50 protein-coding genes and 1 other RNA gene (2 of these 51 running past the window's edge) are annotated in these 57671 nt (G+C 28.3%); 23 read left to right on the top strand and 28 right to left on the bottom strand.

The window, feature by feature from the left end; genetic code table 11:
• From Q0733_RS06210 to Q0733_RS06165, 11 genes are all read right to left on the bottom strand, one after another.
• On the bottom strand, positions 1 to 45 hold the beginning of the coding sequence (locus Q0733_RS06210; protein ID WP_298780252.1) for an acyltransferase. 702 nt of this gene lie to the left of the window's left edge; 45 of the gene's 747 nt are visible here — the first part of the coding sequence; its start codon is at positions 43 to 45; its stop codon lies beyond the left edge, outside the window.
• Positions 45 to 1454 (bottom strand): oligosaccharide flippase family protein, encoded by a 1410-nt coding sequence (locus tag Q0733_RS06205; protein WP_298780250.1) that lies wholly within the window; start codon positions 1452 to 1454, stop codon positions 45 to 47. Before Q0733_RS06205 ends, Q0733_RS06210 begins: the two co-directional genes overlap by 1 nt.
• 76 nt (positions 1455 to 1530) lie before the next feature.
• Positions 1531 to 2943, bottom strand: coding sequence for a UDP-glucose 6-dehydrogenase (locus Q0733_RS06200; RefSeq protein ID WP_298780248.1), 1413 nt, complete (start codon positions 2941 to 2943; stop codon positions 1531 to 1533).
• A gap of 91 nt (positions 2944 to 3034) precedes the next feature.
• Positions 3035 to 4162, bottom strand: coding sequence for a GDP-mannose 4,6-dehydratase (gene gmd / locus Q0733_RS06195; protein ID WP_298780246.1), 1128 nt, complete (start codon positions 4160 to 4162; stop codon positions 3035 to 3037).
• Between the two features lie 63 nt (positions 4163 to 4225).
• Positions 4226 to 4315: a hypothetical protein gene (locus tag Q0733_RS13125; protein WP_367276296.1), complete on the bottom strand. Its 90-nt coding sequence runs from the start codon at positions 4313 to 4315 to the stop codon at positions 4226 to 4228.
• A gap of 40 nt (positions 4316 to 4355) precedes the next feature.
• On the bottom strand, positions 4356 to 4580 hold the full coding sequence (locus Q0733_RS13120) for a four helix bundle protein (protein ID WP_367276294.1): 225 nt from the start codon (positions 4578 to 4580) through the stop codon (positions 4356 to 4358).
• Between the two features lie 51 nt (positions 4581 to 4631).
• Entirely contained in the window at positions 4632 to 5585 is a 954-nt protein-coding gene (locus Q0733_RS06185; RefSeq protein ID WP_298780244.1) for a GDP-L-fucose synthase, read from the bottom strand.
• A gap of 10 nt (positions 5586 to 5595) precedes the next feature.
• Entirely contained in the window at positions 5596 to 6024 is a 429-nt protein-coding gene (locus Q0733_RS06180; RefSeq protein WP_298780243.1) for an adenylyltransferase/cytidyltransferase family protein, read from the bottom strand.
• A 2-nt stretch (positions 6025 to 6026) separates the two neighbouring features.
• Entirely contained in the window at positions 6027 to 6452 is a 426-nt protein-coding gene (locus tag Q0733_RS06175) for an adenylyltransferase/cytidyltransferase family protein (protein WP_298780241.1), read from the bottom strand.
• 25 nt (positions 6453 to 6477) lie between these two features.
• Entirely contained in the window at positions 6478 to 7413 is a 936-nt protein-coding gene (locus tag Q0733_RS06170; protein ID WP_298780238.1) for a Gfo/Idh/MocA family oxidoreductase, read from the bottom strand.
• Positions 7413 to 8690, bottom strand: a complete 1278-nt coding sequence (locus tag Q0733_RS06165; protein ID WP_298780236.1) for a nucleotide sugar dehydrogenase — start codon at positions 8688 to 8690, stop codon at positions 7413 to 7415. The genes Q0733_RS06170 and Q0733_RS06165 overlap by 1 nt, the downstream gene beginning before the upstream one ends.
• 168 nt (positions 8691 to 8858) lie before the next feature.
• On the opposite strand from Q0733_RS06165, the gene Q0733_RS06160 reads away from it, so the two are divergent.
• Positions 8859 to 9995, top strand: coding sequence for a hypothetical protein (locus tag Q0733_RS06160; RefSeq protein WP_298780233.1), 1137 nt, complete (start codon positions 8859 to 8861; stop codon positions 9993 to 9995).
• Positions 9985 to 11088 carry a nucleotidyltransferase family protein gene (locus Q0733_RS06155; protein WP_298780232.1) on the top strand — a complete coding sequence of 368 codons (1104 nt, stop codon included), beginning with the start codon at positions 9985 to 9987 and terminating at the stop codon, positions 11086 to 11088. Before Q0733_RS06160 ends, Q0733_RS06155 begins: the two co-directional genes overlap by 11 nt.
• On the opposite strand, the gene murC is transcribed toward Q0733_RS06155, so the two are convergent.
• The gene (gene murC / locus Q0733_RS06150; RefSeq protein WP_298780231.1) at positions 11072 to 12424 is read right to left on the bottom strand and encodes a Mur ligase family protein; all 1353 of its coding nucleotides are present in this window, start codon (positions 12422 to 12424) and stop codon (positions 11072 to 11074) included. The genes Q0733_RS06155 and murC overlap by 17 nt on opposite strands.
• 170 nt (positions 12425 to 12594) lie before the next feature.
• On the opposite strand from murC, the gene Q0733_RS06145 reads away from it, so the two are divergent.
• The 5 genes from Q0733_RS06145 to Q0733_RS06125 all read left to right on the top strand — a co-directional run bounded on the left by Q0733_RS06145 (position 12595) and on the right by Q0733_RS06125 (position 25266).
• Positions 12595 to 19209, top strand: a complete 6615-nt coding sequence (locus tag Q0733_RS06145; RefSeq protein ID WP_298780230.1) for a carboxypeptidase-like regulatory domain-containing protein — start codon at positions 12595 to 12597, stop codon at positions 19207 to 19209.
• 203 nt (positions 19210 to 19412) lie between these two features.
• Positions 19413 to 19856, top strand: a complete 444-nt coding sequence (locus Q0733_RS06140; RefSeq protein WP_298780227.1) for a hypothetical protein — start codon at positions 19413 to 19415, stop codon at positions 19854 to 19856.
• Positions 19857 to 20187: 331 nt separating this feature from the next.
• A complete protein-coding gene (locus Q0733_RS06135; protein ID WP_298780224.1) occupies positions 20188 to 23862 on the top strand; it encodes a T9SS type A sorting domain-containing protein in 3675 nt (1224 codons plus the stop codon).
• Between the two features lie 31 nt (positions 23863 to 23893).
• Positions 23894 to 24073 (top strand): hypothetical protein, encoded by a 180-nt coding sequence (locus Q0733_RS06130; protein ID WP_298780222.1) that lies wholly within the window; start codon positions 23894 to 23896, stop codon positions 24071 to 24073.
• Positions 24074 to 24186: 113 nt separating this feature from the next.
• Positions 24187 to 25266, top strand: a complete 1080-nt coding sequence (locus Q0733_RS06125) for a nucleotidyltransferase family protein (RefSeq protein WP_298780219.1) — start codon at positions 24187 to 24189, stop codon at positions 25264 to 25266.
• A gap of 14 nt (positions 25267 to 25280) precedes the next feature.
• Here the strand turns inward: Q0733_RS06125 and Q0733_RS06120 are convergent, their stop codons facing one another.
• Entirely contained in the window at positions 25281 to 26300 is a 1020-nt protein-coding gene (locus Q0733_RS06120) for a M28 family peptidase (protein WP_298780216.1), read from the bottom strand.
• A gap of 68 nt (positions 26301 to 26368) precedes the next feature.
• Here Q0733_RS06120 and kdsA point away from each other — a divergent pair, with 68 nt between their 5' ends.
• Both kdsA and Q0733_RS06110 read left to right on the top strand, forming a co-directional pair.
• On the top strand, positions 26369 to 27187 hold the full coding sequence (gene kdsA, locus Q0733_RS06115) for a 3-deoxy-8-phosphooctulonate synthase (protein WP_298780213.1): 819 nt from the start codon (positions 26369 to 26371) through the stop codon (positions 27185 to 27187).
• Between the two features lie 41 nt (positions 27188 to 27228).
• Positions 27229 to 28188 (top strand): transglutaminase domain-containing protein, encoded by a 960-nt coding sequence (locus Q0733_RS06110; protein WP_298780210.1) that lies wholly within the window; start codon positions 27229 to 27231, stop codon positions 28186 to 28188.
• Here the strand turns inward: Q0733_RS06110 and Q0733_RS06105 are convergent, their stop codons facing one another.
• The gene (locus Q0733_RS06105) at positions 28189 to 28560 is read right to left on the bottom strand and encodes a DUF1801 domain-containing protein (RefSeq protein ID WP_298780208.1); all 372 of its coding nucleotides are present in this window, start codon (positions 28558 to 28560) and stop codon (positions 28189 to 28191) included.
• A gap of 54 nt (positions 28561 to 28614) precedes the next feature.
• Between Q0733_RS06105 and Q0733_RS06100 the strand changes: the two genes are divergently transcribed.
• Complete coding sequence (locus Q0733_RS06100) at positions 28615 to 29178, top strand: hypothetical protein (RefSeq protein ID WP_298780205.1); 564 nt, start codon at positions 28615 to 28617, stop codon at positions 29176 to 29178.
• Between the two features lie 5 nt (positions 29179 to 29183).
• On the opposite strand, the gene Q0733_RS06095 is transcribed toward Q0733_RS06100, so the two are convergent.
• Both Q0733_RS06095 and Q0733_RS06090 read right to left on the bottom strand, forming a co-directional pair.
• A complete protein-coding gene (locus Q0733_RS06095; protein WP_298780203.1) occupies positions 29184 to 29420 on the bottom strand; it encodes a DUF3820 family protein in 237 nt (78 codons plus the stop codon).
• The gene (locus Q0733_RS06090) at positions 29407 to 30612 is read right to left on the bottom strand and encodes an NAD(P)-dependent oxidoreductase (RefSeq protein WP_298780201.1); all 1206 of its coding nucleotides are present in this window, start codon (positions 30610 to 30612) and stop codon (positions 29407 to 29409) included. The genes Q0733_RS06095 and Q0733_RS06090 overlap by 14 nt, the downstream gene beginning before the upstream one ends.
• Positions 30613 to 30787: 175 nt before the next feature.
• Here Q0733_RS06090 and ssrA point away from each other — a divergent pair.
• Positions 30788 to 31181, top strand: a transfer-messenger RNA (tmRNA) gene (gene ssrA, locus Q0733_RS06085).
• A gap of 620 nt (positions 31182 to 31801) precedes the next feature.
• On the opposite strand, the gene Q0733_RS06080 is transcribed toward ssrA, so the two are convergent.
• From Q0733_RS06080 to Q0733_RS06065, 4 genes are read right to left on the bottom strand one after another with little or no spacing between them, the layout of a single operon-like run.
• Positions 31802 to 32617 carry a 2OG-Fe(II) oxygenase gene (locus Q0733_RS06080; protein WP_298780199.1) on the bottom strand — a complete coding sequence of 272 codons (816 nt, stop codon included), beginning with the start codon at positions 32615 to 32617 and terminating at the stop codon, positions 31802 to 31804.
• Complete coding sequence (locus tag Q0733_RS06075) at positions 32610 to 33332, bottom strand: glycosyltransferase family 2 protein (RefSeq protein WP_298780543.1); 723 nt, start codon at positions 33330 to 33332, stop codon at positions 32610 to 32612. The genes Q0733_RS06080 and Q0733_RS06075 overlap by 8 nt, the downstream gene beginning before the upstream one ends.
• A gap of 29 nt (positions 33333 to 33361) precedes the next feature.
• On the bottom strand, positions 33362 to 34462 hold the full coding sequence (locus Q0733_RS06070) for a glycosyltransferase (protein WP_298780197.1): 1101 nt from the start codon (positions 34460 to 34462) through the stop codon (positions 33362 to 33364).
• 15 nt (positions 34463 to 34477) lie between these two features.
• Complete coding sequence (locus tag Q0733_RS06065; RefSeq protein ID WP_298780195.1) at positions 34478 to 35164, bottom strand: cell division ATP-binding protein FtsE; 687 nt, start codon at positions 35162 to 35164, stop codon at positions 34478 to 34480.
• Between the two features lie 162 nt (positions 35165 to 35326).
• Between Q0733_RS06065 and Q0733_RS06060 the strand changes: the two genes are divergently transcribed.
• The 9 genes from Q0733_RS06060 to Q0733_RS06020 all read left to right on the top strand — a co-directional run bounded on the left by Q0733_RS06060 (position 35327) and on the right by Q0733_RS06020 (position 45656).
• Positions 35327 to 38356: a tetratricopeptide repeat protein gene (locus Q0733_RS06060; protein WP_298780192.1), complete on the top strand. Its 3030-nt coding sequence runs from the start codon at positions 35327 to 35329 to the stop codon at positions 38354 to 38356.
• Entirely contained in the window at positions 38356 to 40143 is a 1788-nt protein-coding gene (locus Q0733_RS06055; protein ID WP_298780190.1) for a hypothetical protein, read from the top strand. Before Q0733_RS06060 ends, Q0733_RS06055 begins: the two co-directional genes overlap by 1 nt.
• 6 nt (positions 40144 to 40149) lie before the next feature.
• Positions 40150 to 40635: a hypothetical protein gene (locus tag Q0733_RS06050; RefSeq protein ID WP_298780187.1), complete on the top strand. Its 486-nt coding sequence runs from the start codon at positions 40150 to 40152 to the stop codon at positions 40633 to 40635.
• On the top strand, positions 40616 to 40939 hold the full coding sequence (locus Q0733_RS06045; protein WP_298780184.1) for a hypothetical protein: 324 nt from the start codon (positions 40616 to 40618) through the stop codon (positions 40937 to 40939). Before Q0733_RS06050 ends, Q0733_RS06045 begins: the two co-directional genes overlap by 20 nt.
• 32 nt (positions 40940 to 40971) lie before the next feature.
• On the top strand, positions 40972 to 41691 hold the full coding sequence (locus Q0733_RS06040; RefSeq protein ID WP_298780182.1) for a CDC27 family protein: 720 nt from the start codon (positions 40972 to 40974) through the stop codon (positions 41689 to 41691).
• Between the two features lie 59 nt (positions 41692 to 41750).
• Positions 41751 to 43184, top strand: a complete 1434-nt coding sequence (locus Q0733_RS06035) for a M20/M25/M40 family metallo-hydrolase (protein ID WP_298780180.1) — start codon at positions 41751 to 41753, stop codon at positions 43182 to 43184.
• A 67-nt stretch (positions 43185 to 43251) separates the two neighbouring features.
• The gene (locus tag Q0733_RS06030) at positions 43252 to 43551 is read left to right on the top strand and encodes a hypothetical protein (RefSeq protein WP_298780178.1); all 300 of its coding nucleotides are present in this window, start codon (positions 43252 to 43254) and stop codon (positions 43549 to 43551) included.
• Positions 43548 to 45161 carry an amidohydrolase gene (locus Q0733_RS06025; protein ID WP_298780175.1) on the top strand — a complete coding sequence of 538 codons (1614 nt, stop codon included), beginning with the start codon at positions 43548 to 43550 and terminating at the stop codon, positions 45159 to 45161. Before Q0733_RS06030 ends, Q0733_RS06025 begins: the two co-directional genes overlap by 4 nt.
• Positions 45162 to 45200: 39 nt before the next feature.
• On the top strand, positions 45201 to 45656 hold the full coding sequence (locus Q0733_RS06020) for an FKBP-type peptidyl-prolyl cis-trans isomerase (protein WP_298780172.1): 456 nt from the start codon (positions 45201 to 45203) through the stop codon (positions 45654 to 45656).
• 53 nt (positions 45657 to 45709) lie between these two features.
• Here Q0733_RS06020 and trpA read toward each other — a convergent pair whose 3' ends face one another.
• The 8 genes from trpA to Q0733_RS05980 form a co-directional block, all read right to left on the bottom strand.
• Entirely contained in the window at positions 45710 to 46474 is a 765-nt protein-coding gene (gene trpA / locus Q0733_RS06015; RefSeq protein ID WP_298780169.1) for a tryptophan synthase subunit alpha, read from the bottom strand.
• Entirely contained in the window at positions 46471 to 47262 is a 792-nt protein-coding gene (locus Q0733_RS06010) for a DUF3050 domain-containing protein (protein ID WP_298780167.1), read from the bottom strand. Before Q0733_RS06010 ends, trpA begins: the two co-directional genes overlap by 4 nt.
• Positions 47262 to 48446: a tryptophan synthase subunit beta gene (trpB, locus tag Q0733_RS06005; protein ID WP_298780165.1), complete on the bottom strand. Its 1185-nt coding sequence runs from the start codon at positions 48444 to 48446 to the stop codon at positions 47262 to 47264. The genes Q0733_RS06010 and trpB overlap by 1 nt, the downstream gene beginning before the upstream one ends.
• Before the next feature lie 73 nt (positions 48447 to 48519).
• On the bottom strand, positions 48520 to 49203 hold the full coding sequence (locus Q0733_RS06000) for a phosphoribosylanthranilate isomerase (protein ID WP_298780163.1): 684 nt from the start codon (positions 49201 to 49203) through the stop codon (positions 48520 to 48522).
• Between the two features lie 109 nt (positions 49204 to 49312).
• Complete coding sequence (gene trpC, locus Q0733_RS05995) at positions 49313 to 50101, bottom strand: indole-3-glycerol phosphate synthase TrpC (protein ID WP_298780160.1); 789 nt, start codon at positions 50099 to 50101, stop codon at positions 49313 to 49315.
• 93 nt (positions 50102 to 50194) lie between these two features.
• Positions 50195 to 51184, bottom strand: coding sequence for an anthranilate phosphoribosyltransferase (gene trpD, locus Q0733_RS05990; protein WP_298780157.1), 990 nt, complete (start codon positions 51182 to 51184; stop codon positions 50195 to 50197).
• Positions 51184 to 51759: an aminodeoxychorismate/anthranilate synthase component II gene (locus Q0733_RS05985; protein WP_298780155.1), complete on the bottom strand. Its 576-nt coding sequence runs from the start codon at positions 51757 to 51759 to the stop codon at positions 51184 to 51186. Before Q0733_RS05985 ends, trpD begins: the two co-directional genes overlap by 1 nt.
• 107 nt (positions 51760 to 51866) lie before the next feature.
• Entirely contained in the window at positions 51867 to 53258 is a 1392-nt protein-coding gene (locus tag Q0733_RS05980; protein ID WP_298780154.1) for an anthranilate synthase component I family protein, read from the bottom strand.
• 585 nt (positions 53259 to 53843) lie between these two features.
• On the opposite strand from Q0733_RS05980, the gene Q0733_RS05975 reads away from it, so the two are divergent.
• The 3 genes in view from Q0733_RS05975 to gatB/aspS are tightly spaced (at most 5 nt apart) and all read left to right on the top strand, a layout consistent with a single transcriptional unit that may run on beyond the window.
• Entirely contained in the window at positions 53844 to 54113 is a 270-nt protein-coding gene (locus Q0733_RS05975) for a hypothetical protein (RefSeq protein ID WP_298780152.1), read from the top strand.
• A gap of 5 nt (positions 54114 to 54118) precedes the next feature.
• Entirely contained in the window at positions 54119 to 55519 is a 1401-nt protein-coding gene (locus Q0733_RS05970) for an amidase family protein (RefSeq protein WP_298780150.1), read from the top strand.
• A protein-coding gene (gene gatB/aspS / locus Q0733_RS05965) for a bifunctional amidotransferase subunit GatB/aspartate--tRNA ligase AspS (RefSeq protein WP_298780148.1) crosses the window boundary here: on the top strand, positions 55519 to 57671 show its 5' portion. 1183 nt of this gene lie beyond the right edge of the window; 2153 of the gene's 3336 nt are visible here — the first part of the coding sequence; its start codon is at positions 55519 to 55521; its stop codon lies beyond the right edge, outside the window. Before Q0733_RS05970 ends, gatB/aspS begins: the two co-directional genes overlap by 1 nt.

Below are 57671 nucleotides of genomic sequence, written 5' to 3'. Positions count from 1 at the left end.
GATCTTTTTTAAATGATAAATAAATAATAAGTAATAAATTCTCATCAGTTCTTGCTTTTTAAATAATTTAAAGTTAATAAAAACAAATTTCTATTTTTGAAAAAAGAATATAAAATTAGAATAACAGAAATAATTAATTTTATAAAAAAATCATATTTAAAATATATACATGTAATAAATAAATACGACACAATAATCATTGGCATCCATAATTTTATCATTTCTTTAACGGAAAACCCTAGATGCTTGATATGTACATAAAAAGCATTATAAGACAATGGTCCTATTAAAAATGCGATTGCATAAGTGAGAGGAATAGCCTCAAACGAAAATAAAGATCCAACATAAATACCAGTAATTATAAAAACACCTGTTATCCAACCAAAATACATGTATTGCTTGTCTTTCTTCTTAATCAAAATAATATTTCCTGAAAACGATATAACCAATTGAGTTAAGACTAAAACACCAAAATAAGGTAAAATATCAGACACTCTCAACCATTGATTGCCCCATAAAAAAATCACAATTGATTTTGGAAATAGAATAAGAGGAATACCTATTAATGTGGAAATTAAAAAAATAACATTCATTATTGTAAAATAAAAAGAATTAATTCCATCACCTTTTCTCATCATTGTTACCATAGTTGGAAATGCTACTTTATTTATTGCTCCATTAACAATACTTATTGGTAACATTAACATTCCATAAGCTTTACCATAAATACCTAATGAATCAGCACCATATATTTTACCAACAATAAGGTTATCAAAATTTCTAGACCAATAATTAACTAAGTTAAAACCTGAAATATGACCTATTAAATTCTTTGTTTTTTCAAAAGAAACTCTAACATATTTCCACGACAATAATCTAAGGTTAAAATTAGCATAATAATTAAATGTTATTATTCTAATTATTGATATTAATAATTGAGGAAGAATGATTGACCAATACTTAAAACCAGACCAAGCAAATAAAATTATAAGAACAATTGATAATACAGTACTAATTACTTCAAAAAGCCCCAATACTTTAAACTTACTTTGCTTATTTAATACAGCAGATGCTAGTCCACTCATACTATTAGTTAAAAACATAACTCCTATAAAAGGAGCTATAAAAACCAACTCAAACTTATTATAAAATATAGAAATAGGATAGGAAATCAAAAAGGTTAAAACCATTAACGTTAGACCTAAATAAATTAGCAAAGTAGAAAGCCCTCTATGATATAAGTTTCCATATTCAGATCTAATCACCGCTATAGAGATACCACTATCTGAAAAAATATTTAGAAACCCCGTAAAAACAGTAACCAAAGCTACAATTCCAAAATCTTCTGGAGTTAATAATCTAGCTGTTATCATTGAAGATAAAAATAATAATCCTCTAGAAATGTAAGAAGCACCTCCAGAAATCAATAAATTTGAGATAAATTTATTTTTCAATTCTAATGTTTTTTTTTAATTATAATATTTTTATTAACATTTCACTCATTACTTACAATACATAAAAGAAGCAACCTTACTTCCCTATCCCTTTTACTTGAAAACCAATACCTGTTAATTTTTCCATATCTAAAATATTACGTCCATCAAATACAAAAGCAGGTTTATACATATGGGTATAAATAGCATTCCAATCGTAACTTACAAATTCATCCCACTCAGTTAACACAGCCACAGCATGTGCCTTGTTTACAGCTTCCATAGGAGTTGTATAAACAACAATTTGTGCTAATTTTTCAATAATTTTTTCTTCTGTAAGTCCGTTTAATTCCCATAAATAACGCATATCTGATTTAATCTTAGCTTCAGATACCTTAGGATCGTATACATGAATTTCTGCACCATCTTCTATTAAATACTCTGCTACATAAATAGCTGCAGATTCTCGAGTATCATTGGTGTCTTTTTTAAAGGCCCAACCTAAAAACGCTATTTTTTTACCATTTACAGTATTAAATAAGGTAGTAATGATACTTTTAGCAAAACGGTATTTTTGATGGTCATTCATTATAATTACCTGCTCCCAATAATTGGCAACTTCTGGCAAGTTAAAATAACGACATAAATACACTAAATTTAGAATATCTTTTTGAAAGCATGAACCTCCGAAACCAACAGAAGCTTTTAAAAATTTAGGTCCTATTCTACTATCTGTACCAATAGCATGTGCTACTTCATCTACATCTGCTTCTGTAGCCTCACACAAAGCTGACAGTGCATTTATAGATGAAATTCGTTGTGCTAAAAAAGCATTGGCTGTTAATTTAGACAACTCAGAAGACCATACATTAGTCGTTAAAATTTGTTTTGGACTTAACCAATGTGCATATACATCCACTAATGATTGTATTGCTTCTTTTCCACTAGGAGTTTGCTGACCTCCAATTAACACTCTATCTGCATTAAATAAATCGTCAATAGCAGTACCTTCTGCTAAAAACTCTGGATTAGAAAGCACTTCAAAATGTACTCCCTTTCCATTGCTATCTAAAATGGTTTGCAATGTTTCCGCAGTACGTACTGGAAGTGTAGATTTTTCAACAATAATTTTATCTGATGTTGCTATTTCTGCTATTTGACGAGCACATAATTCTACAAATTTTAAATCTGCAGCCATTCCTTTTCCTTCACCATACGTTTTGGTTGGTGTGTTTACAGCAATAAAAATCATATCTGCTGCCGCTATTGCACTATCAACATCTGTTGAAAAAAATAAGTTCTTGCCTCGAGCTTGGCCTACTACTTCTGCCAATCCTGGTTCGTAAACAGGTAATTTATCTAGATCAGCATCATTCCAAGCCGCAATACGCTCTGCATTTAAATCAACTACTGTTACTTTAATTTCAGGGCATTTTAAAGCAATTACTGACATTGTTGGTCCTCCAACATAACCTGCACCTAAACAACAAATATTTTTAATTTTTTTCATTTTTTTTTAAAATTTCATAAAAAACTTATATTTTATTTAATCTTACTTAAATTATTTTGTCTGTTATTATTATAATTATTAAAACAAAAAATTATTCAGCCTGCTTCAAAATTTCATGCCCAGCTTTTAGTAAAACAACATCTTTTTTCATCAACGAGACATCACTTTTCATCATGTCTTTAACCAATGATGCTAAATCATGTTCTGGTATCCATCCTAATTTGCTCTTCGCTTTTGAAGGGTCTCCAATTAACAAATCAACTTCTGTTGGGCGAAAATAAGACGGATCTACAGATAAAACTTCTTTACCAATCGCTACTTGAAAATCTTTATGGTTACAAGCAATAACATACGCTTTCTCATCTACACCTTCACCTTTAAACTCTACTTCTATTCCTACTTCTAGAAAAGCCATTCGTACAAAGTCTCTTACAGTAGTAGTAACCCCTGTTGCAATTACCCAATCTTCTGGTTTGTTAGCTTGTAAAATCATCCACATCATACGAACATAATCTTTTGCATGTCCCCAATCACGTTTTGCTTCCAAATTACCTAAAAAAACTTTTTCTTGTAAACCTAAAGCTATTTTTGCTACTGCCCGAGTAATTTTTCTTGTTACAAAAGTTTCACCTCTTCTAGGTGACTCATGATTGAATAAAATACCATTACACGCAAACATATCATAAGCTTCACGATAATTTTTAGTAATCCAAAATCCATAAATCTTAGCTACACCATATGGAGATCGGGGATAAAATGGAGAAAGTTCATCGTAAAAACCTCTTTCATTTTTATTTTCTGCCATTCCCCCATATAATTCTGAAGTAGACGCTTGATAAATTCTTGTTTTCTTTTCTAACCCTAATATTCTTACCGCTTCTAATATTCTTAAAGTTCCTAATCCATCAACATTACCAACATATTCTGGTGTATCAAAAGAAACAGCAACATGAGACATTGCTCCTAAGTTATAAATCTCATCAGGTTGACACTCTTGTATGATACGTGTCAAATTCATTGCGTCAGTTAAATCTCCATAATGTAATTTTAGTCTTAAATCTGGAGCATGCGGATCTTGATATAAATGATCTATCCTATCTGTATTAAACAAAGAAGATCTTCTTTTAATACCATGTACCATATAGCCTTTTTCTAATAACAACTCAGCTAAATAAGAGCCATCTTGTCCTGTAATCCCTGTAATTAATGCTACTTTCATGTTTTTTGTTTCAAAAAATGACTTTGACCTATACTTTGACTTAAACTATACTGTCTTTGTCTTTTAGTTTATAATTTTTCTTCTTAGTCCGTATATTCGTTTCTGCAAACTCGAAAGTTTCTTAACACTTTCCTCTAAACTCCTTTCAGAAATATACTTTCTTTTACTCGCAATGATTAACTGTGTTTCTAATTCAAAAGCTGACCCCCAATGCTATTTCCAAAAACCTTGCAAAATCCTTTTCTGAATTTCTAGATGCTCCTTCTGCAATATTTGAAGGAATAGAAACCACAGATCGTGTTATCTGAAAACTCAGTCCATATTTTTCGGTGTTAGGAAAAGCTTCTACAAACGTATAAACATCATCAACAAGCTCCATACTATCTGTCCAAATATCATATTTTCTAAAATCTCTCAAAGTCTACGTCTGTGTTTTTTCCTTGGTCTTAGTCTTCGTCTTTGTCAAAGTCTACGTTAACTTCACTTCTTTTATATTTTCTATATTTTCTAAAAACCAATTGTAGGTTTTTTGTATTCCTTCTTCTAATTCTACTGAATAACTCCAACCTAAGTTTTTCATCTTAGAGACATCCATTAATTTTCTTGGAGTTCCATCTGGTTTTTCAGCATCCCAAACAATTTGACCGCTATGGCCTGTTACTTTTTGGATCGTTTCCGCCAATTCTTTTATGGTAATATCCTTACCTGAACCTACATTGTATAAGTATTCTGGTAATTTATTCTCTAAAGCATAGACAACAGCTTCAGCCATATCATCCACAAACAAAAACTCCCTCAAAGGTGTACCACTACCCCAAAGCATTACGTCAGAATTATTATTATTCTTTGCTTCATGAAACTTACGAAGCATTGCAGGTAAAACATGAGACGATTTTAAATCAAAATTATCATGAGTACCATATAAGTTTGTTGGCATTAAACTAACATAATCTTTTTTGAATTGTCTCCTAATTGCTTGACAAGCTTTTACACCTGTAATTTTTGCAATGGCATACCATTCGTTAGTTGGCTCTAATGAATCAGTTAATAAGTATTCTTCTTTTAACGGCTGTTGTGCAAATTTTGGATAAATACAAGAACTTCCTAAAAATATAAATTTTTCAATTCCTGTTTTTAAAGCTCCATCAATTAAATTATTCTGAATTTGCATGTTCTCCATTAAAAACTGATACGGAAAATCATTATTTGCTAAAATACCTCCCACTTTTGCGGCAGCATCAATAACAACATCTGGTCTTTCAGCTGTATAAAAGCTTTTAACAGTTTCTTGATCTCTTAAATCTAATTCTTTACTAGTTCTTCCAATTAAATTTGTGTATCCTTTTTTCTCTAAAGTTCTCCAAACAGCAGAGCCAACCATTCCTCTGTGACCAGCAATATAAATTTTCAAACTTTTATTCATTAATTTAATATTACTTTTTACTTTTTAAATTTTCTTTTTCTTGTACTTCTCTTCTTAAACCACTACTTGAAAAGCGGTGCTCTCTTTTATTGAAATAAAGCTCTATACCTTTCTCCTCACAATATTTACGACCTGTAAACTGCTTGCTGGCATATTCATCCCCAATAATACGAACATCAATCTTAAAAGAACGTAGCACATCCTCTAAATCCTGCTCAGTTGCATAAGGAACTATTTCGTCTACATATTTACATCCTTTTAGTTGAATATATCTTTCCACAACTGATTGGACAGGTCTATTTTTTTCTGGACGATCTAAAGTAGGATCAGTTTGAATACCACAAATTAAGTAATCACATTCACGCTTTGCATCCTCTAACATTTTAACATGACCAGCGTGAAATAAATCAAAAGCACTAAAAGTAATACCGATTTTCATATTTAATTATTTTTTAACAACCAAGATGAAGATTGAATTTTATCTCCCAAACCATCTATCAATTGAATATTTAACTCCTTACAAATTGGAGCTTCAGGAATTGAATTATTATCTTGATCTCCACCATTAGCAAAAGCTAAATCATATTCTTCATTATACTTTTCAAAAACATAGCCTATTGACGCACAAACAGTTCGGTCTTTATCGATTGAAATAATTGCTTTGTCTACAGCTTTGATATTTTGAACAATGAATAAACGTTCCTGCTCATTTTGAAATTCTTTAGAACCTTTCAATTCTCTTTGAAAATCACTGTTGACAATTACAAATAACTCATCTGCTTGAGCTTTGGCATTATTAAAATATTCTAAATGCCCTTTATGAATTGGGTTAAAATAACCTGAAACAATAATCGCTTTTTTCTTCATTGTATTTTTTGCAAATATAGTTTAATTATTTTTTTAGAAAAGGGTGTTTTTCCCCAGAGTTAACCTGAGTTTTATTCCTAATATCATGGACTAGATTAATTGAATTCTTAGCCTCCTCTAAACCAAAACCTTTTCCTTTTAAAATTTCTTTATAACTAACAGTATGTAAATCAGTAAAGCCATTACTAAACTCCAATTCTTCATCATTAATAGTTATAGAACGAAATGTTCTTTGTCCAGATTCTTTAACTTCTTTTGGCAAATCATTTTCATCAATTGATAAAAACCAACGAACTCTTGCTTTTTCAAATTCCAAATAACCCGCCGACTTCGTTTTACCTTTTAAATGCACATGATTTTCTTGAACATCGCCAAAAATCCAGGAAAGCATATCATAAAAATGAATTCCAATATTTGTCGCGATTCCACCAGATTTACTTTCATCTCCTTTCCATGAAATGTCATACCACCTTCCTCTTGAAGTTATATATGTAAGATCTACTTCATATTTTGTATTTCTATTTTCACTCTCAACTTTCTCTTTTAAAGCGATAATACTTGGATGTAATCTTAACTGTAAAATCGTATTTATTTTCTGTCCAGATTCTTTCTCAATATCCTGCAAAGCATCAACATTCCACGGATTTAATACTAAAGGTTTTTCGCAAATAGCATCTGCCCCACTTCTTAACGCCATTCTAATATGAGCATCATGTAAATAATTTGGTGTACAAATACTCACATAATCTAATTTTACACCTTGTCTTTTTATCTTTTCAATATGCCTATCGAAACGCTCAAACTCAACAAAAAAATCAGCTTTTGGGAAATAACTATCCATAACCCCAACGCTATCAAACTTATCAAGTGCTGCTATTAAATTATTGTTAGTATCCTTTATGGCTTTTAAATGCCTTGGAGCAATATAACCTGCAGCTCCTATTAATGCAAAATTCTTCATTACAAACTTTTATCTTTTATTTCTAAAAAGTTTTTGATATCATAAACTACAGATTCTTTCTTTTTTAATTTTGAAATATCAATATCAATAAACTCCTTATGAGAAACGGCTAAAACGATAGCATCGTATTTTTTTTGATAAGCATCATCTACCAAATCAATATCGTATTCCTCTTTAACTTCTTCTTTTTTTGCCCAAGAATCAAATACATCTATCTGTACCCCAAAACTATGTAAAGAACGATACAAATCTATTACTTTGGTATTTCTAATATCTGGACAATTTTCTTTAAATGTAATTCCTAATATTAATACGTTTGCTCCTTTTACTTTTACTTCTTTATCAATCATCAACTTCACAACTTCTGAAGCAATGTGATTTCCCATACTATCATTTAACCTTCTTCCTGATAAAATAATTTCTGGATAATATCCAAATTGTTGTGCTTTCTGCGCTAAATAAAATGGGTCAACCCCAATACAATGACCACCAACTAAACCAGGTTTAAAAGGAAGAAAGTTCCATTTTGTGCCAGCAGCTTTTAAAACTTCACTCGTATTAATATCCATCAAGCTAAATATTTTAGCCAATTCATTTACAAAGGCAATATTTATATCTCTTTGACAGTTTTCAATTATTTTTGAAGCTTCCGCAACTTTTATAGATGGTGCTAAATGCGTACCTAACTTTAAAACTGACTTATATAAATCGTCAACTTTTATTGCTGTTGTTGGCGTTGAACCAGAAGTTACTTTTAATATATTTTCAACTGTTTTTACTTTATCACCAGGACTAATTCTTTCAGGAGAATACCCCACAAAAAAATCTTGATTAAAAACCAAACCAGATTCTTGTTCTAAAATAGGAACACAATCTTCCTCTGTTGCGCCAGGGTAAACAGTAGATTCATATATAACAATATCATTTTTTGACAGATATTTTGCAATTGTTTTACTAGCTGTAATTAAAGGAATTAAAATTGGTTGATTATTTTTATCTACGGATGTTGGTACAGTTACAATATAACAATTACAATTAACCAAATTGTTCGAATCTGATGTTACAAATAATCCATCCTCTTCATTATTACTATCTTTTATTACAGTTTTTAATAAAACATTATCAACTTCTTGTGTAGTATCAATCCCTTTTTTTAATTCCGAAATTCTATTTTGATTAATATCAAAACCAATTACATTATATTTAGTTGCAAACAGCCTTGCTAATGGTAAACCCACATAGCCTAAACCAATAATTGCAATTTTATATTTATCCATTAATATTTTAGAAATTTCTAAGATTTGAATTTTAAAGTAAATTATAAAATAAAAATTTACTTTTTCAATTTCCAAAAATACGAAAACCTTTTTACACCCTTTATCTTTAAAGATAAAAAATTAAATCTTATTTTATTTATCTTATCAAAATAACTACTTTTATTTTTTATGAAAAAAACGACAACACTTTATAAGATTATTGAGGATAAAACCATAGCTTGGTTTGAAAACTGTAATGAATATCTAATTCTTGAAAACACAACAGCTGATATTATTAAACGTTTAGATAAAGGCATTAGTGCAAAAAAAATTGCTGAAGCCCTATCTAAAAAACTATCTGTTCCTATAGAAAAAACAACAGATTTTGTTTTAAATTTAGAACAAACAATTTATAATAAAAAAAACGCTACAAACACTAATTTAACTAATGATTATAGAGACATTAATAAACCTGAAAAATTTAAATTTATAAACTATTACAAAATCAATGATATTGTTTTTAGAATTGATTATTTAAGCGAAAAAGAATTATCTTATATACATCCAAAATTTGCACATTTAGTTGTTGATAATACAACAGAATTTGATTCTCATTTTGAAATTTTCATCAACAATAAATATATCTTTTTATATGTTGACAACACTATTATTGGAAGTTGGAGTCGTAGTGAAGTGCATTTTTTTCAAGGAAAATTTTCTATGGAGTTAATTCAGAAGATTCATCAAAAAGAAGAAAATGAATGGATGGGAGTTTTTCATGCATCAGCTGTAAGTGACGACAAAAAATCAGTATTATTTTTAGGTAATTCTGGTAATGGAAAAAGTACCTCACTCGCTCTTTTACAAGCAAATGGATATACTTGTTTAGCTGATGATTTTGTTCCAATGGATAAAAAAAATAGAGAAGTGTATAGTTTTCCTGCAGCTATTTCAATCAAAAAAAACAGTTTAGAGACTTTACAACCAATTTATCCTGAGCTCGCAACTTCAACTGAATATGATTTTAAACGTCTAAATAAGATTGTACGCTTTTTAAAACCTAATAATGATAATTTTTACACACATTTACCTTGCAATGATTTAGTTTTTATTAAGTATGAAAAAGAATCGGATATTGTTTTTGAAAAAATCTCAAAAATAGATGCTTTTCAGCAATTAATACCTGATTCTTGGTTATCACCAATAAAAGAAAATGCAGAAATATTTTTAAATTGGTTTGAAAATTTGAATTGTTATCAATTAACCTATTCCAACAATCAAAAAATGATTGAAACTGTTTCCAAAATTTTTAATAATGACTTATAAAGAAACTTTATTTTTTATTGGGAAATGTTTGACAATTTCACATGAAAATCGTAATAAAATTTTAGTTGAAGATCATTTAAAATCAGAAAATGTTGACTGGGATGCAGTAGTAAAATTAAGTACTGCACATTATGTATTTCCTGCTTTGTATTGTAATTTAAAACGCGCTAATTTTCTTCATTATCTACCTAAAGAATTAGTGAATTACATGATTCATATTACGGATTTAAACCGTGAAAGAAATCAACAAATAATTGACCAAGCTAAAGAAATTAACACCCTTTTATTAGACAATAATATCACTCCTATTTTCTTAAAAGGGACTGGTAGTTTATTAGAAGGTTTGTATGAAGATATTGCTGAGCGCATGGTGGGTGATATTGATTTTATAGTAAATAAAAATCATTCCCTAAAATCTTTTAATATCTTAAAAGAAAACAGTTACTCAGCCCATATAGATCAACTTAACGACCATAGACACCTATCAAGACTGATACATAAAGATAAAATTGGAGCACTTGAAATTCATAAAGAGTTATTAATTGAAAACTTTGCTGATGAATTTAATTATGATTACATCAAAACTGATTCTCAAATAATTAATGAGGTAAATGTGATGAGTTATCAAAATCAGTTGTGCTTATCAATAATCGCCAAACAAATAAATGATTCAGGAATGCATTTTAAAAACATCGCATTAAGAAATGCTTATGATGTTTTTCTTCTATCTAAAAAGACAGAAGCAAAAAAAGCTTTTAATCAATTTAATAAACTAAAAAATCCTTTAAATAATTTTCTTGCTTTATGTTTTGAAGTTTTTAATAAAGTTGATTCTTTACAATATCAAGAAAATAAGGAAACAAAAAAATATGTATCAATTTTTAAGCGACATTTAGTAGATGAATCTTTAGGCAAAAAAAAATATAAAAACACCTCTAGAAAATTATTTATAAAATCAAGATTTAACATTATTTACAAATCAATCTTTAACAAATCCTATAGAAATTGGTTAATCAAAAGAACTTCTGATAAAAATTGGCAAAAAGAAAAGTTAATTCAATTAGGATTTAAAAAACCTAAACCAAACTCTTAACTTCTTCAAAATCTAAACCGCCATAATTTCCAGAGCTCATTAAAACAACTGCTGTTTTATCTAAATTCTGTTTGAATAAAAAGTCTTTAAATTCTTGCGGATTCGTATAAATAATTAAATCGTCTCTTTGAAAAGCATTTGCAATTTGTTGCTCAGTAACCTCTTCTAATTGTTTAATTTTTACGGCATCAGGCGAATAAAAAACAACGGCTTTATCAGCAAAATCTAACGTCCCGTTATATTCTGCTAAAAACTCTACATTTAAACTAGAATAGGTATGCAACTCTAAACAAGCCAAAACTACTCTTTCTGAATATTGATTTTTAACCGCTTTAGTAGTTGCTGCAACTTTACTCGGCGAATGTGCAAAATCTTTAAAAATTACTGTTGAATTACTTTCTACAATTTTCTCTAAACGCTTACTGGCTCCTTTAAAACTAGCAATAGCTTCATAAAAATCATCTTCATCAACTTGCATATGTTGGCAAATCCACTTTGCTCCCGCCAGATTTTGAAGATTATGTTTACCAAAAATTTCTAAAGGTAAATTCCCCTCAGAAGTTTCTAAATAGGTAATTCCGTTTTCTATAAAATGTTTTGGGGTTGTATATGGGTATTTTTTAATATGATTTTCGGATGACACCACAACATCTTTTACATGTTCATCTTCATCATTATACACCATGCTTCCACCATTAATCATAGAATCAGTAAAAATTGAAAACTGCTCTTTATAATTTTCAAAAGTTGGAAAAACATTAATATGATCCCAAGCAATACCACTTAACAAAGCTATATTTGGCTTGTATAAATGAAATTTTGGACGCATATCTATTGGAGAACTCAAATACTCATCACCTTCTAAAACAATAAAATCGTTTTCCTCTGTTAAATGCACCATCGTTTCAAAACCTTCCAATTGTGCACCAACCATATAATCTACAGCTCTATCATGATAATTTAAAACATGTAAAATCATAGAAGTTATGGTTGTTTTACCATGAGAACCTCCAATTACTACACGGGTCTTATCTTTAGATTGCTCATATAAAAATTCTGGATAAGAATAAATTTTTAAGCCTAATTCTTGTGCTTTTAACAATTCGGAATTATCTTTTTTTGCATGCATTCCTAAAATAATAACATCTAATTCTGATGATATTTTCTCAGGAAACCACCCAAATTCTTCTGGTAATAATCCATATTTTTCTAATCTAGATTTTGATGGATTGTGAATTGTATCATCACTTCCTGAAACTTGGTATCCTTTTTGGTGTAATGCAATTGCTAAGTTGTGCATTGCACTTCCGCCAATGGCTATAAAATGTATGTTCATCAACAAAAATTTAAAAAGTAAAAATACAAAAGCTACTCACAAATCTGATAAAATTTAGAATAAACTCACTCAAAAAGTAGTTTTACTTGAAATTATGTAGGAATAACTAATTTTGAATTGTATTTTTATAAGAATTAAATGACTTTTGATAACACCTAAGTTACTATTATATGAAAAAGATTACACTATTTCTATTTATGATTACACTATTTTCAACTCAATTAAAAGCGCAAAACAACTATAAAAACTTATGGGATAAAGTTGAAAGATTAGAGGTTGATGGATTACCAAAATCGGCAATAAAAATTGTTGATGATATATATACAAAAGCTGAATTAGAAAACAATTCTCCACAAATTATTAAATCACTTTTTTATCAAAGTAAATTCTCTTTAATTCTTGAAGAAGATGCACAATTAAAGGTGGTTAATAACTTTAAAAAGCATATTTCCGAGAGTAAGTTTCCTACAAAAAATGTATTAGAAAATATATTAGCCAATTTGTATTGGCAATATTTTAATGAAAACAGATACAAATTTTACAACCGTACCAAAACAGAAGAAAAAGTAAATAGTGTAGATTTTAGAACCTGGGATTTAAACACACTTTTTGAAGAAATTCATACTAACTATAGTGCATCTTTAGAGAACAATCAACAACTTCAAAAAATAAATATTGCAACTTTTTTTGATATTTTAAAAATTCAAAATTCATCAAAAATATACAAACCTACTTTGTATGACTTTTTAGCAAATAACGCTTTAACTTTTTACACAACTTCAGAAACATCTATAACAAAACCTGCTTATCAATTTAAAATAGATAATTCTGTTTTTTTAAGTGATATTTCAACTTTTACTAAACTAAAAATTACATCAAAAGATAATTTATCATTACAATTAAATGCTCTAAAAGTATATCAAAAACTATTGGTTTTTCATCAAAAAGAAAACAACCTAAACGCACTAACTTTAATAGATAATGAAAGGTTAAATTTTGTAAATAAACATGCTACTTTTAAAAATAAACTAGCAATTTTACTAACCACACTAAAGTCATCAAAAGAGAAAAACATAAACCATGAAGCTAGCGGTTTATATGCTTTTGAAATCGCTAAAATCTATAAAAACCAGGCCACTTTTAGTACATCAGAAAAGAACAGTTTTCAAAACAACAAAGCACTTGATATTTGTAATAATGCAATAAAACAATTTCCTAAAAGTTTAGGTGCAAAAAAATGTTTGATTTTAAAATCTCAAATAGAAGAAAAAACACTTTCAATTAAAGCAGAAAAATACATTCCAATAGACAAAAACTCAAGAGCTTTAATTACTTATAAAAACGTTGAAAATTTATTTTTTACAGCTTATAAAATAGATCAAAAAATATTGCATAATTTTAATAGACTTTACAAATTTGAAGATAAAAAAGCACTTATTAACAAGTTAGAAAAAGTTACAAGATGGGACCAACAATTAAGAAATGAAGGTGATTATTTAGAACATTCTACAGAAGTAATTATTCCAAAATTTAAAAACGGAACCTATTTAATTATTGCTTCAGAAACAGATGATTTACAAGAAAAATTCATTTATGGCACAACTGCCATACAAGCTACAAATTTAACTTTAATAGAGAATGATTTTGAAGGTAAATACAACTATCAAATTGTTGATAGAGATACTGGAGAACCTATAAAAGGCGCTCGAATTCACCTCAAAAATAAAAGTAATAATGAAGATTTTTACATCAACAAAAAACTAACCACAGATAAAAATGGTTTTGCTTCTTTTAAAGGCAAAAAAAGTTACAGAAACGTTGCAATTACTGTAGCAACTAAAAATGATTTTGTTACATTCGGGAATCATTATTTTTATAATTATAGCTCTACAAATTACCTCCAAGAAGAAAGCAAAACCACAGTCTTAAAACCTTTTATTTTTACTGACAGAAGCATATACAGACCCGGGCAAACCGTTTATTTTAAAACTATTGTAATTAAAAAACAAGGAGATAAATCTGATGTCTTTAAAAACGAATATGTTGAAATAGCTCTTTTTGATGCTAATAATCAAATGGTAAAAAATTTAGATTTAAAATTGAATGAATTTGGGTCTGCAGCAGGTAAATTCATTTTACCTAATAACGGTTTAACGGGTAATTTTTCTATTGAAGTATATGAAAGTTCTAAGTTTGATAGCAAATTTTATAACAATGTAGATTTTGATTATGACAATGGTGTTAGTTTTTCTGTAGAAGAATACAAAAGACCAAAATTTAAAACTGAATTTAAGCCGATTACAAAAAGTTATAAAGTAAATGATTCTGTTATCGTAAATGGTTTTGCCAAAGCGTTTTCGGGCGCAAATATTACAGACTCAAAAGTAGTGTATAGAGTACATAGAAAAGTATTATATCCAAATTGGTATTATTGGAGAAGACCAAACAGGAATTCGAGTGCTCAAGAAATTACAAATGGAGAGACAAAAACCAATGAAAAAGGCGAGTTTAAAATTACCTTTAAAGCAATTCCAGATGAAAGCAGTGATCAAAAAAGTTTGCCCATCTTTAATTATGAAATAACTGCTGATGTTACTGACATCAATGGTGAAACCCGTAGCGCAACAACTACCGTAAAAGTAGGTTATCATTCGTTAATCGCTTCCATTTCTATGGATGACAAAATTGATACAAAAGACGATAAAACTGTTATTAAAATTGATACAAAAAACTTAAACGGCGAGTTTGTTGCAGCAAAAGGGAACATAAAAATTTACAAATTACAAGCACCAAAAAAACCATTAAGAAAAAGGCCTTGGAACATTCCAGATTATCAAGATATTTCTGAAGATACATTCAGAAAATTATTTCCAAATGAAGCTTTTTCTGAAGAAGAAACTGACGAAAAAAACTGGAAAAAAGGGGCACTTATTTTTACTGAAAATTTTGATACTTCAACAACACAAGAAATCATTTTAAAAAACAATAAAAATTGGATTTCAGGAAAATACATTATTGTTTTAGAAAGTAAAGACAAGTTTGATAAAGAAGTAAAAGACGAAAAAAGGTTTTCAATTTTCTCATCCAAAGAAAAAGAAGTTACAGACAATAAATTATTTACAATCAACACAAATAAAACATTTTATAATGTTAATGATGAAGTAGAAATACAAATTGGTTCTGCCTCTAAAAACGTAACAGTTACTTTACAAATTGAAAAGGATCATAAAATTATTGATACTCAATTAATCAAATTAAACAACAACATTAAAACGATATACGCACCTGTAAACAAAGAAGATATTGGTGGATTTGCTATTAAATACCACTTTGTAAATTACAATTATTTTGAAAGTGGAAATTTAACTATTAATGTTTTTGAAAAACAAGAAAGTATAGAAATTGAAACTAATATTTTTAGAGATAAATTACAACCAGGACAAGATGAAACTTGGAGCTTTACATTTAAAAACGATAAAAATGATGCAATTGCTGCTGAAGTTTTAGCGTCTATGTACGATGCTTCTTTAGATGAATTCAAATCTCATAATTGGCAATTTAATCCTATTGCCCCAAAACCAACCTACAATTCTTATCGAGTTAGCAATGCAAATAAAAGCTTTAATAATACTTATTTTAATATCAAAAATAATCACCGAAGTTATTATGCTTTTCCATCAATAAATAACGATACTTTTAATTGGTTTGGATTTAGTTTAAATAGTAATAGATGGGTTAATCAACAGTATTTAAGAAATTTAAAAAATAAAATTAATCGTATTAGAAAAGATTTTGACGGAACAATTACGGGTGTTGTTGAAGATGAATCTGGACCTTTACCAGGAGTTTCTATCATAATTAAAGGAACCAATTTTGGTACAGAAACCGATTTTGATGGAAATTACTCACTAAAAATCAAAAAAGATGATGTTTTAGTTTTCAGCTATTTAGGTTTTAATTCTAAAGAAATTCATGTCGGAAACAAAACAAATTTGGATATAAAATTAGAAGAAGATACTTCTCAATTAGATGAAGTTGTTGTAGTTGGTTATGGAGCTTCAAAAAGAAAAAAATTAAGCTATGAATCTAAACATTTGAGAGGCAAAGTAGCTGGAATACAAGCTACAAGTGAAGATATAGCTTTAGAAAGCCCAGCAGAAATAACTATTAGAGGTAATACTTCATTAACTGGAAATAATGTAGCCCTTTATATAGTTGATGGTATTATTTTTAAAGGTGATATTTCCTCTATCAATGAAAATAACATTGCAGAAATATCCGTTTTAAAAGGCGAAGCAGCAACTTCTTTATATGGATCAAAAGCCTTGAATGGCGTTATAATTATTACAACAAAATCTGGTCAAGCAAAATTAAATAATGAATTATCTCAAGTAAAAGCACGTAAAAACTTTAACGAAACTGCTTTCTTTTTCCCTCAATTAAAAACTGATAAAAATGGGAAAGTAAGTTTTAATTTTACAATGCCAGAAGCATTAACAAGATGGAAATTACAATTATTAGCACACACAACCGAATTAAAATCGGCAACAAAAACATTAACAACAGTTACTCAAAAAGAATTAATGGTTGTGCCAAATGCACCTCGTTTTTTACGCGAAAAAGACACAATTACGTTGAGTGCTAAAATTACTAATTTAACAAACAATCAATTATCTGGTTTTGCAAAATTAATTTTAACCGATGCTATTTCTGGAAAAGAAATAGACGTTGAATTACAGAATACAAATTCTAATAAAAACTTTACAGTAGATAAAGATGGAAATACAAGTGTTTCTTGGCAATTAGCAATTCCGGAAACTGTGCAAGCTATTCAATATAAAATTGTAGCAAAAGCTGGCGATTTTTCTGACGGAGAACAAAATGTATTGCCCGTTTTAACAAACAGAATGTTGGTTACAGAGACATTACCAATGTTTATTAGATCTAATCAAACCAAAATATTTACGTTAAATAAGTTAAAAAATAATGCTTCATCAACCTTAAAAAACCATAAGTTAACAATAGAAATGACCTCTAATCCTGTTTGGTCTGCAATTCAATCTTTACCTTATTTAATGGAGTATCCTTATGAATGTGCAGAACAAACTTTCTCTAGATATTACTCAAATACTATAGCTAGCTTTATCGCAAATTCGAACCCTAAAATTCAAGAAGTTTTTAATGCATGGAAATCTTCTGATGCTTTACTTTCTAATCTAGAAAAGAATCAAGAATTAAAATCGTTGATTATTCAAGAAACTCCTTGGTTAAGAGATGCTCAATCAGAAACGGAACAAAAGAAAAGAATTGCCTTATTATTTGATTTAAATAAGATAAATAACGAACAGGAAAAAGCCATTAGTAAATTACAAGATATTCAGATGAATTCAGGAGGATTTCCTTGGTTTAAAGGCGGGCGATATCCAAATAGTTTTATTACTCAACATATTGCAACAGGTTTTGGTCATTTGCAAAAATTAGGCGTTGTTAATTTTGATGCATCAACAAAAAAAATGATTAAGAAAGCTGTAAATTTCTTAGATAATAAATTGCTAAAAAACTATCAAGAATTATTAAAAAGAGCTCAAAAAATAAAAAATAGCGCTAAAACTAAAAAGAAAGGAGATGCTGATTATAAAAAGTATCTAGCTAAAAACAACATCAATTATTTTATCATTCAGTATTTATATATGCGTAGTTTTTATACTGATATTTCTATGAATAATGATTTAAAAAGTGCTGTTAGCTATTATCAAAATCAAACAGAAAAATTTTGGGAAACCTATAATTTATATGCTAAAGGGCAAATTGCTTTATCATTATTTAGAAATGATAAGAAAACTAGTGCAAACAAAATTTTAAAATCATTAAAAGAAAACGCAATAACTTCTGATGAATTAGGTATGTATTGGAAAACCAATACAGCTGGTTATTACTATTATCAAGCTCCCGTAGAAACACAGGCTTTAATGATAGAAGTTTTTTCTGAAATAGAAAACATCACAAAAACAATTGATAATTTAAAAATTTGGCTACTAAAAAATAAGCAAACAAATAAATGGAAAACAACCAAAGCAACTACTGAAGCTGTATATGCTTTACTTTTAAACGGAAGCGATTGGATTTCTATTACAGAAATGGTAGATATTACAATTGGTGATAAAAAAATAGATGCTACAAAATTGGAGGATATGAAAATTGAAGCTGGAACTGGCTATTTTAAAACCTCCTGGAATACTGATGAAATAAAACCAGAAATGGCAGAAGTTACCATCAATAAAAAAGATAAAGGAATTGCTTGGGGAGGTTTATACTGGCAGTATTTTGAAGATTTAGATAAAATTTCATCCGCAGAAACACCTCTTAAATTAAATAAAAAACTATTCTTAAAAGTGAATTCTGATACAGGGAAAGAGTTAAAAGAAATTAACACAAAAACAAAATTAAAAGTTGGCGATTTAATTACTGTTAGAATTGAACTAAAAAGTGATAGAAACATGGAATTCATTCACATGAAAGACATGAGAGCTTCAGGTGTAGAACCCGTAAATGTACTTTCTAAATACAAATGGCAAGACAATTTAGGCTATTATGAAAATACAAAAGATGCAGCTACTAATTTCTTTTTTGACTATTTACCAAAAGGAGTTTATGTTTTTGAATATGATGTTAGGGTTAACAATGCTGGTAACTTTAGTAACGGAATTACTACCATACAATCTATGTACGCACCTGAATTTAGTAGTCATTCTAAAGGTGAAAGAATTAATGTAATTGAAAAATAAGACTACATCTTTTAAATCAATTAAAACATAGTTAAACTTGCTATCAATAGAACATCTTTTTTATTGTTATTTAAATGAAATGAACAACTAATTGGTGTATAAAAAAAAGTTTAATTGTCTCTACAATTTTTAGAAAAGTTAAACAAATTAAATAGTATTGTTTACTTAAATTTGTAGCAATTTAAAACTTTATAAATACAATCATGAAAAAAGTATTCTTTGTTTTTGGATTATTATCAGCCATTTTTACAGTTAATGCCCAAGACATTTCTGATCATGCAATTGGTTTACGTTTTGGAACTGGAAATGGTGTTGGAGCTGAAATTTCTTACCAAAAAGCTCTAAAAAGCAATAATCGATTAGAAATTGATTTAGGTTTAGCTAATGAATTTAGTAATTTTAAAGCTACTGGTTTATATGAATGGGTTTGGGCTTTAGAAGAACAATTTAATTGGTACGCCGGCTTAGGGAGTGGAATTATTGCTGAGGATGGAATTGGGATATATGGAGCAGCAATTATTGGCATTGAGTACAACTTTAATTCACCTATTTTGTTATCATTAGACTATAAACCAGAAATAGGTGTTGTGGGTGATTTAAGTGGCTTAACCTCTAATTTTGCTATTTCAGTAAAATACCAATTTTAAAAACACTTTTTTTACTTAACAAAAAATAAAATAGTTAAGTTTTTTTTGTTAATAGTTTTTTTTACATATATTTATCACATATTTAAGTTTAACCCCCAAAATTTATATTATGAAATATTTTACTATTTCTTTAAGATCACTTCTTTCAAATCTTTATTTACACCTTTTTAAATTTCATAACATTTATTCCTAGAACTAGTATACTTTTTAACTAGTTACGTTATAATTTTATCAAAAAATTAGCTCAAAGTAAAACTACTTTGCTAATATTTTAGAGGTACTCTATTACAAGAAAATCAAAAAAATTAATTAATATTTAAATTAAATTATTATGAATTCCCCCAAACTTTTACTTATTGTTATTTTTAATATAATAACATTTACTTTACACGCTCATACAGAGTTTATGGGTGTGTTTGAATCTAAAAACACTTTTTTAAATTTTAACAATTCCTTTTTTAATGAGTCAAATCATTCTAATAAATTTAAAAATAAAGTACCTTTAAGTATTATAGATAATGACCCTTGTACAGATGGTGCAATTGTTGGTACTGTTACTGCTAATGATCCTGATGCTGATGGAATAAACAATATATGCGATTTAGATGACGATAATGATGGTATACTAGATGAAGATGAACTTTGTACTGACGCAGTTTCTAACTTTCCAAGCCCAGAAAAAGGATATTTATTTCAAGGAAACCCAACTAATGTATACCTAGTAGATATTGCTACAGGTATTTCTACACTACACCAATCTCTTAGTTATTATATAAATGGCGCAGCTATTAACGAAGCAGATGGTTTAATTTGGGCAGTAGAAAAAGTTAATAACTTTATAGTATTAATTGATCCTAGTACATTTAATATTATTGAAACATTAACAATTCATGCACCTTCAGTTGCAGCTGCTTATGATCCTGTAAAAAAACAATTTGTAACTTTTAATAAAGATATAATTCAAGTTATTGATGGAAACCCGAACTCACCAACATACAAAACTCAGGTTGCTAGTTTTCCTGGAAATGGAAAAGGTATTGTTGATTTAGGGTATAATACATCAGATGGTGGGTTTTATGGTATACCTACTGGTTCAAATAAACTTTACAAAATTGATACTGTTAACGAGAACGTAACTCTAATAGGTGAAATAGTTGATTTACCTAATGGTACTTATGGAGCAATATATACTACTTTAGAAGGCAAATTTTACATGAGTAATAATACTACTGGAGTAATTTATGAAATGGAATTAAAAAAGGCATTAGCAGCAACAGTATTTTCAAATGGACCTGCAGCCTCACAAAATGATGGTGCTAAAGTTATTAATGTAGATATAAATGGCAATCTAATATGTTTAGATACTGATAATGATGGAATTTCAAACTCATTAGATTTAGATTCAGATGGAGATGGTTTTACTGATGTTGAAGAGTCTGGCGGAATTGATACAGATAAAGATGGTGATTTAGATGGTAATGGTATCGATACAAACGGAAAAGTTACTGGTAGTACTGGTGGTTACGCTGGTAATATAGGTACAACAACTTATGCACATCAAATGTCTATTATTACACCTCCAACAGACCAAACAACAGTTTCTGGTGAATCAGTTTCTTTTTCAGTAGTTGGTAGAGCAGATATGGCAACTAATTATGCCAATGGTATACCTCTTTATGATAGCCCTGGCAATGCAACCGATAGAATAATATATCAATGGTATTTAGGAGACCCAGATAATGGAGGTACTATTTTAACAGATTCTGGAGTATATACTGGCACAAATTCAGCTACACTTAATATTAGTTCTGCTGATGGTTTATTTGGTAATGATTTTTATGTTAAACTAACTCATTTAGATAATATTTTTTTAGCAGATACTGCTCATGCATCTTTAATTGGAGATCCTTGTGACCCTCAGGCTTCAGGAAACCCTGATATAGATCTAAATGGAGTTTCAGATATATGTCAAAGTTTAATTATTAGTCAATATGTAGAGTCTAATTCTGGTACAGGACCAAAAGGAATAGAAATTTTTAATCTATCTCCTGGAGATTTTGACTTTTCTGAAACTAATATTTACATAAATGTAGCTACAGAAGGTAATCCTAATAATTATACAAACGAATTAGTTCTTAATTCTGGCATACTTCCAAGTGGAGAAGTAATCGTTATTGGTTCATCAGAAGTACAAGATTATTTAAACGGTAAAGGATTAACTTATATAACTTTTATTCAACATGATTTTACTTTTGATGGAGATGATACAGTTATTATATCTGAATCTGCTACAAATGGTGGTACAGACTATGATATGATTGGCGAACTAACTGCTACAGATCCTGGTGATAATTGGTCTGGTAACGGTGTTCAAACAAGCAATAGCAATATTAGTGTTATAGATTTTTATAACGATAATCAATTTGTAACAGGTGGTAGTAGTACGGGTTGGTCTGATCCAAGTTTAAGGTATGTACTAACAAGTAATGACCCAGCAGGAGAATATGGTTTAGCTGGTTTTGGTGAAGCTCCAATAAGAAATGTTTGGTTGGGTACTGTTAGCGACAATTTTCACACTACATCTAACTGGAAAGATACTACGCACGCCAACCTATCTAATGACAATGTTTTAATACCTACAGCAGGTGTTACATATTACCCTAGAGCTTATGAAGATATTAATTTGAAATCAATAAAACTTTTGTCTGGTGCACAATTAAAACCTTTAGCATTTGCTTCTAGTAGAGTTATGTATGAACAAGAAATACTAACCTCAAACTGGTACTTAATAGGTTCTCCACTTACAGGACATAGTTTTACTAATGATTATATATCTTTTCATAATATTCCAACTGCTGGAACCGACAGAGCATTCGGAACTTATGAAACTACTGATGATACCTGGAGTTATTTACAATCTAATATAGAAATGAACACCTCATCAGGTGTTGGATATCAGGTTAAAAAAAGCGCAGCTGGTATATTAACATTTACAGGTTTTATTAATGATAATGATGTTAATACAACAGTAGCAAATAATGGTCAAGCTTATAATTTAATTTCCAACCCATATACTTCAAATATAAATTCATATAACTTTTTAATAGATAATATAGCAAGGTTAGAGATTCAGGTAATTTGGTTATGGAATCAAGAAGAGGCTAATTATGAATCTCATATTGTTCAAGAACAATTTATAATTACTCCAACTCAAGGTTTCTTTGTAAAAGTTAAAAGTAATTTTGCCACTAACCTTGTATTTAATAAAGGCATACAATGTGTTGTTTGTGAAGGTGATTTTCAAAAAGTTGAAAACTCTGAAATTTTATTAAAAATGACTGATGGTGATAAAAATAGAATTGCAAAAATTTTCTATAATGAGAATGCTACAGCCACTTATGATGAAGGCTTGGAAGGAGAAACATTTGGTGGTGGTAATTATCAAAACCCATTAGATATTTATACACATTTATTAAGCGATAGTTCTGGAGTAAAATATCAAATACAATCTTTACCAAACTCTGATTATGAGAATATGATTGTGCCAGTTGGGGTAACTGCAGCTGCTGGAAAAGAAATTACAATTAAGGCAGAAATAAACAATTTACCATCAGACATTAAGGTTACTTTAGAAGATAGAGAAAACAACACCTTTACAGAACTTAATGATAATAGTTTCAAAATTACTTTAGACAAAGCAGTAAATGGAATAGGTCGTTTTTATTTGCATACAACTTCTAAAAGTATTTTAAATGTTGACAATATTGATGCTACATCTAACTTTATAAACATCTATAATACATCAAATAACAACCTAACTGTTGAAGGTTTAAATGAAAGTGCTAATATTAGATTATATTCTATTCAAGGAAAAGAAATTTTTGATACTAAAATAAATTCAAATGGATTAAGTTCAATTCAGTTACCAAAACTATCTAGGGGAGTTTATATTGTAAGTTTAAAAAATGAAACAGTACAATTATCAAAAAAAATAATTATCAAATAGATCTATAAAATAATCATTATAAAATATTATCATGAAAAACTCAAAACAAAAACCAGAAGAAATAACAAGAAAAGAAGCATTAAAAAAACTTGGAAAGTATGGTAAATATGCTGCTTTAACCGCTTTAGGAACTTATATCGTATTAAACCCTAAAAAAGTACAAGCTTTTAGTGGTATACCAGCACAACCAGGAGATAACTGGGGAGATTAATAATTTATTTAAAAAAGCACCTATAAACTTTAGGTGCTTTTTTTGTAAAAATGTTAAAATAATTATAGATTTAAACAATAAAACAATCAAAAATGTTTCTATATTGTTGAGCAATGAATTATAAGGAAACACTTTTTTTTATAGCTAAATGTTTAACTGTAAACTATGAAAAAACCAATCTTAAGATTGTAAAAAATCAATTAAAAAACAACAGTGTAAATTGGGATTCTGTTGTTAAAGTCAGCACAAATCATTTTGTTTTCCCTGCTTTATATTGCAATCTTAAAAAAGCAAACTTACTTAGTTTTTTACCTTCTGATTTAGTTGAATATATGCAACATATAACACAGTTAAATCGCGAAAGAAATCTAGAAATTATAAAACAAGTTGAAGAACTAAACATATACTTACAAAAAAACAACATTACTCCTATTTTTTTAAAAGGCGTAGGTTTTATTTTTCAAGACATTTATGATGATATTGCAGAAAGGATGATTGCAGATATTGATTTTGTTATCTCTAAAGATTCTTATTTAAAAACAATTTCGTTAGTTAAAAGTTTTGGTTATTCTAAATTAAATAAACACGCACAGCACTCACCATTATTTAAACATTACCCAAGATTACAAAAAGAGGGATGCTCTGCTGCTGTTGAAATTCATAAAGAAATACTCATAGATAAATTTTCTAAAGAATTTAACTATGAGGTAGTTAAAAATAAATGCATAAAATCAAATAATATTACTGTTTTAAGCTATGATAATCAATTATCCTTATCAATACTTGCAAATCAAATAAATGATGATGGATTTTATTATAAAAATTTAACATTGAAACATGCTTATGATGTTTATTTACTCTCAAAAAAAACTAATGCAAAAAAAGCATTTGAACAATTTAACGAATTAAAATACCCATTAAATTGTTTTTTAGCTAGCAGCTATCAAGTATTTAATAATATTGAATCTTTAGCTTTTGATACTACGATGAATACTAAAAAATATTTAAAAGACTTTAACACCTATTTAATTAATCACAAAAAAAGGATTAAAGATTATAAAAAAATAAAACTAAAATTATCTCTTATTAGAAAAAAAGATTTCATATTCAAAGTTATTTTTCAACAAGAATATAGAAATTGGTATGTAAATAATTTTCTTATAAAGTTAAAACTAAAAAGAATAAAAGGTTAAATTTTATTCTAAATCTATTTTTTACCTTCTTTAATCGCAACTCTTGTTGGCGTATCATCTCCATTAATAATACTTTCTGTACCTTTTGCAACAGCTTGTATGGTTTGAGTAATTATAGTCATATTTAATGTTTTTGCTTCATCTGTAACTTTATGATAATCTTTATCAATATCAATTGCAGTAGTTGAAAACGTATGAGATGGTACACCTAATTTTGCTAAAGAAGCATTGTCTGATCTAAAAAATAAATTAAATTTTTTATATGGATCTGGGTGTAATTGATAACCCGAACCTACTAAATTTTTTTGAACTATTTTACCAAAATCAGAACGCTCAAAACCTGTTAACCAAGCTGTATTTGGACCAAAACTGGGTGTTTTACCAATCATTTCTAAATTGATACCTGCAACAAATTTACTTGCATCAATCCCTTTTCCAAAGTGTTTAGAACCCAATAAACCCATTTCTTCAGCAGTAAAAGCCGCAAAAACGATTGTTCTTTCATTACCCACTTTTTTAAAATATTCTGCTAAAATTAAAACACCAGCTACACCAGATGCATCATCATTTGCTCCATTAAAAATCAAATCTCCTTCTCCATCTTTTTTCATACCTAAATGATCATAATGTGCAGAGACAATCACTATTTCGTTCTTCTTACTTTTTCCTTCTAACACCCCAATAATATTGGATGTGGTTATATCTTCACCCGACCTTCTACTTTTAAATGTAAATGTTTGTCTATAGTTCTCTAAATCTCCAAAAGTTGATAAACCTATTTTTGCAAACTCATTTTCTATATATTTTGCAGCCTTTTCTATACCTGCTGTTCCAGTTCCACGGCCTTCCATTTCATCAGAAGCTAATGTGTACAAGTGTTTTTTAACTGTTACAGAATCAATAAAAAAGTTTTTTAATACCACTTTCTCAGGTAAAACATCTTTTGTTTCTACATTTGTTGATGTTGTTTTTTTTGTACTATCACAAGAGATAATAGTAATTAATATTGATAAAATAAATAATATATTTTTCATTTTTATTTGAGTTTTAAAGGATAAATATAGCTAAATTAATTTCGTATTTTTGATAAAAATTTTAAATCATGATTTTATCTGAAATTCCAAACATAAAACACACCAATTCTAATAATTTTTTCTTGCTTTGCGGTCCCTGTGCAATAGAAAGTGAAGAAATGGCTTTAAGAATTGCTGAAAAAGTAATAAAAATTACAGATAAATTAGAAATACCTTATATTTTTAAAGGTAGTTTTAAAAAAGCCAACAGAAGTAGAATAGATAGTTTTACTGGCATTGGAGATGAAAAAGCATTACAAATTTTACAAAAGGTTTCTCAAACTTTTAATGTACCAACAGTTACTGATATTCACGAAGTTTCTGATGCAGCTAAAGCAGCAGAGTATGTAGATGTTTTACAAATACCTGCGTTTTTAGTTCGTCAAACAGATTTGGTAGTTGCCGCTGCAAAAACAGGAAAGGTTGTAAATTTAAAAAAAGGGCAATTTATGAGTCCAGCAGCCATGAAACACGCAGTACAAAAAGTTAAAGATGTTGGTTCTAATAAAGCTTGGATTACTGATAGAGGAACCATGTTTGGCTATCAAGATATGATTGTAGATTTTAGAGGGATTCCTGAAATGCGTGAATTTGCACCTACAATTTTAGATGTTACACATTCACTTCAACAACCAAATCAAACCGAAGGAGTTACAGGTGGAAGGCCTGAAATGATTGAAACTATTGCTAGAGCCGGAATTGTAAATAATGTAGATGGTTTATTTATTGAAACTCATTTTGACCCTGCAAATGCTAAAAGCGATGGTGCAAATATGTTGCATTTAGATAATTTAGAAAAACTATTAACCAATTTAGTAGCTATCAGAAAAACCATAAATAATTTGTAGGCACAATTTTTGGTTGATAAAGTTGTTTAACTTTTTATATAATGAAACAACTATACATTCTCTTTTTACTTATATCATTTACTGTTACATCCCAAGATTTTTCAAAAATAGATTCGGTTATAAAAAAATACCCAAAATTTATTAATGTGGAAAATTTAGCTTCCAAAATTAATACTGATTTTTCTACAGATGAAGAAAAAGCTAAAGCCGCTTTTTATTGGCTCACACAAAATATTCGATATAATTTAAAAGAATTTTATAATCCTAAGCAAAGAAGTTATAAATTTAATTATTCTTCGGAAGATGAAAAAGAACAAAAGTTACAAGCTTTAAAAGACAAATTAGTTGTTGAAACTTTTAGGAACAGAACAGGAGTTTGTGAAGAATACGCACAATCATTTAAAAAATTATGTGATTTATTAAACATAAAATCTGAAGTAATTACAGGAAATGTTAGATTAAATGCTAATGAAATTGGAAAAATAAAAACCAATCCAAACCATGCTTGGAATGCCGTTTTTATTAATGAAAAGTGGGTGATTTTAGATGCTACTTGGGCAGCAGGTTATAAATTTAATAATAAATGGATACGAAAATTTAATAACTATTTTTATGATATTCCTACAAATAAAATTTTTAAAACTCATCTTCCTAATGATTCTATTTGGGTTTTAAGATTTGGCAGAATTAGTAAAGAAGATTTTTACAATCAACCAATTTATACCAATACTTTTTTAGCATTAAATGCAGAATTAATTTCACCAAAACAAGGAATTATCGATATAGATTCTGAAAAAAATATTGAATTAAAATTTAAAAATTTAGATTCGACTTTAGATGTTTTTTATGCCATGAAAAACATGAAATATATACAAAGACCAATAATTACATCAAAAAATAATATAACAACTCTAACTATTAAAAACTTAAAAGTTGATACTGAATTAATTTTATTTATTAATAAAAAAGATGCTTTACATTTTAAAATACAAATAGAATAATTAACTTCTCTTATAAAACCCTTTGTCTTTTAATTGATGTGCTTCTTCTAAAACCGTTAATAATATTTCTTCATTAATATCATCAATAGACTTGTATCGTAAAGATTTTACAACTTTTCTATTTTCAGAAATTAAGAACTCATTGTATTTTGTAAGGTGTGTTGAAACCCAAAATGCTACATCAACATAACCTTTCTTTTTTGATGGATTTAAATAACAAAATGGCTTATTATTTAAATAATAAAAAGGAATTTTCCATTTAAATTGTAAATCTACCTCAGGAAAAGTTCTTTCAATTAAAATTTGCAAATGCATTAAAATTGATTTAAAAGGCTCTGGTTGATTTAAAATGTATTCTTCTGCTGGTTTCATTTCATAAAAGATTTGAGCATCATTTTTTGTATATTTATCGAAAGTTATTAATTTATGAATAAACAAGATAATTTTTTGGTAAACTTTTCTTTAAAGGGATATTCTAGCATTCAAATTGGGCTGTATCTTTTAATTGCAGCTTATGTAATTAAAAGTATGTTAGATGGTTTTTTGATAGACGATAATCCAATGGGAATGATGTCTGCCCAAATTATTGAAGTTTTAGGTTTTGTTGTTATTTTTTTGACATTCTTTTTTTCATCTCTAGCCTTATTTTTTAAAGGAAGAAGAAAAGCAAAAAAACAAAATTACTTGCTCTGGAATTCAAAAACTAAGAAACGTTTTTGGCTATATCTACTTAATTTTTCTATTCTATTTTTTGTTCTTGTTTTTTTGTCAAACACAAGTTATACAAACTACATAACACCTACTTTTTTGCTTATTTACGGTTTGTTTTTATCTCTTTTAGAAAAGAAAAAAGACAAAACATTATATGTTTTATCTGGAGTTACTTTTTTACTAGCTATTCTTGTTTTCTTTATTCCAAACTACTGGTATTCTTCTATATATATTTTAGGAGTTGCACATATTACTTATGGTATTGTAGTAAAAGAATAAATATTCTAAGTAAAATCACGTTTAATCTTCCTAATAACATCTTCTAATCCATTTAATTGAAGCTCGTAAACTAGTTCCATTTGTTTACCTAATTTTCCATTTGGAAAACCTTTTGTTTTATACCAAACAATATAATACTCAGGTAAATCAATTAAAAATCTACCTTTATACTTACCAAAAGGCATTTTCATTTTTGCTAAATCAATTAAAAACTGTTGATTTTGTAGGTTATTCATTTCCATCTACAAAAGCTTGTAAGTACGAAAAACGCTCTGTTAACTTTCCTTTTTCAGTCATCTTAGCACGCTCTAAAACTCCATCTTTATCTCCATCAAAAAAAGCTGGAATAACATTTTTAAGAAACATTTCGCCAAAGCCTTCACTAGCGTCTTGTGGTAATTCACAAGGCAAATTATCTACAGCCATTACAACAATTGCATTATCATTATTGTAATCTACTTCTGTTTCAGTTTTCGGATCATATCCATAAATAGGGTCTGCAATAGTAGATGCTCTTAAAGTTGATGCTACAGGCCCATCAACATCACAAGAAATATCTGCTACAAATTTAATTTTAAAATCTACAGATTTAGCATCTTCTCTTGTAAATAAATAAGGAGCTCCATTTCCAAAAAAATGACCTGCAATAAAAAAATCAGTTACTTTTGCTAAACGCATAAAATCAGACTCGTAATTTTGTGGGTTGTTATAAAAATCATTATTATCAATCACTTGCCCGTCTTTTCGTTTGTTATAATCTAAAACATCAGCCAAACAATATACCGTTTCATCAAAACTTTTTGAAACAAAATCATCAACAGAAACTTTTTTAATACCCATACCATCTAACATTTCTTTAGCACCGTACGCAACCTTACCATTACCTGTCAATAAAATTTTAATGTTTTTAAACTTAATTTTTCTTAATTCAGATATTAATTCTTGTTGATTTTCTAAAGTTTCTACTTTAGGTAAATTGTAAGTTTTGTTCTTTAACCCCATAGCTCTGAAACCATTGTAAGCACCAACAATACCGGCAAATCTACCAAAACCAATTAACCTTGCTCCATCTTCTTTGATGATTGTTTCATGATCATACAGCTCTATATTTTTATCTAAAATTGCCAAAAGCAATTTTCTATTATACGGCTGTTTTTTAACTGTATGGCTAAAGAAAAAATACTTTTTATTTGGAATTAAATAATCAACTGGCACTTCTTTTACACCTAACAAAACATCACAGTCAGTTAAATCATTTGTAACCTCTATACCTAATTCTTTATATGATTCATCAGAAAAAACACGAATATCAGAGTTTTCTACTTTGATTTCTGCTGATGGAAATTGATTTTTAAATTCAATTATTTTTTTTGGCGAAAAAACAACTCTTTTATCTGGTGGATTTTTACGCTCCTTTATAATGCCAAATTTCATAATATGTAAGTTTTTATAAGTGGAAAAAAACTGAAATAAATTCAGCTTTAACTTTTAAAGTGTTAATGGTATAATATTTGCTCGAAGATATTAGAATTTAAAGAGATTAGCAACTGTATTTTTTATACTTTTGCATTTCGTATTTCTATTTTAAGAAATATATCTTTGACATTTTGGGGACGACTGGTTTTGACAGCAAGGACAGTAAATTTGTAAGCATATCGAGTTATGAAATAACACTCGTAAAACCTAATTTCAACTTTTTAAACGGCGAAGATAACTACGCTTTAGCTGCATAATCTGAATTATAGTAAGATTAGCCTAGGCACACAAGGTGTGCAAGCTTTATGTCCACGAAAAGCCTTGGTTTATGGCGTTTCATTTTTGGGCATCGTAAAAATAAACATAGAAAAATTAGTACTTCGATAATTTTTTGAAACTAAAGAAGATAAGTTAAAAGTGGGTTGTTTTTGATCAGCTTTTAATCGAAAACCGAACAAAAACTAAGTATGTAGAAAGCTTTTTGGCTGCTTGTTTGGACCCGAGTTCGATTCTCGGCGTCTCCACTTTATTGAAAGAATCCTTTTAAATTTAACATTTAAAAGGATTCTTTTTATTATAATCTAAAATGTATTCTTATTTTTTTTTTAATAAATTAGAAACAAAATGATTTAAAAAAATTTTTAACAAATTTTGAAAGGTAATTGATTACTAAAGTTAGTAAAACAAAAAATATTATTATTAAAAAACCGTCTTTTAAAGTTTTTGCTTCATTTAAAGTCATTAAGTATTTTCCAAGTTCATAAATTGAAAAAAAACTTACTAAAAAAAGAATAATTTGTGTTAGAGGTTTTTTGAACATAATAATTAATTTTATAGGGTATTTATTTTAATTACAATGTAAATATATGTTCTTAAAAAGGTATACTTTAAAATTAATCGATGAAGGTCTATTTAATTTCGATGATTGGTATAAAAACATTGTTTATCAAAAAAAACAACTAACTAACTAACTAACTAACTAACTAACACATAAAAAACTGAATAATAAAACATTGTATTAATTCACTTTTTATTTCGATTAAGATTTCACATAATTATCTGCTAAAATAATTTATAAACAGAAAACCTTAATCTATTTAGTCAAAAACATATGATTACTATATATTTTTCAAAAAAATTACAATAACTATTTTTTGTAATGATGCGGATTTTCTCTAATTCCTTTTTTAAAAATTTTACGAACAGCATTTCTTAAACCATTATCAATTCTTAAAAAAACATCTTTTATTTTTTGAGAAGGTCTTCCTCTAAAAGTAGTAATATGAAAATTATCATCTTGTAAAAGCGGTTGTTCAGAAAAATAATAATTGGATACACAACATCTTACATTATCAGTTAAAACTTTATTTACAGAATGCCAAGATTTTTGATGCGTAGCCATAACAACCAACCTATTAAAACTACTTTCTATAACTACTGGGTCTTTTTTTATACCATTTGGCCAAAGCTCTAAATTACCACCATTTTCTTTTCCCCAATTAGGAGTTACATAATACAGTAAGTTTAAAACCCTCCATAATTTCATGTCTTTATCATGAGAATTGTCTAAATGCGGACTCAAAAAATTACTTTTTGCCATTAAAGACAAACCACCTGCATATAGATTAGAATCTGGTAAAATTGTACTAAAATTGCAAATTTCAGAAATAATTACAACTACTTCTGGTTCTTGAAATGCATAAATAACTTCTTCTAACAAAGAATCATACTTATCCATTTGATACGCAATATACTTATATTCTCTTAGGTCTTTTTTCTTTTTAGTTTCTGATAATTTAGGAAATTTTTTAAAAATTTTGTTTGCTAATTCTGTAGGTAATAAATCATCAACATAAAAAAAACCAATATCATTTTTTCTCTTTAAATAAAGCTGTTTTAAAACCGATTTTTCTTTAGTTAGTTTTTCAACAATTAATACTGCTATTTCCTCTCTGCTAATCATTTACAATTTTTCTTGACATATACTTGCTAAATGCAATAATATAAAATATTGGCGCATAGAATACTGAACTCAGTGATTTTTTTAGACTTATTTCTTCTCTGTAAACATTCCAATTACCAGATTTAGAAACTCCGTCAGAATTACATTTTGCGATTGTAAAATCAATTAGTTTGCATTTTTCTTTATTTTTATACAACTGAAGATTGAACCAATAATCTGACAATGTTTTGTATTTTAAATTGTAATTATAATCTAAAAACAGTTCCTTTTTATAAAAAGTTCCTTGATGATGTAATCCATTTCTAAACCACATAGAAAATGACCAAAAGGGATTTTTAATCATTTTATTTTTACTGTATATAAAAGGTTTTTTAACCCCAGCATAAATTATTTTCCCAGCAATCAATCGTGATAGCTCAATATTTGATTTCTCAAAAACAGCAGATAAAATGTTTTCATTAAACAATACATCTCCAGAACCTAAAAAATACAACCACTCACCTTTTGACAAAGAAATTCCTTTATTCATAGCATCATAAATTCCGTTATCTTTTTCTGATTGATAAAAAAAAGGCGCATCTAATCCTTTCAAAAAATCTTGACTTTCTTTATTTGAACAGCCATCAATAATCCAAACTTCAACATCTTTAAAAGTTTGTTTTTTTATGCTATCAATGGTTTTTTGCAATCCTTTTAGATTGTTAAAAACCGGAATTACTATGGATATTTTAGGGTTGATAAATTTTATGATTTAAAATAATAATCTAATTTTTCACATTCTTTTTCCCAACATAAAATTTCTTTTGTTTTTTTCTGATGAGCCTTTATTTCTGATAATAAAGTATCATTATTCAAAAGTTTTATAATGGTGCTTGCAATATTTTTCGGCTTATAATTTTCAACTATCACTCCTACTTTATGAGTGTTTATAATTCTAGAAATTTCAGGCATGTTACCTGCAATAATAGGAATTTCTGCATGAATATAATCAAACAATTTATTAGGTAAAGAATATTTAAAACTTAACCCTAATGGTTCTTCTAAAACCATTCCTAAAGTTGCTTTTTTAGTATAATTTAATAATTTTTCTCTAGCAATTCTACCCATAAAATGAACTCTTTCTTCCATTTTTTCTTCCACAACAAATGTTTTTAATTCACTTTCTACTTTGCCATATCCAATAATAATTAAATCTAAATTGTCTATAAAATGCAACGCTTTAATCATCGGCTTTAAGCCTCTACCTGGATTTAAAACTCCTTGATATAAAATGGTTCTATTTTTTGTTGGGAAAGAAACTTCTTCAACTTCTAAAATATCCTTTTTTAAAGGAATATTTCTAATCAACCCCATTTTATTCTGATATTTATCATCATAAAACTCAACAATAGATTGACTTACAGTGTAAGCTTTTTTAATTTTTGGCAAGAAAAAATCTTCCAGCTTTCTCCAAAAACCTTGTACAAATTTTCTTCCTTGTAATTCTGGCCCTTCAGAAAAAAGCTCATGACTGTCATAAACTAAGTTTGTACTTTTTAATTTACTAACAAAAAAACAAGCTGGTAAAGTATCTAAATCATTGGCAAGAATATAATCGTACTTTTTAAAAAGTAAAGAAAAAAATAATCTAAAATTAAACTCAGCATAAAACATAAAATTATGATTGAACAAATGTTTTTTTCTAACAATTTTATACTTTCTATCAACAGAAATTGTATTTGGCAAAACTCTACCATAAACTGTAATTTCGAAACCTTTGTTTACTAAATAATTACAAATTTTATGTACTCTATAATCTGTAGAAACATCATTTGTAACTGCAACAAAAATTTTCTTTTTTCTCAAAAAAGATGCATTTAATTAAACTGTAGCTTGTTGAGCAACTTCAAATAACTCTCCAGCTTCAACTTTAAGTGTTTTATGTTTGAACTTCACAATTAACTGATAATCATGTGTTGCCATTAAAATTGTTTTACCTTCTTTATGAATTTCATTTAAAAGTTCCATAACTTCTAAGGATGTTTTTGGGTCTAAATTCCCAGTTGGTTCATCTGCTAAAATTAACTCAGGATCATTTAACAACGCTCTTGCAATGGCAACTCTTTGTTGTTCTCCACCAGAAAGTTCAAAAGTTTTTTTAAAGTATTGCTTTTGCATCCCTACTTTTTCTAAAACTTTGTTTATTTTTTGTTTTATTTCTTCTTTATTTTTCCAACCAGTGGCTTTTAAAACAAATTCTAAATTTCCAAAAACAGTGGTTTCATTTAGTAATTTAAAATCTTGAAAAACAATTCCTATTTTTCTTCTTAAAAATGGAATTTGTTTCTCTTTTAATTGCTTTAAATCAAACCCTACTATGGCACCAACACCTCTTTGTAAAAGTAAATCTCCATACAAAGTTTTCATTAAACTACTTTTTCCACTTCCTGTTTTTCCTATTAAATAATAAAATTCTCCCTTATTAATAGTTAAATTAACTTTAGATAAAACTAAATTATCTCTTTGATAAATATCAGCGTTTTCTAAATGTAGAACAGGTTTTTCCATGACATAAAATTGTTTTTACAAACTTAAAAGTTTCAATTGATTTTAGCATCAGAATTTATAACAATTCTTACTTTTGAATAAAATTGATTTTAGATTATTTTCACATTTAATCAAACAAAATTAAAATAAGTTCGTTAAAAGCAATATAACAAAAACATTTGTATGGAATTTCGTTTTGTAAAAAAACAATTTTTGTCTTTTTCATTTTTATTATTTTCAATAGTTGGCTTCTCTCAACAATCAATCGTTGATGCAAGTATTGTAACCAATTTTAACAATGCTTTAAAGTTATACAATAATAAGGCTTATGCAGCTGCTCAAAAAACATTTGAAGAGATAGTAACAAAAGCTGAAAAAAGTTCTAATTTAAAATCAGATGCGTCTTATTATGATGCTATGTGTGCAGTAAAACTTAATCAAACTGGTGCTGATGAAAAAGTTCTAGATTTTGTAAAAGAGAATCCTACTAGTAACAAAAAAAATAAAGCATTTTTTAATGTTGGTAATTATTATTTTGCTAATAAAAAAGCTTCTTATGCTTTAAAATGGTTTGAAAAGGTAAATACAGACTTGCTGTCAAAAGAAAATATTAAAGAGCTTAATTTTAAAATGGGTTATGGTTACCTAGTTACTAAAAATTTAAATTTGGCTAAAAATCGTTTTTTACCTTTAATCAACGATCCAAAATACGGAAACGACTCAAGATATTATTACGGTTTTATTGCTTATAAACTAGAAGATTATGGTGTTGCAGAATCAACCTTAAAAGAAATTGCTGACAATGAATCTTACAAAGCTGAAATTTCTTACTATTTGTTAGATATCAGTTTTAAGGCGGGAAAATTTGAACGCTGTGCAATTGTTGGTAAAGAACTTTTAAAAACATCTAAAAGAAAAGAAAAGTCTGAAATCTCTAAAATTATTGGAGAAAGTTATTTCAATTTGAAAAAGTATGAAGAGTCAGTTCCATATTTACAAGCCTATAAAAGCAAATGGAATAACACCGATTTTTATCAATTAGGATATGCTTTTTACAGGCAAAACGATTTTGAAAATGCAATTAAAAATTTCAACAAAATAATTGAAGAAAAAAATACAATCTCTCAAAATGCCTATTATCATTTAGCTGAATGTTATTTAAATCTTGATAAAAAAACAGAAGCTTTAAACGCTTTTAAATCGGCAAGTGAAATGAATTTTAATTCAAACATTCAAGAAGATGCTGCTTTAAATTATGCAAAACTAAGTTACGAATCTGGAAATCCGTTTAAAAATGTTTCTGATGTTTTACAAGATTATTTAAAGAAATATCCAAACTCTAAATCTTACAATGAAATTAACAAATTGGTGGTTTCTTCATTTATTCATCAACAAAATTATGAAGGAGCTTTAACTTATTTGAATAAGAAGAAAACACCAGAAAATGAAACACTAATTTTAGAGGTTTCTTTATATAGAGGAATCCAATTATTTAATGAGAAAAAACTAACGGATGCACTTTCATTTTTTAGGCTAAGTAAAAAATCTACCAAAAAAAATATCAGTATAAAAGCTAAATATTGGGAAGCTGAAACTTTGTATTTGTTAGAAAATTACAAAGAAGCGTTAGGTAAATTCATCTCCCTAAATAATTCTTTAAGAAAAAACAATAACAATGATTTTCCGTTGTTAGAATACAACATTGCCTATTGTCATTTTAAACTAAAAGAGTACACAAAAGCAGCAACAACTTTTAACATTTTTACAAACAAAAAAGATATTGAGAATAACATAAAAGAAGATGCAATACTTCGATTAGCTGATAGTTATTATGCTACAAGAAATTATACTGATGCTATAAAAAATCACAAAATATTGGTTAATGAATCTAGTACTGGTGCAGATTATGCTCAATTTCAAATAGGAATGAGCTATGGATTCATCAACCAAAATAACACAAAAATTGAAGCGCTTAAAAAGGTTGTTAACGATTATAAGGTTTCTTCTTTAAAAGACGATGCTTTGTATCAAATTGCAATTACTTACACCAAAATAAAAGAGAATAGTAAAGCACATCTTGCATATGACAGGCTGTTTAAAAAACATCCTAAAAGTCCGTTTTTATCATCAGCTTTAGTACGCCAAGGACTACTTTATTATAACGATAATCAAAACAAAAAAGCTTTAGAAAAGTTCAAGTTAGTAGCAAGTAAATTTCCAAATTCTGCGGATGCAATTGAAGCGGTTAGAAATGCTAAAAATATTTATATAGATGATGATAAATTAGAAGATTATGTTTCTTGGACAAATACTCTAAAATTTATTAATGTTTCAAATGATGAAATTGATAATTCAACTTTTGCAATTGCTGAGAAAAAATATTTTGATGCAAAAAACAACAAAGAAGTAATATTAAGTTTACAAAAATATTTAAAACGATACCCTGAGGGAGCACATTTTTTAAAAGCAAATTATTACTTAGCTAATTCCTTATTTAAAGAAAAAGAATTTGATAAATCAATCACTAATTATAGTACAGTATTGGAAGCTGGTTTAAGTGATTTTAGTGAAGATGCTTTAGCAAAATTATCTCAAATTTATTTACAAAAAGAAAACTTTAAAAAAGCACTTCCTTTATTAGAAAGGTTAGAAAAAGAAGCCTACTCTACCGAAAACATATTATTTGCTCAAAGCAATTTAATGAAAGGATATTATGAAATTAAAACATATATTTTAGCAATTGATTATGCAAAAAAAGCTTTATCATTAAACAAATCAAATAAAGAATTAGAACTGGACGCAAAAACAATTATTGCTAGATCTGCTTTTAAAACTGAAGATTTTTCTACAGCTGAAGAATATTATAAAGTTATTGATAAAAGTGCTTCAGGAGAATTAAAAGCAGAAACTTTATTTTATGATGCTTATTTTAAAAGTCAACAAAATAAGTATACAGATTCTAACAAAATTGTACAAGAATTAATTGCAAATTACTCTGCATATAAATATTGGGGTGTAAAAAGTTACGTAATTATGGGTAAAAATTATTACGCTTTAAAAGATGTTTATCAAGCAACTTTTATTTTAGAAAATGTAATTAAAAACTTTACCCAATTTAAAGATATTGTTGAAGAAGCAAAATTAGAACTCAACAAAATAAAAGAAAACGAAGCCAAAAATAACAATTCTATTAACCCACAAAATAAAAATTAATGAAAAAAGGCTTTCTCATATTTTTAATTATATGTTCTTATTTTACAGCAAATTCTCAGGTAAACAAGCCTAAGAAAAAAGAGGTTCCAGTAAAATTAAAAGACACAGTAAAAACTGAGGTAGTAGAAATTGTAACTAAATACAATCCTAAAATTTCTGATGCCACTAAAATTAAAATAAATCCTGTTATTCAATTATCAGAAAATACCAAAAAGAAAAAACTAGCATATACTATTTTTTCTGCTCCAGTTGCATCTACTTTTATTCCAAAAAGTGGCGTTGTAAAGGGTATTGATGTTGGCGTAAAAGAACGTATTTATAATAATTATGTTGCAGCAGGTTTTGGTAATTACACATCGCCTTATACAGAAATTTATTTACACAACAGCAATCGTTTTGAAAGTGAATTTGGTTTATCTGCAAAATACAATGCTTCTTTTGATAATATTGAAAATACGGTTTTAGACAGTAATTTCGAAAATTTTATAGCAAGTATTTTTTATAAAAAAGAAGGACGATATTTTGATTGGAAAACTGTTTTAAACACAAAAAGGAGTCAATACAATTGGTACGGACTACCAAGCTTAGATTTTAACGAAAATACAATTAATACAATTAATGAAGAGCAAACCTATAATTACTTTAATGTTTTAGGTGAAATCGATTTTTTAGATTCTTATATTGATAAAAGTAGCCTTTCTTTATCTTATTTTAATGATCGCTTTAACAGTAATGAAATCTTAATAAATTTAAATACTGCCTTAGATTTACCTCTAGATTTTATCAGTAATAGTTTAAAAAACATGTATTTAAAAACTAGTTTAGAGTTTTTAACAGGAGGCTTTACTTCTAATTATACAGGAGATAATGAATTAAATTATTCAATTTTTACAGCTGGTTTAAATCCTGAATATAAAACTACTTTTGGCGGGTTTTCAATCAAATTAGGAGCAAAAATATTTGGTTCTTTTGATACTGAAAATAGCATAAACAACTTTTTAATTTATCCTGATATAAAAATTGAAACTCCAATAATTAAAGATTATTTAAACTTTTACGCAGGTATAAATGGTGATTTAAAAACCAATACTTACAAAAATTTTTCTGAAGAAAATCCATATGTATCTCCTACACTTTTTATGACACAAACATCTGAAAAATACAATGTTTTTACAGGGGTTAATGGAACAATAGATAACTCATTCAGCTTTAATATTTCAGCAAACATTAAAGAAGAACAAGACAAACCTTTGTTTATAAAAAACAACTCAAAGTCTACAGGTACAAATACCACTTTAAATTCAATTTCTTTAAAAGGATATGAATTTGGTAACTCGTTTAATGTAGTTTATGATGATATAAAAACAACAACGTTATTTGCAGAATTAGAATACGATTTTACAAAAAAAATTACTGTTGGCACAAGCCTTCAATACGATAATTACACAACAACAAATCAATTTGAAGCATGGAATTTACCCACATTTCAAACTTCTTTAATTGGAAAATTCAAAAGTGATAAATGGTATGCAACTACCAATGTTTTTTATGTAAGCGAAAGAAAAGATGTTTTATATACAGATCAATTTCCATCAACTTCAAATGGAATTCAAACAGTAAATTCTTTTGTAGATATTAACTTAAATGGTGGTTATCATTTCAGCGATAAATTTTCTTCTTTCTTAAAATTAAACAATATTTTAAACTCAAATTATGAGCGTTTCGCAAACTTTAATGTACAAGGTTTTCAAGTTTTAGGTGGGTTAACTTATAAATTTGATTTTTAAATTTCTATGAGAAACTTAATTCATTTACTCATATTTATAGTTCTTACAATTATCACTCAAATTGGAGGGATTATTTATATAGTTTCTGTTTTTTGTATTAAGAAAAAACCGAGGTATAAACTAAAAAGAACAATACTATTTCTTTTACTTTATTTAATTTCAAGTATCTTAATTGTTCCGAATATTGCTCCTTTTTTTGGAAGAATAAAAATTGATGATAATCATATAATTGAATCTCATAATATTATTACAAAACTTTGTAATAGAAACTATGTAAAACCAGAATTATATGATGTATTAACTGATGTTTCACTAAAAATTAATAAAGATTTTCCAGATATAAAACTAATTTATTTAGATGCCAACTTTCCATTTTTTGATGGATTTCCGTTGTTGCCTCATTTAAGTCATAATGATGGTAGAAAAATTGATGTTTCTTTTATTTATAAAGATAAAAACATGAAATTAACAAATGAAAAACCTTCAAAATAGTGGTTATGGTATTTTTGAAGATCCAAAAAACAACGAAATAAATCAAATTGAAAACTGTAAAAAAAGAGGTTATTGGCAATATGATTTTACAAAATACATGACTCTTAGAACTTTAAATAACGATTTAAAAATATCCGAAAAAGGAACAAAAAAACTAATTCTCTGTATTTTAAAAAATAAAAAAGTAAGTAAAATTTTTATTGAACCACATTTAAAAAATCGAATGAAATTAAATCATCCTAAAATTAGATTTCATAGTTGCAGAGCTGTAAGACATGATGATCATATCCACTTTCAAATTTGATTTTTTTTAAGTTCTTTTAGTATATTTACAAAATGTTAGTATACTATTTAACTATTGCCTTACAAGTGTTTTGCATTTATCATGCTTACAAAAACAGTAGTAATTATTACTGGTATTTTATTATATTTTTTATACCATTAATAGGTTGTATTGTATATTTATTTACACATGTATTTAATAAAAAAGATGTTGTAAATATTGCAGAAGAAATTACAACTATTATCAATCCTTCAAAAAAAATTAAAGATTTAGAAAAAGAGCTAGCATTTTCAAACACTTTTCAAAACAAAATAAATCTTGCTGATGCTTTTTTAGAAAATAGAGATTATAATAATGCAATTTTATTATACAATAAAGCTTTAGAAGGTAATTTTAAAGATGAACCTTATACTTTAAACAAGTTGATAAATTGCTATTTTGAAACTTCAAAATTTGAAAAAGTAATTGAAATTGCAAATAAAATAAATATAGATAAAGACTTTAAAGAATCAGTCTACTTGTACGGTTTAGCATTAGAACAAACAGGAAATTTTAAAGACGCAGAAATTCAATTAAAAAAAGTTGACATCCGTTTTTCTAATTATGATAATAGATTAGAGCTCTCTAAATTTTTAATCCGAAGAAATAAAAAGAACGAAGCTACAGAAGTATTACAAGAAATTATTTCAGAAATAAATTCTATGACAAAAGTAAACTCAAGAAAATATAGATCTGTTTTCTCAGAAGCTGAAAAGATTCTAAAAGAACAATAAGTGTTTCAATATTCTCATTTCATTTTTGTAGCTTTATCAGATAAAAAATGAATTCCAACATGAAAAAAATTTTATTTTTACTTTCAATTTCTTTATGGCTAATTTCTTGTAATCAGAAACCAGAAAAACCAATTGATAACAACAAATTATCATCAGAAGAAAAAATAGATTCAACAAACATAAAAACACTTTTCAACTCGGCTTTAACAAATGGTAAATCTTACGAATGGTTAAGAGATTTAACTTCAAACATTGGCAGTAGATTATCAGGATCAGAAGGAGCTGCTAAATCTGTAATTTGGGGAAAAAATTTAATGAAAGAAGTAGGTTTAGATTCTGTTTGGTTGCAACCTGTAATGGTACCACATTGGGTTAGAGGCGAAAAAGAAATTGCAACTTATACAACAAATGGAGTTCAAAAAAACGTACCAATTTGTGCTTTAGGGTTTTCTGTAGCAACACCAAAATCTGGTGTTTTGGCAGAAGTTATTGAAGTAAAAAGCATAGAAGAAGCAAAAACTTTAGGTGCTAAAATGGAAGGAAAAATTGTCTTTTTTAATCGTCCTTTTGATGACAAATTAATTAACACTTTTAAAGCTTATGGAGGTTGCGTAGACCAACGAGTTAATGGAGCTGCAGTTTGTGGAGAGTTTGGTGCAAAAGGTGTAATTGTACGTTCCATGACGAATTCTATAGACGATTATCCTCATACTGGAACTATGAATTATGGCAATTTAGCTGAAGAAAAATACATTCCAACAGCAGCAATTAGTAGCAGAGCAGCTAATATTTTAAGTGATGATTTAAAAGAGAATCCAACTTTAAAATTCTATTTCAAGCAAAGTTGCCAAACATTACCAGATGCACCTTCGTTTAATGTTGTTGGAGAAATTAAAGGTTCTGAAACTCCAGAAAACATTATGGTTGTTGGTGGTCATTTAGATTCTTGGGATTTAGGTGATGGCGCTCATGATGATGGAACAGGAATTGTACAATCTTTAGAAGTGGCTTATTTGTTTAAGAAAAACAACATCAAACCAAAAAACACGTTAAGAGTTATCTTTTTTATGAACGAAGAAAACGGAACAAGAGGCGCAAAAAAATACGCTGAATTAGCAAAACTAAATAAAGAAAACCACATTGGAGGTTTAGAATCTGATGCTGGAGGTCATACACCAAGAGGTTTCTCAATTGATGCAAATTCTTCTAATACAAAACTTTTACAGAGTTGGAAAAAACTTTTATCTCCTTATGGTTTACACGATTTAGACAAAGGTGGATCTGGTGCCGATATTGGCCCTTTAAAGGATGAAAACGTAACTTTAGTTGGTTATAGACCAGATTCTCAACGCTATTTTGATTATCATCACACAAGTATTGATACTTTTGATAAAGTTAACAAAAGAGAACTAGAATTAGGTTCTGCTTCAATGGCTAGTATTTTATATCTGATGGATAAATATTTATACTCAAATTCTCCTGTAAAACCTTAATAATTTGGAAATTATTGTACTCGTTTTAAAAATTATTTTTAGTGGTTTTTTCTGCTACACAGGAATTATGCATTTTATAAAACCTCATTTTTTTAAACATTTTATTCCTGATATTTTTCCAAAATTATTGGTAAATTATGTAATTGGCATTATAGAATTTATACTTGGAATTGGTTTGTTTTTTGATTTAACGGTAAAAAATACAGCATTTGGTATTTTCATATTATTAATCTTTTTGTTACCCATTCATATTTGGGATCTTAAAAAAGAAAGGCCAGCAATTGGCACTAAAAAACGAGCAATTATTAGAATTCTATTACAATTTTTATTAATGTATGGTGCTCATTTAATTTATCAAAATTCATGAAAAAAATATTTATTTACTCGTTTTTAATCACTTTTTTTATCTCTTGTAAAAAAGAAAAAGCAGACTTAATTGTTATTAATTCTAATACATATACAGTAAATAAATCTTTTGATAAAGCTAACGCTTTTGCCATAAAAGATGGTAAATTTATTGCAGTTGGATCCTCTAAAGAAATTCAAGAAAAATATGAATCTTCTAATATTGTAGATGCAAAAAATCAAACTATTCTACCTGGTTTAATTGATGTGCATTGCCATTTTTACAGAATGGGCTTGCAACAACAAAAAGTATCTTTAGAAGGCACTAAAAATTATGATGAAGTTTTAGAAAAGTTAGTAGCTTTTCAAAAAGAAAAAAACACTTCTTTTATTACAGGACGTGGTTGGGATCAAAATGATTGGGAAGTAAAAGAATTTCCAACTAAAGAAAAATTAGATGCTTTATTTCCAACAATCCCTGTTGCCATTGGTAGAGTTGATGGACATGCTCTTTTGGTAAATCAAGCAACTTTAGATTTAACAGAAATATCAAAAAACACTAAAGTTTCTGGTGGTGAAATTGTTTTAAAAGATGGTAAATTAACTGGAGTTTTAATTGATGCTGCTATGGATTTTGTTAAATTTCCAAAAACCTCTAAAAAACAAGCAATTAAAGGTTTATTAGACGCTCAAAAAACATCTTTTTCTTATGGATTAACAACAGTAGATGATGCTGGTTTAGATAGAAATACTATTGAATTAATTGATAGCCTACAACAAGCAAAAAGTTTAAAAATACGAGTATATGCCATGATTTCTGGTGATAAACAAGACCAAATAAATTATTATATAAATAAAGGAATTATAAAAACTGACAGATTAAATGTACGATCCTTTAAAGTGTATGGTGATGGTGCTTTGGGATCTAGAGGTGCAGCTATGCGTAAACCCTATTCAGATAGAGAAAATCATTTTGGAGCCTTAATTTATACTCCAAGAAGATATCAAGAAATTGCTAGACAAATAGCTGCATCAGAATTTCAAATGAATACACATGCTATTGGAGATTCTGCAAATACATGGTTATTAAAAACATATAAAAACGTTTTAAAAGATAAAAAAAATAGACGCTGGAGGATTGAACATGCTCAAATAATAACTGAAGAAGATTTTGCTAAATTTGATAATATTTTACCTTCTGTACAACCAACACACGCTACTTCTGATATGTATTGGGCAGAAGATAGAGTTGGAAAAGAAAGAATAAAAGGTGCTTATGCTTTTAAAAAGTTATTAAACATTTATGGAAAAATTGCTTTAGGAACCGACTTTCCAGTTGAACAAGTAAATCCGTTTTTAACTTTTTATGCAGCAACAATTAGAAAAGATTTAGATAATTATCCAAAAAATGGTTATCAAATGGAAAATGCTTTAACTAGAGAAGAAACCTTAAAAGGGATGACTATTTGGGCTGCTTACGCTAACTTTGAAGAAGCTGAAAAAGGAAGTATTGAAGTTGGAAAATTTGCTGACTTTGTGATTATTAATCAAGACATTATGACTGTTGATGGCAGTCAAATCCCTAAAACTAAAGCAGTTTCTACTTTTGTGAATGGAGAAAAAGTTTATTAAAATAATCAATGTATATTCGCAAAAAATAAATTTATAGTAATGAAATTGTTAAAATATTGCATCCTACTTCTAACATTTGTTAATCTTTTTTCTTGTTTAGGAGATAATTCAATTCCTGAGCCGCAAACAGAAGCTGACATATTACAATATATTGAAGATAATAATTTAAATGCTCAAAAAAGCAGTACAGGTTTATATTATGTAATTAATAATGAAGGATCTGGAGCTAGACCAACGAGTACTTCAAATGTAACAGTTTCTTACAAAGGATATTTTTTAAATGGTACTGTTTTTGATCAAAGTGATGAAAATGGAATCTCTTTTGGATTAAATCAGGTTATTGCTGGTTGGACAGAAGGAATTACTTATTTTAAAGAAGGTGGAGATGGTATATTATTAGTTCCCTATAACTTAGGATATGGAATCTCTGATTACAATGGTATTCCTGGTGGTTCAGTATTAGTATTTGATATAAATTTAATTAGTGTAAATTAATATCACTTTAAAAAAATAAAAAAGCGAAACTTATTAAGTTTCGCTTTTTTGTTTTATGATATAATTGGTCTAATAAAATCATCAATTTTATCAACTCCATTCTTCCCTAAATTCTTTATAAAAGCAGAACCAATAATTGCTCCATTTGCATATTTACAAGCTGTGGTAAAAGTTTCTTTATCAGAAATACCAAAACCAACAATTAAATTACTCTTTAAATTCATGGCTTTAATTCTTTCAAAATATGCAATCTGTTGATTAGAAATATCTCCTTTTGCACCTGTTATTGATGCAGATGCAACTACATAAATAAATGCTTTAGAATAAGAATCTATTTTTTGAATTCTTTCATCTGAAGTATGCGGCGTTATTAAAAATACATTTGTTATTCCATATTTATCGAATAATTCTTTATAGTGATTTTCGAATTCTACCATTGGTAAATCAGGAAGAATAACCGTATCGATTCCGCAATCAACTACTTTTTGACAAAATTTATCTTCGCCATATTTTAGCATTTGATTTAAATACCCCATTAAAACCAATGGTGTCTTATTGGTTTCTTTTATCGTCATTAATTGATCAAAAACAATATCTAAATTTATACCGTTTTGTAATGCTTTTTGACTACTATCTTGTATAGTTGGCCCGTCAGCCAATGGATCTGAATACGGCAAACCTACTTCTATAAAATCTACTCCACTTTTTTCTAATGCAAAAATTACTTCAGTTGTGTCTTCTAATTTAGGGTAACCACAAGTAAAATAAATAGACAATAAATTTTTCTTTTCCTTAAAAATTGTTTCTAATTTTTTCATGCTAAAACTGGTTCTTTTTTACTTTTTAATGTTTCTTCTATAGCAGTCCATAAATTGATTCTTACCTGTAAAGAAGTTTTAGCAACATCTAAAACTTCCTGCCATTTTTTATCATCATTACCACATAATTCTTCAATCATTTGTAATGATAAAGGCCCGTGCTCATCACCATCTAACTCTATATGTCTGTTTAGGTAATATATAAAATTATCAAAACTTACATTACTATTTACGGTTGTTTCATCAACAATTTTTAGAAACATATCTGGTATAATATCTTCTCTACCAAATGTAAAAGCAGCTGCAATTTTATGATTTTCGTTTGCATCAATTATATTAAAAGTATATGTAACAAAATCTTTAATTGCCTTGTCTATTGATAGTTTTTCTAGAGATTCAATAATGTCTTTTCCTTTAGAAATATCTTGAATAAAATTTTCGATTTTAGAGCAATCTGCATGCATTTCTTGCATCGCATCTAAATACATTTCGTAATGACTTTTTAAGACACCGTCTTTGTTTACATCACTTTCTTCTGCTAATGTAATCTCATTAATAAAACGAACTAAATTTGTATTCTTCTTAGGAATCCAAGGTGTTGAAACTGTTGTTAAATTAATTTGTAGCGCTTTTAAGAGCGACATAAAATCCCAAACAGCAAAAACATGCCCTTCCATAAACGTTTTAATATCGTCTATAGAATTTAGCTGTTTATATAATTTATGATTTTTTAAGTCTTCTCTCAAAGAAACCAACTCCTTTTCTATATAAGCTATCTTAGAATTCATTAATCTTCTAAATGTTTAATATAAGTTTCTAAATCTTTATCTCCTCTACCAGATAAATTTACCACAACTACTTGATCTTTTTTAAATGTAATTTTTGATAAAACCGCCAATGCATGTGCACTTTCTAGAGCTGGAATAATTCCTTCTATCTTTGTTAATTCATACGCGGCAGTTAATGCTTCTTTATCTGTTGCATTCATAAAAGTAGCTCTTTTAGAATCAAATAAGTAAGCATGTAAAGGGCCAACACCTGGATAATCTAAACCTGCAGAAATAGAGTAAGGCTCTACAATTTGACCGTATTCATCTTGCATTAAAATGGTTTTAGAACCATGAATAATTCCTACTTCACCTAATTGAGAAGTTGCAGCACTTTCACCAGAATTTACCCCTAAACCAGATGCTTCAACAGCTATTAACTCAACGTCTTCATCATCCATATAATGATAAAAAGCACCAGCAGCATTACTACCTCCACCAACACAGGCAATTATTGTATCAGGATTTTCTTTACCTGTTTTCTCTTTTAACTGCCATTTTATTTCTTCTGAAATTACGGCTTGTAAACGAGCAACCATATCAGGATATGGATGAGGGCCAACTACAGAACCTATTAAATAAAAGGTTTCTGGATGTTGAATCCAATAACGTATTGCTTCATTTGTAGCGTCTTTTAAAGTTTTGCTTCCACTTAATGCAGGTATAACTTTTGCACCTAGCATTTTCATTCTGGCAACATTTGGAGCTTGACGCTCAATATCTTTTTCGCCCATAAAAACGGTGCATTCTAAGCCCATTAACGCACAAACTGTAGCCGTTGCAACCCCATGTTGCCCTGCTCCTGTTTCTGCAATAATTTTGGTTTTCCCTAACTTCTTAGCAACAAGAATCTGACCAATAGTATTGTTTACTTTGTGGGCACCTGTATGATTTAAATCTTCTCGTTTTAAATAAATAAAAGCGTTATATTTTTCTGATAAACGTTTAGCCAAATACAGCGGACTTGGACGACCTACATAGTCTTTTAATAATGCTTTATATTCTTTTTGAAATTCATCAGAATTGATAATTTGAATGTAATTATCTTCTAATTCTTTCACATTAGGATATAACAATTCTGGTATAAATGCACCTCCAAATTGTCCATAATATCCATTTTTGTCTGGGTGAAATTTTGATTTCATATTATTTATAATATTCGTTCGTTTGTCATTTCGGCTTAATGAAGAAATCTCAAAAATTATCTCACTAGAGATTTTACATTTCGTTCAAAATGACAGTTTTTTTAAACTTCTCTAATTCTTCTATTTTCTTAACTCCTGGTTTACTTTCAAACTTACTATTTACATCTAATGCGTAAATTGGTAAATTTGATTTTATTATTTTTTGAACCTCATCAACATCTTGTAATCCTATTCCACCACTTAAAAAGAAAGGTTTCTCAAAAGGATATTTTTCTAAAACAGACCAATCAAATTTAATTCCATTTCCTCCTCTTTCTTTTCCTTTTGTGTCAAATAGAAAATAATCTACAACCTCTAAATAAGGTTCTAAAACATCAAAATTAAACTCGTCTTTTATCCCAAAAACCTTAATAATTTCAACTTCACTTTCAGAAATATAATGTTTATTTTTTTTCTTTTTAATCTGCTTATTTTCTTCAATAAACAAAGTCCTTCTTTCAGTTAATTGCTTTTTTAAATTGGCAACATATTCTACAGATTCATCTCCATGTAATTGAATAGCATCTAAATTATATTCTTCAACTAAAGAAATAACAATCTCTATATATTCATTAACAAAAACACCTGTTTTTTTTATCAAATTAGAAAATTCTGGAATAATTCCCTCAAAATTTCTTTTTGATTTTTCATAGAAAATAAACCCCAAATAATCAGGTTGCAAATGGGCAACTTGTTGAATATTTTCTGTGAATTTCATTCCGCACACTTTCAGTTTCATTATTATTGCTTTTTTGTCATTGCGAATGTAATGAAGCAATCTGTTTCTATAAACAGATTACTTCGTCATTCTTCTTCGTAATGACTTATTATCGTATTTGACTGATAAATTCTTGACAAGCTTCTCCAGGATTTTCGGTTTTCATAAAGTTTTCTCCAATTAAAAATCCTAGAAACCCAAATTCTTTTAACCCAGTAATAATTTTAGGATCAGAAATTCCACTTTCAGAAACTTTTAAACAAGTGTCAGGAATTTGATCTGCTAGTTTTATAGAATGCTCTAAATCAACTTCAAAAGTTTTTAAATTACGGTTGTTAATTCCTATAATCTTATTGTCTAAATCGTTAATTTTATCTAAATCTTCTTGCGTATGCACCTCATACAAAACTTCTAAACCTAAATCTGTTGCTAAGTTTCCGTAGTTTTTTAATTCTTTTGATGTTAAACAAGATGCAATTAATAAAATAACATCTGCTCCAATTGCTTTGGCTTCTACAATTTGAAAACCATCAACAATAAAATCTTTTCTTAAAATCGGTTTTTGTTGATTGATAACTCTTGCTTCCATCAAATCAGCCATTGTACCTCCAAAAAAAGAAGTATCTGTTAATATTGATTGTGCTGCTACATTTGCATCTAAATATCCATTAGTAACCTCTGCAATAGTTGCTGTATCATTAATAATTCCTTTAGAAGGAGATTGACGCTTATATTCTGCGATAATCCCCGTTGAACCTACTTCTAACAATGATTTTTTTAATGAAAAAGTTGTTCTTCCAAAACTTGGACTTTGCACTAATTTTTGAACAGGAACTTCTGCTTTAATTTTAGCAACTTCCTTTTTCTTAAATGCGATTATTTTATCTAAAATTGTCATTTCTTATATATTCTGTCATTGCGAGGAACGAAGCAATCTCTTTTTAATTAACAATTAACACACTCGTAACCTCGTTCATAATGACACATTTATTTATAAACTCACTAATTTTTCTAATGTTTGTTTTGCTTTTAATCCAAAAAGCGAATCTTTAGCTTCATTAAAAGCAACTTCAAAAGGCTTTGTTTCATCAACAATGGTTAAAGCAAAAGCTGCATTTGTTAAAACCACATTGTTTTGAGCTTCAGTACCTTTTCCTTCTAAAATAGATTTGAAAATTTTTGCTGCATCTGTAACTGAATTCCCCCCAAATATTTCTGATTGTTGAATTCTTTTCTGCCCTAAATCTTCAGGATTTATAATTTGTTCTCCGTTTTTAGTAAAGAATTTAAATCCGCTTGTTAATGAAATTTCATCATAACCATCTAACGCATGAATAATTCCATAATTAATATCTTCTTCTTGTAAAATATAATTATACAAACGTGCAACTTCTAAATTAAAAGTACCTAACATATGATTTTTTGGTGAACTTGGATTTACTAGAGGCCCTAACATATTAAAAAATGTTTTTAACGCCAACGCTTTTCTTGTTGGCCCAACAGCTTTCATTGCCGGATGAAATTTTGGTGCGTGTAAAAAACAAATATTTGCTTTCTCTAAATGCTCTTTTAATACACTTTCATCGTTTGTAAAATTGTATCCAAAACTCTCTAACATATCAGAAGAACCTGATTGAGAAGAAACTGAATAGTTGCCATGTTTAGCAACTTTTTGCCCTGTTCCTGCAACAATAAAAGACGTTAAGGTTGATATGTTAAACGTATCTTTTCCATCTCCACCAGTTCCAACAATATCAATAGTATTATAATCTGATAAATCTACTTTTATAGATAGTTCTTTTAACGCATCTCTAAACCCAGAGAGTTCATCAGCAGTAATTGGTCGCATCATAAAAACGGTCATAAATGATGCTAAATGTGCGTCATTGTATTTTTCAGCAGCAATATCTTTTAAGATTTGTTTTGCTTCAGATTTAGACAATCTTTCGTGATTATATAGTCTGTTTAAAATTGCTTTCATTATGAACTTGCATTGATAAAATTAGTAACCAATTGCTCTCCAACCTCTGTTAAAATAGATTCTGGATGAAATTGAACCGCAGATATTGGATATACTTTATGCTCTATTGCTTGTATCAATCCATCTTCATCTCTTGCAGTTACTTGTATTTCTTCTGGAAAACCTTCATCTGTTGCTGCCCAAGAATGGTAACGTGCTGCTAAAAACGTTTCTGGTACATCTTTAAATATAGTTGCATTTTTATCTGTTACTTTCATCTCAGTTGCAACTCCATGAAAAACATCATCTAAATTGATGATTTTTCCTCCAAAAACTTCTGTTATTGCTTGTAAACCTAAACAAACTCCGAAAATTGGTTTTATGCCTGCGTAGGTTTTAATTACCTCTTTTAAGATTCCTGCTTCATCGGGAATTCCAGGGCCTGGAGACAACATTATCATATCGTAGTTACCTACATCTGCAATACTTATTTCATCATTTCTAAAAACTGCAGGAAATGTTCCTGTAATTTTTTCTACCATATGAACTAAGTTATAGGTAAAAGAATCGTAATTATCTAAAATTAATATTTTCATATTTCTCAATTTGCGTTAAGGATTGAAACAGTTCAAATATCTGTTGATATTCTTAACCTTTTTTCTTTTTCTGAAAAAAGATATAGTGGAAAGCCTGTTAAAACGCCCTAAATATTTTCTGCTAAAATCAACGCTTTTTTTAACGCTGCTAATTTATTATTTACTTCTTGTAATTCCTTTTTTTCATCGGAATGAATAACGATTCCTGCTCCTGCTTGTGAATACAAAACGTTGTTTTTACTAACAAAAGAACGAATTGCAATTGCTAAATTTACAGAACCATCTAAACCGATAATTCCTACTGCTCCACCATAAAAACCACGAGTTTGATTTTCATATTTGTCAATCAACTCCATTGCTTTATATTTTGGCGCACCACTTAAAGTTCCGGCAGGAAAAGTATCTCCAACAATTTCTATCGGATTTCCTTTAATTTTTCCTCTAACCGTAGAAACCAAATGAATTACGTGGCTAAAATACTGTACTTCTTTAAAAACCTCAACTGTAACATTGTCTGCGTGTTTACTTAAATCGTTACGCGCTAAATCTACCAGCATTACGTGTTCTGCAGTTTCTTTTTTATCTTCAGATAATTTTTTACCTAATTTAATGTCTTCCGCCATATCTCCAGTTCTTCTAAAAGTACCAGCAATTGGATTAATAGTTGCTTTACCCGCAGAAATTTTAATTTGTGCTTCTGGTGAAGAACCCATTAATTTAAAAGAACCATAATCAAAATAAAATAAATATGGTGATGGATTTATAGAACGTAGTGCTCTATAAACATTAAACTCATCGCCTTTAAATTTTTGTTGAAATTGACGTGATAATACTAATTGAAAAACATCGCCTCTTTTACAATGCGATTTAGCTTTACGCACATAATCTATAAATTCTTCGCCAGTTGTATTTGATGTTTCTTCGCCTACAATTTCGAATTTTTGTGTATTAAATGCTTGTGCATCAATAATTGTTTGAATTTCTTTTATGCGAGATTCTGTTCCTTCTTCAATATTTTCTATCAACGTCATTTCATCATTAAAATGATTAATGGCAATTATAAAACGATAAAAACTATATTGCATTTCTGGGATTGCAGAAGGTGCTTTTTTGTTTTTAAATTGAATGTTTTCAAAATATTGAACAGAATCAAAGGTTGTATAACCATACAAACCGTTAAATGATTTTAATTCAGCAGGACAATCTAATGCTATAGAATTTGTAAATTTATCAAATAAATCATAAAAATTTTTATTGATAGGTTGTTTATCAATTTGTGTTCCTTTATGAGAAACCGAAAACTGATAATCATCTACTTTCATAGAAACAACGGGCTCAATTGCAATAAAAGAAAAACTTTCTTCTTTACTATGATAATCTGAACTTTCTAACAAAAGTGTGTTTGCAAATTTATCTCTAAAACGTAAATACAAACCTACAGGTGTTACTGTGTCTGCCATTTTAGTTTTAAATATTGTTTTAAACTGTAATTTTTTCATTTTATTTTGATGTAATTACTAAGCAAATTTCTAATTTGCTGTGGCAATCTGATTATTAATGAAGAGGTTACTTTTTGGTAAAAACTCCTCGTAATGACTTTTTAACAAAAAAAAGGCTTATCGTGAGATAAGCCTTTTTTGTTATATAATATACACAGTAGGTTTGTTCTCACTTATTAATTAAGAGAGTTCCACCACCATATGTTATTTTGTTTTTTCATTGAGCAACAAATGTAAAAAGGGTTTTTTAGTTGAACAAATTTTATGTAGTTTTTTTTTAATCATTAACAGATTTTAAAAAAAAAAATTAAAACGCAATTCAAAAAGTTACATATTGAAACCATATATCAAATAAAAGTTTAAATATAAAATCAAAAATATTAATTTAGTTTAAAATAACACTCAAAATCCGTTAATTGCAGTACCAAACAAATGTTTGATTTGAATTTACTGAATTAATGTAACGCACCGATGATTTAGATGATAAATTGTTGGTGTGTTTTCTTTGTAATATACTTTAACTGCTGACAAAACTTTTGTAATTTTGCCGCCTTAAAGTTTTAATTATAAACTAAAATAAAAAAGATGAGTAAAATTATGACTGTAGACATTTTGTCTAGTATTAAAGGAGCACAGCCATCTGAAACTGTGAACAAATTATTTGATGTTATTAAAAATGCGAACACTACAAATAATAATTCTTTTAATAATAACCATAACAATGCTTCATCTTTAAACGACTTAAGAAATGATGTTGTAATAAACAGTTCTGATGCTGAAAAACAAATTATCATTGAAAACTTTCCAAAGGAAAAAAACGGCTATTTAGTAGTTTCTAAAGTGATAGAAGAATAATAGTTATGGAATCTCAAATACACAAAATCCATCAACAACTGATGGATAAAGAAATAACTTGTACAGAATTGGTACAAGAAAAATTAAACTTATTAAAAGCAAACACCAACAATACAGTTAATTCTCTTTTAGACAAACAAGCTTTAAAGTTAGCTGCAAATGTAGACGCTAAAATTTCAAATGGTGAAACTATTGATTTATTAGAAGGAATTCCTTTTGGAATTAAAGACGTTTATATGGTGCAAGGAACCTACACAACAGCAAGTTCTAATTTGCTAAAAAAGTATAAATCGCCTTATACAGCAACTGCAATTCAAAATTTATTAGATGCTGGTGCAATACCTTTGGTAAAAGAAAATTGCGATAGTTTCGGACATGGTTCATCATCTGAAAACACCATATTTGGAGCAGTAAAAAATGCTATAAATGCTAATTTAGTTGGTGGTGGATCTAGTGGTGGATCTGCTGTAAATGTTGCAAAAGATTACACCGTATTTTCAATTGGTGGAGATACCGGAGGTTCAATTCGCCAACCAGCAGGGTATAACAATGTGTTTGGTTTAAAACCAACTTATGGTAGAATTTCAAGATATGGAATTATGGCATACGCATCATCTACAGACTGTGTTGGACCAATTGCAAAATCTATTGAGGATATTAGAATTGTTTTAAATGCGATGAGTGGTAAAGATATAAAAGATCAAACTACGTATCAAGCTGAAAACATATCGCAAGAAAATATTTTAAATTCTGATGAAATAAAAACTGTTGGATACTTTAAAAATTTCATCAATACTGATGCAATTGACAATGAAATAAAAGCAGATTTTTTAGTATCTATAGAAAAAATAAAAGCAAAAGGAATTAAAGTTAAAGAGCTTGATTTCTTTGAATCTGATGCACTTGTTTCTACTTATTATACATTGGCAATGGCAGAAACTGCTTCTAATTTATCAAGATTAGATGGCACAAACTATGGAAACAGAATTGAAGGAAAAAATTTAAAAGACACCTACTCTATTACGCGTTCAGAAAATTTTTCTGAAGAAACAAAACGTAGAATTGTTGGTGGAAATCAAGTTTTATCTCAAGGTTTTTCTGATGAAATATATTTAAAAGGACTAAATTTAAGAGATCAAATTTCTGATAATTTTGAAAAGGATTTTAAAGAGGTAGATATTATTTTATCGCCTGTAACACCAAATACACCACCAAAAATTGGCGATAGTTTAAAAGATCCTTTAGCTATGTATTTATCTGATGCCTATACAGTTGGTTTTAGTTTAGGACAATTACCAACATTAACAATTCCGAAAGGAACCGCTACTGGATTACAAATTACGGCTGCAAAAAATAATGATGAACTCGTTTTGAAGTTTGCTAACTTCTTAAAAGATACGATATAATGGAACTTGAGCAATTAAATGAGCTACTAAAATCTCACGATTTAGAGTTAGTAATCGGTTTAGAAACACATGTTAGATTAAACACAAAATCTAAGTTGTTTTGTTCTTGTGCAAATCAAGAAATTGACCAACCAAATAAAAATATATGTTCGGTTTGTACTGGACAAATGGGGGTTTTACCTTCCATTAATAAAGAAGCAATCACAAAAGCAATTTATTTTGGTAAGGCTGTTAGTTCTTCTTTTTCAAACGAGATTATTTCTTGGGATAGAAAACATTATGAATATCCTGATAATCCAAAAAACATTCAAATTACTCAGTTTCACAACCCAGTAATTCCTGACGGAGAAGTTTCTTGTTTTAGAAATGATGGATCTCAATTTACTGTACATCTAACACAAGTTCATATTGAGGAAGATGCTGCAAAATTGATGCACGAAAAGAAAATTTCTTTAGTCGATTTTAACAAAGCGGGTGTTCCGTTAATTGAAATTGTAACAGAACCTTGTATCAGAAATATTGAGGATGCATCAACTTACGCGCAATACATCCAAAGAATCGTTCAGAATTTAAAAATATCAGAAGCAAATCTTGAAAAAGGTGAGTTTAAATCTGATGTTTCCGTGTCTCTACGTAAAAAAAATACAAACAATTTAAACCCTAGAACAGAAATTAAAAACTTAAACTCCTTTAAGTTTATGGTAGATGCTTTAAAGGAAGAAATTGAGAAACAATTAAATTATTATATAGAAAATAAGGAGTTTAGACCAGATCAAACTACAGTTTTATGGGATGCCGATTTAAAGCAAACCAAAACAATGCGTAAAAAGGAATTTGAAGCAGATTATCGTTTTATTTCTGAACCAGATTTACCTTTTGTAAATATTAAAAATGTTGTTGAGAGTATAGATGTTAACATAAGCTCTTTACCTTTTGCTGTAGAATCAATCTTAATTAAAGGTGGCGTTTTACCACAAGACGCTAAATTTTTCACGGCAGACTCTTTACGTTCAGAAACTTTTGTTACCATAAATAATAGTATTAAAGATTCGTCTTTTGTTGCCAAAACTTTAGTAAACAATATTGGCGCAGATGAGTACGGAAATATTCATGATGTAAACCATTTAATTGAAATTTTTAAGCTTTTTAAAGCAGAAAAAATTACAGCAGTTTTAGTTCAAAATGGAATTGTAAATTATTTAAAAGATAAAACTTTTGATTTCAAAAAATATTTTGAAGACAACACTATTTCTGAAGAACAAATTAAAGATGCAGTACAAAAAGTAGTTGCAGAAAATGAAGCAATTGCAAATGACATTCAATCAGGAAACCAAGGTAAAGCAGGAATTTTAGTTGGTAAAGTAATTGCAATTATTGGAAAAGGTGCTTCAGGAAAAGTAATTCGTGAAGAAATACTAAATCAAGTTCAAAATTCAGATTTAAAAGTTCAGATTTCTCATCAAAATGAGGAAAATAAAACTACAAAAAACGAACAGCAAAAAGTTAAATTAGAAGAAGAAATACAAACCGTTCCAATTGTAATTAAAGAAGAATACAGAACGCATAAAATTTCTCAACTATCCGAAGCCTCAATTAAAGAAGAAGTAACTTTATCTGGTTGGGTGGCAAGCGTTAGAGATCATGGAGAGTTAATTTTTATTGACTTACGTGATTCTAGTAATCAAATTTTTCAAGTTCGTTTAAGTAGAGAGTCGTTTCCTAATTTAGACGAATTGGTAAAACTAAAACCAGAAACTGTAATTATGGTTACTGGAATTGTAGTTCAACGTAAAGAAGATGATTATAATGCTGGTTTAAGAACTGGTAAAATTGAATTAGAAACATCTGCTTTAGAAATTTTAAACTTATCAAAAACGCTTCCTTTTGAAATAAAAAGAGCAATGAAATCGAATGAAAATGTTCGTTTTCAATACAAGTTTTTAGACCACAGAAATGATGAAGTTCGCAAGGCAATTGTAAATCGTCATAAAGTAATAAAATTATTACGTGATATTTTAGATGAAGAAGAGTTTTTAGAAATAGAAACACCTATTTTAACTGCCGGTACAGATGAAGGTGCAAGAGAATTTATTGTACCAACAAGAAAACAAGCAGGCTCTTTTTACACATTACCACAAGCACCACAGCAATT

The organism is uncultured Polaribacter sp., from assembly GCF_947500975.1.
Taxonomy (GTDB): Bacteria; Bacteroidota; Bacteroidia; order Flavobacteriales; family Flavobacteriaceae; genus Polaribacter.
This window is presented reverse-complemented; position numbering and strand designations above follow the sequence as displayed.

Excerpts from the sequence above, each read along its gene's own strand:
- Q0733_RS06200 (WP_298780248.1), bottom strand. The coding sequence starts at position 2,943 with ATGAAAAAAATTAAAAATATTTGTTGTTTAGGTGCAGGTTATGTTGGA.
- gmd (WP_298780246.1), bottom strand. The coding sequence starts at position 4,162 with ATGAAAGTAGCATTAATTACAGGGATTACAGGACAAGATGGCTCTTAT.
- Q0733_RS06185 (WP_298780244.1), bottom strand. The coding sequence starts at position 5,585 with ATGAATAAAAGTTTGAAAATTTATATTGCTGGTCACAGAGGAATGGTT.
- Q0733_RS06180 (WP_298780243.1), bottom strand. The coding sequence starts at position 6,024 with ATGAAAATCGGTATTACTTTTAGTGCTTTTGATTTATTTCACGCTGGT.
- Q0733_RS06175 (WP_298780241.1), bottom strand. The coding sequence starts at position 6,452 with ATGAAGAAAAAAGCGATTATTGTTTCAGGTTATTTTAACCCAATTCAT.
- Q0733_RS06170 (WP_298780238.1), bottom strand. The coding sequence starts at position 7,413 with ATGAAGAATTTTGCATTAATAGGAGCTGCAGGTTATATTGCTCCAAGG.
- Q0733_RS06165 (WP_298780236.1), bottom strand. The coding sequence starts at position 8,690 with ATGGATAAATATAAAATTGCAATTATTGGTTTAGGCTATGTGGGTTTA.
- Q0733_RS06160 (WP_298780233.1), top strand. The coding sequence starts at position 8,859 with ATGAAAAAAACGACAACACTTTATAAGATTATTGAGGATAAAACCATA.
- Q0733_RS06155 (WP_298780232.1), top strand. The coding sequence starts at position 9,985 with ATGACTTATAAAGAAACTTTATTTTTTATTGGGAAATGTTTGACAATT.
- murC (WP_298780231.1), bottom strand. The coding sequence starts at position 12,424 with ATGAACATACATTTTATAGCCATTGGCGGAAGTGCAATGCACAACTTA.
- Q0733_RS06145 (WP_298780230.1), top strand. The coding sequence starts at position 12,595 with ATGAAAAAGATTACACTATTTCTATTTATGATTACACTATTTTCAACT.
- Q0733_RS06140 (WP_298780227.1), top strand. The coding sequence starts at position 19,413 with ATGAAAAAAGTATTCTTTGTTTTTGGATTATTATCAGCCATTTTTACA.
- Q0733_RS06135 (WP_298780224.1), top strand. The coding sequence starts at position 20,188 with ATGAATTCCCCCAAACTTTTACTTATTGTTATTTTTAATATAATAACA.
- Q0733_RS06130 (WP_298780222.1), top strand. The coding sequence starts at position 23,894 with ATGAAAAACTCAAAACAAAAACCAGAAGAAATAACAAGAAAAGAAGCA.
- Q0733_RS06125 (WP_298780219.1), top strand. The coding sequence starts at position 24,187 with ATGAATTATAAGGAAACACTTTTTTTTATAGCTAAATGTTTAACTGTA.
- Q0733_RS06120 (WP_298780216.1), bottom strand. The coding sequence starts at position 26,300 with ATGAAAAATATATTATTTATTTTATCAATATTAATTACTATTATCTCT.
- kdsA (WP_298780213.1), top strand. The coding sequence starts at position 26,369 with ATGATTTTATCTGAAATTCCAAACATAAAACACACCAATTCTAATAAT.
- Q0733_RS06110 (WP_298780210.1), top strand. The coding sequence starts at position 27,229 with ATGAAACAACTATACATTCTCTTTTTACTTATATCATTTACTGTTACA.
- Q0733_RS06105 (WP_298780208.1), bottom strand. The coding sequence starts at position 28,560 with ATGAAACCAGCAGAAGAATACATTTTAAATCAACCAGAGCCTTTTAAA.
- Q0733_RS06100 (WP_298780205.1), top strand. The coding sequence starts at position 28,615 with ATGAATAAACAAGATAATTTTTTGGTAAACTTTTCTTTAAAGGGATAT.
- Q0733_RS06095 (WP_298780203.1), bottom strand. The coding sequence starts at position 29,420 with ATGGAAATGAATAACCTACAAAATCAACAGTTTTTAATTGATTTAGCA.
- Q0733_RS06090 (WP_298780201.1), bottom strand. The coding sequence starts at position 30,612 with ATGAAATTTGGCATTATAAAGGAGCGTAAAAATCCACCAGATAAAAGA.
- Q0733_RS06080 (WP_298780199.1), bottom strand. The coding sequence starts at position 32,617 with ATGATTAGCAGAGAGGAAATAGCAGTATTAATTGTTGAAAAACTAACT.
- Q0733_RS06065 (WP_298780195.1), bottom strand. The coding sequence starts at position 35,164 with ATGGAAAAACCTGTTCTACATTTAGAAAACGCTGATATTTATCAAAGA.
- Q0733_RS06060 (WP_298780192.1), top strand. The coding sequence starts at position 35,327 with ATGGAATTTCGTTTTGTAAAAAAACAATTTTTGTCTTTTTCATTTTTA.
- Q0733_RS06055 (WP_298780190.1), top strand. The coding sequence starts at position 38,356 with ATGAAAAAAGGCTTTCTCATATTTTTAATTATATGTTCTTATTTTACA.
- Q0733_RS06050 (WP_298780187.1), top strand. The coding sequence starts at position 40,150 with ATGAGAAACTTAATTCATTTACTCATATTTATAGTTCTTACAATTATC.
- Q0733_RS06045 (WP_298780184.1), top strand. The coding sequence starts at position 40,616 with ATGAAAAACCTTCAAAATAGTGGTTATGGTATTTTTGAAGATCCAAAA.
- Q0733_RS06040 (WP_298780182.1), top strand. The coding sequence starts at position 40,972 with ATGTTAGTATACTATTTAACTATTGCCTTACAAGTGTTTTGCATTTAT.
- Q0733_RS06035 (WP_298780180.1), top strand. The coding sequence starts at position 41,751 with ATGAAAAAAATTTTATTTTTACTTTCAATTTCTTTATGGCTAATTTCT.
- Q0733_RS06030 (WP_298780178.1), top strand. The coding sequence starts at position 43,252 with ATGCATTTTATAAAACCTCATTTTTTTAAACATTTTATTCCTGATATT.
- Q0733_RS06025 (WP_298780175.1), top strand. The coding sequence starts at position 43,548 with ATGAAAAAAATATTTATTTACTCGTTTTTAATCACTTTTTTTATCTCT.
- Q0733_RS06020 (WP_298780172.1), top strand. The coding sequence starts at position 45,201 with ATGAAATTGTTAAAATATTGCATCCTACTTCTAACATTTGTTAATCTT.
- trpA (WP_298780169.1), bottom strand. The coding sequence starts at position 46,474 with ATGAAAAAATTAGAAACAATTTTTAAGGAAAAGAAAAATTTATTGTCT.
- Q0733_RS06010 (WP_298780167.1), bottom strand. The coding sequence starts at position 47,262 with ATGAATTCTAAGATAGCTTATATAGAAAAGGAGTTGGTTTCTTTGAGA.
- trpB (WP_298780165.1), bottom strand. The coding sequence starts at position 48,446 with ATGAAATCAAAATTTCACCCAGACAAAAATGGATATTATGGACAATTT.
- Q0733_RS06000 (WP_298780163.1), bottom strand. The coding sequence starts at position 49,203 with ATGAAATTCACAGAAAATATTCAACAAGTTGCCCATTTGCAACCTGAT.
- trpC (WP_298780160.1), bottom strand. The coding sequence starts at position 50,101 with ATGACAATTTTAGATAAAATAATCGCATTTAAGAAAAAGGAAGTTGCT.
- trpD (WP_298780157.1), bottom strand. The coding sequence starts at position 51,184 with ATGAAAGCAATTTTAAACAGACTATATAATCACGAAAGATTGTCTAAA.
- Q0733_RS05985 (WP_298780155.1), bottom strand. The coding sequence starts at position 51,759 with ATGAAAATATTAATTTTAGATAATTACGATTCTTTTACCTATAACTTA.
- Q0733_RS05980 (WP_298780154.1), bottom strand. The coding sequence starts at position 53,258 with ATGAAAAAATTACAGTTTAAAACAATATTTAAAACTAAAATGGCAGAC.
- Q0733_RS05975 (WP_298780152.1), top strand. The coding sequence starts at position 53,844 with ATGAGTAAAATTATGACTGTAGACATTTTGTCTAGTATTAAAGGAGCA.
- Q0733_RS05970 (WP_298780150.1), top strand. The coding sequence starts at position 54,119 with ATGGAATCTCAAATACACAAAATCCATCAACAACTGATGGATAAAGAA.